Source organism: Catenuloplanes japonicus, from assembly GCF_000717135.1.
GTDB lineage: Bacteria > Actinomycetota > Actinomycetes > Mycobacteriales > Micromonosporaceae > Catenuloplanes > Catenuloplanes japonicus.
Genome location: NZ_JNXY01000025.1, coordinates 172646 through 227928, shown reverse-complemented (window position 1 = coordinate 227928; position 55283 = coordinate 172646). Strand labels below are relative to the sequence as shown.

General features: G+C 70.8%; 57 protein-coding genes, 4 tRNA genes and 1 pseudogene (1 of these 62 cut by a window edge). 22 read left to right on the top strand and 40 right to left on the bottom strand.

Annotated features, from left to right (window positions below):
• The 5 genes and pseudogenes from OP04_RS31620 to OP04_RS31600 form a co-directional block, all read right to left on the bottom strand.
• Nucleotides 1-794: the 5' portion of a MarP family serine protease gene (locus tag OP04_RS31620; RefSeq protein WP_033343526.1), read on the bottom strand. The gene continues 391 nt to the left of window position 1, outside the view; the window shows 794 of its 1185 coding nt (coding positions 1-794); the start codon lies at nucleotides 792-794; the stop codon falls past the left edge of the window.
• A gap of 52 nt (nucleotides 795-846) precedes the next feature.
• A complete protein-coding gene (locus OP04_RS31615) occupies nucleotides 847-1566 on the bottom strand; it encodes an NUDIX hydrolase (protein ID WP_033343525.1) in 720 nt (239 codons plus the stop codon).
• Between the two features lie 62 nt (nucleotides 1567-1628).
• Nucleotides 1629-2246 carry a TlpA family protein disulfide reductase gene (locus OP04_RS31610; protein ID WP_157240641.1) on the bottom strand — a complete coding sequence of 206 codons (618 nt, stop codon included), beginning with the start codon at nucleotides 2244-2246 and terminating at the stop codon, nucleotides 1629-1631.
• Nucleotides 2243-3030: pseudogene (gene nth / locus OP04_RS31605) on the bottom strand (endonuclease III). The gene OP04_RS31610 and the pseudogene nth overlap by 4 nt, the downstream one beginning before the upstream one ends.
• A 28-nt stretch (nucleotides 3031-3058) precedes the next feature.
• Nucleotides 3059-3988, bottom strand: a complete 930-nt coding sequence (locus OP04_RS31600) for a CapA family protein (protein WP_051799396.1) — start codon at nucleotides 3986-3988, stop codon at nucleotides 3059-3061.
• A gap of 284 nt (nucleotides 3989-4272) precedes the next feature.
• Between OP04_RS31600 and OP04_RS31595 the strand changes: the two genes are divergently transcribed.
• The 3 genes from OP04_RS31595 (at nucleotide 4273) to OP04_RS31585 (ending at nucleotide 8699) form a co-directional block, all read left to right on the top strand.
• Nucleotides 4273-4950, top strand: a complete 678-nt coding sequence (locus OP04_RS31595) for a Crp/Fnr family transcriptional regulator (RefSeq protein ID WP_033343613.1) — start codon at nucleotides 4273-4275, stop codon at nucleotides 4948-4950.
• Between the two features lie 121 nt (nucleotides 4951-5071).
• Nucleotides 5072-6673, top strand: a complete 1602-nt coding sequence (locus OP04_RS31590; RefSeq protein WP_033343523.1) for an acyl-CoA carboxylase subunit beta — start codon at nucleotides 5072-5074, stop codon at nucleotides 6671-6673.
• A 7-nt stretch (nucleotides 6674-6680) separates the two neighbouring features.
• On the top strand, nucleotides 6681-8699 hold the full coding sequence (locus OP04_RS31585) for an acetyl/propionyl/methylcrotonyl-CoA carboxylase subunit alpha (RefSeq protein ID WP_033343612.1): 2019 nt from the start codon (nucleotides 6681-6683) through the stop codon (nucleotides 8697-8699).
• A gap of 61 nt (nucleotides 8700-8760) precedes the next feature.
• Here the strand turns inward: OP04_RS31585 and OP04_RS31580 are convergent, their stop codons facing one another.
• The 8 genes from OP04_RS31580 to OP04_RS54910 form a co-directional block, all read right to left on the bottom strand.
• On the bottom strand, nucleotides 8761-9369 hold the full coding sequence (locus OP04_RS31580; protein WP_033343522.1) for a hypothetical protein: 609 nt from the start codon (nucleotides 9367-9369) through the stop codon (nucleotides 8761-8763).
• 137 nt (nucleotides 9370-9506) lie between these two features.
• Nucleotides 9507-10226 (bottom strand): TRADD-N-associated membrane domain-containing protein, encoded by a 720-nt coding sequence (locus tag OP04_RS50335; RefSeq protein WP_157240639.1) that lies wholly within the window; start codon nucleotides 10224-10226, stop codon nucleotides 9507-9509.
• A gap of 471 nt (nucleotides 10227-10697) precedes the next feature.
• The gene (locus OP04_RS31570) at nucleotides 10698-11666 is read right to left on the bottom strand and encodes a serine/threonine-protein kinase (RefSeq protein ID WP_085066902.1); all 969 of its coding nucleotides are present in this window, start codon (nucleotides 11664-11666) and stop codon (nucleotides 10698-10700) included.
• Nucleotides 11667-11740: 74 nt separating this feature from the next.
• Nucleotides 11741-12163: a hypothetical protein gene (locus OP04_RS31565; protein ID WP_051799394.1), complete on the bottom strand. Its 423-nt coding sequence runs from the start codon at nucleotides 12161-12163 to the stop codon at nucleotides 11741-11743.
• 35 nt (nucleotides 12164-12198) lie between these two features.
• Nucleotides 12199-15786 (bottom strand): adenylate/guanylate cyclase domain-containing protein, encoded by a 3588-nt coding sequence (locus tag OP04_RS31560; protein ID WP_051799393.1) that lies wholly within the window; start codon nucleotides 15784-15786, stop codon nucleotides 12199-12201.
• A complete protein-coding gene (locus OP04_RS31555; RefSeq protein ID WP_033343607.1) occupies nucleotides 15783-16619 on the bottom strand; it encodes an MBL fold metallo-hydrolase in 837 nt (278 codons plus the stop codon). The genes OP04_RS31560 and OP04_RS31555 overlap by 4 nt, the downstream gene beginning before the upstream one ends.
• Nucleotides 16620-16816: 197 nt before the next feature.
• On the bottom strand, nucleotides 16817-17299 hold the full coding sequence (locus OP04_RS31550) for a RidA family protein (protein ID WP_033343521.1): 483 nt from the start codon (nucleotides 17297-17299) through the stop codon (nucleotides 16817-16819).
• A gap of 2 nt (nucleotides 17300-17301) precedes the next feature.
• Entirely contained in the window at nucleotides 17302-17457 is a 156-nt protein-coding gene (locus OP04_RS54910; RefSeq protein ID WP_198154048.1) for a hypothetical protein, read from the bottom strand.
• 130 nt (nucleotides 17458-17587) lie between these two features.
• On the opposite strand from OP04_RS54910, the gene OP04_RS31545 reads away from it, so the two are divergent.
• The 3 genes from OP04_RS31545 to OP04_RS31535 are packed head-to-tail and all read left to right on the top strand — an operon-like array spanning nucleotide 17588 to nucleotide 20230.
• On the top strand, nucleotides 17588-18133 hold the full coding sequence (locus OP04_RS31545; RefSeq protein ID WP_157240637.1) for an Rv0361 family membrane protein: 546 nt from the start codon (nucleotides 17588-17590) through the stop codon (nucleotides 18131-18133).
• Nucleotides 18102-19079 (top strand): ArsA family ATPase, encoded by a 978-nt coding sequence (locus tag OP04_RS31540; protein ID WP_033343520.1) that lies wholly within the window; start codon nucleotides 18102-18104, stop codon nucleotides 19077-19079. Before OP04_RS31545 ends, OP04_RS31540 begins: the two co-directional genes overlap by 32 nt.
• Before the next feature lie 23 nt (nucleotides 19080-19102).
• Nucleotides 19103-20230: an ArsA family ATPase gene (locus tag OP04_RS31535; RefSeq protein WP_033343519.1), complete on the top strand. Its 1128-nt coding sequence runs from the start codon at nucleotides 19103-19105 to the stop codon at nucleotides 20228-20230.
• A gap of 151 nt (nucleotides 20231-20381) precedes the next feature.
• Here OP04_RS31535 and OP04_RS31530 read toward each other — a convergent pair whose 3' ends face one another.
• Entirely contained in the window at nucleotides 20382-20690 is a 309-nt protein-coding gene (locus tag OP04_RS31530; RefSeq protein WP_033343518.1) for a WhiB family transcriptional regulator, read from the bottom strand.
• A 492-nt stretch (nucleotides 20691-21182) separates the two neighbouring features.
• Here OP04_RS31530 and OP04_RS31525 point away from each other — a divergent pair, with 492 nt between their 5' ends.
• The gene (locus tag OP04_RS31525; protein ID WP_033343605.1) at nucleotides 21183-23606 is read left to right on the top strand and encodes a transglycosylase domain-containing protein; all 2424 of its coding nucleotides are present in this window, start codon (nucleotides 21183-21185) and stop codon (nucleotides 23604-23606) included.
• 68 nt (nucleotides 23607-23674) lie between these two features.
• Here OP04_RS31525 and OP04_RS31520 read toward each other — a convergent pair whose 3' ends face one another.
• A complete protein-coding gene (locus tag OP04_RS31520; RefSeq protein WP_033343517.1) occupies nucleotides 23675-24124 on the bottom strand; it encodes a GatB/YqeY domain-containing protein in 450 nt (149 codons plus the stop codon).
• A gap of 25 nt (nucleotides 24125-24149) precedes the next feature.
• On the opposite strand from OP04_RS31520, the gene OP04_RS31515 reads away from it, so the two are divergent.
• The 3 genes from OP04_RS31515 (at nucleotide 24150) to OP04_RS31505 (ending at nucleotide 25636) form a co-directional block, all read left to right on the top strand.
• Nucleotides 24150-25043, top strand: a complete 894-nt coding sequence (locus tag OP04_RS31515; protein WP_033343516.1) for a metallophosphoesterase — start codon at nucleotides 24150-24152, stop codon at nucleotides 25041-25043.
• Between the two features lie 73 nt (nucleotides 25044-25116).
• Nucleotides 25117-25190: transfer RNA gene (locus OP04_RS31510), tRNA-Pro, on the top strand.
• Nucleotides 25191-25357: 167 nt separating this feature from the next.
• Nucleotides 25358-25636: a cell division protein SepF gene (locus OP04_RS31505; protein ID WP_085066900.1), complete on the top strand. Its 279-nt coding sequence runs from the start codon at nucleotides 25358-25360 to the stop codon at nucleotides 25634-25636.
• Here OP04_RS31505 and OP04_RS31500 read toward each other — a convergent pair.
• From OP04_RS31500 to OP04_RS31450, 11 genes are all read right to left on the bottom strand, one after another.
• Nucleotides 25619-26233: a hypothetical protein gene (locus OP04_RS31500; protein WP_033343515.1), complete on the bottom strand. Its 615-nt coding sequence runs from the start codon at nucleotides 26231-26233 to the stop codon at nucleotides 25619-25621. The genes OP04_RS31505 and OP04_RS31500 overlap by 18 nt on opposite strands.
• Nucleotides 26234-26299: 66 nt before the next feature.
• A complete protein-coding gene (locus OP04_RS31495; RefSeq protein ID WP_157240635.1) occupies nucleotides 26300-26479 on the bottom strand; it encodes a hypothetical protein in 180 nt (59 codons plus the stop codon).
• 21 nt (nucleotides 26480-26500) lie between these two features.
• Nucleotides 26501-27517 (bottom strand): DNA polymerase III subunit beta family protein, encoded by a 1017-nt coding sequence (locus tag OP04_RS31490; RefSeq protein WP_033343513.1) that lies wholly within the window; start codon nucleotides 27515-27517, stop codon nucleotides 26501-26503.
• Between the two features lie 65 nt (nucleotides 27518-27582).
• Complete coding sequence (locus OP04_RS31485; protein WP_033343512.1) at nucleotides 27583-28005, bottom strand: VOC family protein; 423 nt, start codon at nucleotides 28003-28005, stop codon at nucleotides 27583-27585.
• A 21-nt stretch (nucleotides 28006-28026) separates the two neighbouring features.
• The gene (locus OP04_RS31480) at nucleotides 28027-28266 is read right to left on the bottom strand and encodes a hypothetical protein (RefSeq protein ID WP_033343511.1); all 240 of its coding nucleotides are present in this window, start codon (nucleotides 28264-28266) and stop codon (nucleotides 28027-28029) included.
• Nucleotides 28267-28326: 60 nt separating this feature from the next.
• Nucleotides 28327-29874 (bottom strand): glycoside hydrolase family 13 protein, encoded by a 1548-nt coding sequence (locus OP04_RS31475; RefSeq protein WP_033343510.1) that lies wholly within the window; start codon nucleotides 29872-29874, stop codon nucleotides 28327-28329.
• A gap of 26 nt (nucleotides 29875-29900) precedes the next feature.
• On the bottom strand, nucleotides 29901-30770 hold the full coding sequence (locus OP04_RS31470; protein WP_033343509.1) for a carbohydrate ABC transporter permease: 870 nt from the start codon (nucleotides 30768-30770) through the stop codon (nucleotides 29901-29903).
• Nucleotides 30770-31711, bottom strand: coding sequence for a carbohydrate ABC transporter permease (locus OP04_RS31465; protein WP_051799412.1), 942 nt, complete (start codon nucleotides 31709-31711; stop codon nucleotides 30770-30772). Before OP04_RS31465 ends, OP04_RS31470 begins: the two co-directional genes overlap by 1 nt.
• A gap of 150 nt (nucleotides 31712-31861) precedes the next feature.
• Nucleotides 31862-33202: an ABC transporter substrate-binding protein gene (locus tag OP04_RS31460; protein WP_232323807.1), complete on the bottom strand. Its 1341-nt coding sequence runs from the start codon at nucleotides 33200-33202 to the stop codon at nucleotides 31862-31864.
• A gap of 312 nt (nucleotides 33203-33514) precedes the next feature.
• Complete coding sequence (locus OP04_RS31455; RefSeq protein ID WP_033343507.1) at nucleotides 33515-34522, bottom strand: LacI family DNA-binding transcriptional regulator; 1008 nt, start codon at nucleotides 34520-34522, stop codon at nucleotides 33515-33517.
• A gap of 86 nt (nucleotides 34523-34608) precedes the next feature.
• Nucleotides 34609-35973: a dihydrolipoyl dehydrogenase family protein gene (locus OP04_RS31450; protein WP_033343602.1), complete on the bottom strand. Its 1365-nt coding sequence runs from the start codon at nucleotides 35971-35973 to the stop codon at nucleotides 34609-34611.
• Between the two features lie 73 nt (nucleotides 35974-36046).
• On the opposite strand from OP04_RS31450, the gene OP04_RS31445 reads away from it, so the two are divergent.
• The 4 genes from OP04_RS31445 (at nucleotide 36047) to OP04_RS31430 (ending at nucleotide 38819) form a co-directional block, all read left to right on the top strand.
• Nucleotides 36047-37294, top strand: coding sequence for a serine hydrolase domain-containing protein (locus OP04_RS31445; protein ID WP_035086939.1), 1248 nt, complete (start codon nucleotides 36047-36049; stop codon nucleotides 37292-37294).
• A gap of 296 nt (nucleotides 37295-37590) precedes the next feature.
• The gene (locus tag OP04_RS31440; protein ID WP_033343505.1) at nucleotides 37591-37842 is read left to right on the top strand and encodes a hypothetical protein; all 252 of its coding nucleotides are present in this window, start codon (nucleotides 37591-37593) and stop codon (nucleotides 37840-37842) included.
• Nucleotides 37832-38131 (top strand): hypothetical protein, encoded by a 300-nt coding sequence (locus OP04_RS31435; RefSeq protein ID WP_033343504.1) that lies wholly within the window; start codon nucleotides 37832-37834, stop codon nucleotides 38129-38131. Before OP04_RS31440 ends, OP04_RS31435 begins: the two co-directional genes overlap by 11 nt.
• A gap of 1 nt (nucleotide 38132) precedes the next feature.
• Nucleotides 38133-38819, top strand: coding sequence for an HAD family hydrolase (locus tag OP04_RS31430; RefSeq protein WP_033343503.1), 687 nt, complete (start codon nucleotides 38133-38135; stop codon nucleotides 38817-38819).
• 73 nt (nucleotides 38820-38892) lie between these two features.
• On the opposite strand, the gene OP04_RS31425 is transcribed toward OP04_RS31430, so the two are convergent.
• The 3 genes from OP04_RS31425 to OP04_RS31415 form a co-directional block, all read right to left on the bottom strand.
• Nucleotides 38893-38966: transfer RNA gene (locus OP04_RS31425), tRNA-Phe, on the bottom strand.
• A gap of 40 nt (nucleotides 38967-39006) precedes the next feature.
• Nucleotides 39007-39083, bottom strand: a tRNA-Asp gene (locus tag OP04_RS31420).
• A gap of 51 nt (nucleotides 39084-39134) precedes the next feature.
• Nucleotides 39135-39207: transfer RNA gene (locus OP04_RS31415), tRNA-Glu, on the bottom strand.
• Between the two features lie 189 nt (nucleotides 39208-39396).
• Between OP04_RS31415 and OP04_RS31410 the strand changes: the two genes are divergently transcribed.
• Nucleotides 39397-40638: an EAL and HDOD domain-containing protein gene (locus OP04_RS31410; RefSeq protein ID WP_051799391.1), complete on the top strand. Its 1242-nt coding sequence runs from the start codon at nucleotides 39397-39399 to the stop codon at nucleotides 40636-40638.
• Here OP04_RS31410 and OP04_RS31405 read toward each other — a convergent pair.
• Genes OP04_RS31405 through OP04_RS31390 form a run of 4 tightly spaced genes read right to left on the bottom strand, consistent with a single transcriptional unit; the run spans nucleotide 40588 to nucleotide 44774 of the window.
• Nucleotides 40588-41538, bottom strand: a complete 951-nt coding sequence (locus OP04_RS31405; protein ID WP_033343502.1) for a MerR family transcriptional regulator — start codon at nucleotides 41536-41538, stop codon at nucleotides 40588-40590. The genes OP04_RS31410 and OP04_RS31405 overlap by 51 nt on opposite strands.
• A complete protein-coding gene (gene idi / locus OP04_RS31400; RefSeq protein ID WP_033343501.1) occupies nucleotides 41528-42109 on the bottom strand; it encodes an isopentenyl-diphosphate Delta-isomerase in 582 nt (193 codons plus the stop codon). The genes OP04_RS31405 and idi overlap by 11 nt, the downstream gene beginning before the upstream one ends.
• Entirely contained in the window at nucleotides 42106-43590 is a 1485-nt protein-coding gene (crtI, locus tag OP04_RS31395) for a phytoene desaturase family protein (protein WP_033343500.1), read from the bottom strand. Before crtI ends, idi begins: the two co-directional genes overlap by 4 nt.
• A 29-nt stretch (nucleotides 43591-43619) precedes the next feature.
• Nucleotides 43620-44774 carry a polyprenyl synthetase family protein gene (locus OP04_RS31390; RefSeq protein ID WP_033343499.1) on the bottom strand — a complete coding sequence of 385 codons (1155 nt, stop codon included), beginning with the start codon at nucleotides 44772-44774 and terminating at the stop codon, nucleotides 43620-43622.
• Nucleotides 44775-44841: 67 nt separating this feature from the next.
• Here OP04_RS31390 and OP04_RS31385 point away from each other — a divergent pair, with 67 nt between their 5' ends.
• From OP04_RS31385 to OP04_RS31375, 4 genes are all read left to right on the top strand, one after another.
• Nucleotides 44842-45774, top strand: coding sequence for a phytoene/squalene synthase family protein (locus OP04_RS31385; protein ID WP_033343498.1), 933 nt, complete (start codon nucleotides 44842-44844; stop codon nucleotides 45772-45774).
• The gene (locus OP04_RS31380) at nucleotides 45771-47099 is read left to right on the top strand and encodes a cryptochrome/photolyase family protein (RefSeq protein ID WP_033343497.1); all 1329 of its coding nucleotides are present in this window, start codon (nucleotides 45771-45773) and stop codon (nucleotides 47097-47099) included. The genes OP04_RS31385 and OP04_RS31380 overlap by 4 nt, the downstream gene beginning before the upstream one ends.
• Before the next feature lie 341 nt (nucleotides 47100-47440).
• Nucleotides 47441-47563, top strand: a complete 123-nt coding sequence (locus OP04_RS56565) for a hypothetical protein (RefSeq protein ID WP_269746720.1) — start codon at nucleotides 47441-47443, stop codon at nucleotides 47561-47563.
• A 43-nt stretch (nucleotides 47564-47606) separates the two neighbouring features.
• A complete protein-coding gene (locus OP04_RS31375; protein WP_033343496.1) occupies nucleotides 47607-47813 on the top strand; it encodes a hypothetical protein in 207 nt (68 codons plus the stop codon).
• A 66-nt stretch (nucleotides 47814-47879) separates the two neighbouring features.
• Here OP04_RS31375 and OP04_RS31370 read toward each other — a convergent pair whose 3' ends face one another.
• The 5 genes from OP04_RS31370 to OP04_RS31350 all read right to left on the bottom strand — a co-directional run bounded on the left by OP04_RS31370 (nucleotide 47880) and on the right by OP04_RS31350 (nucleotide 50794).
• A complete protein-coding gene (locus OP04_RS31370; protein ID WP_033343495.1) occupies nucleotides 47880-48401 on the bottom strand; it encodes a hypothetical protein in 522 nt (173 codons plus the stop codon).
• Nucleotides 48402-48410: 9 nt separating this feature from the next.
• On the bottom strand, nucleotides 48411-48974 hold the full coding sequence (locus tag OP04_RS31365; protein ID WP_157240634.1) for a hypothetical protein: 564 nt from the start codon (nucleotides 48972-48974) through the stop codon (nucleotides 48411-48413).
• 243 nt (nucleotides 48975-49217) lie between these two features.
• Nucleotides 49218-49895 (bottom strand): DUF2786 domain-containing protein, encoded by a 678-nt coding sequence (locus OP04_RS31360; protein ID WP_033343493.1) that lies wholly within the window; start codon nucleotides 49893-49895, stop codon nucleotides 49218-49220.
• A 9-nt stretch (nucleotides 49896-49904) separates the two neighbouring features.
• Nucleotides 49905-50294, bottom strand: coding sequence for a hypothetical protein (locus OP04_RS31355; RefSeq protein WP_033343492.1), 390 nt, complete (start codon nucleotides 50292-50294; stop codon nucleotides 49905-49907).
• Nucleotides 50295-50392: 98 nt separating this feature from the next.
• Nucleotides 50393-50794, bottom strand: coding sequence for a PaaI family thioesterase (locus OP04_RS31350; protein WP_051799411.1), 402 nt, complete (start codon nucleotides 50792-50794; stop codon nucleotides 50393-50395).
• A 118-nt stretch (nucleotides 50795-50912) separates the two neighbouring features.
• Between OP04_RS31350 and OP04_RS31345 the strand changes: the two genes are divergently transcribed.
• From OP04_RS31345 to OP04_RS31335, 3 genes are all read left to right on the top strand, one after another.
• Complete coding sequence (locus OP04_RS31345) at nucleotides 50913-52253, top strand: ABC transporter substrate-binding protein (protein WP_033343491.1); 1341 nt, start codon at nucleotides 50913-50915, stop codon at nucleotides 52251-52253.
• A 123-nt stretch (nucleotides 52254-52376) separates the two neighbouring features.
• Nucleotides 52377-52931 (top strand): hypothetical protein, encoded by a 555-nt coding sequence (locus tag OP04_RS55935; RefSeq protein ID WP_232323806.1) that lies wholly within the window; start codon nucleotides 52377-52379, stop codon nucleotides 52929-52931.
• A 180-nt stretch (nucleotides 52932-53111) separates the two neighbouring features.
• Nucleotides 53112-53360 (top strand): hypothetical protein, encoded by a 249-nt coding sequence (locus tag OP04_RS31335; RefSeq protein WP_033343490.1) that lies wholly within the window; start codon nucleotides 53112-53114, stop codon nucleotides 53358-53360.
• Nucleotides 53361-53364: 4 nt separating this feature from the next.
• Here OP04_RS31335 and OP04_RS31330 read toward each other — a convergent pair whose 3' ends face one another.
• Together OP04_RS31330 and OP04_RS31325 are read right to left on the bottom strand one after the other, a co-directional pair.
• Nucleotides 53365-54675 (bottom strand): PrsW family intramembrane metalloprotease, encoded by a 1311-nt coding sequence (locus tag OP04_RS31330; RefSeq protein ID WP_232323805.1) that lies wholly within the window; start codon nucleotides 54673-54675, stop codon nucleotides 53365-53367.
• Nucleotides 54672-55229, bottom strand: a complete 558-nt coding sequence (locus OP04_RS31325) for a hypothetical protein (protein ID WP_051799390.1) — start codon at nucleotides 55227-55229, stop codon at nucleotides 54672-54674. Before OP04_RS31325 ends, OP04_RS31330 begins: the two co-directional genes overlap by 4 nt.
• Between the last annotated feature and the right edge of the window lie 54 nt (nucleotides 55230-55283).

Genomic DNA, 55283 nt, shown 5'->3' with positions numbered 1-55283 from the left:
TAGATGACGGCCAGGTCGCGGTTGGGGTCGTAGACGGTGACGCGGCCGTCCATCGGCTCGCCCTTGACCTCGATGGTGACCGAGTCGGTGCCGGCCACGACGTGCGCGTTCGTCATCACGCGGTCGTCGGCGTAGACGAAGCCGGAGCCTTCCAGGCGGCGGCTGCAGTCGCCGGCGATGCCCCGGATCTTGACCACGGACTCCTCCGCGTCGCGGACCACGCGCGAGTTGGCCAGGCGCGGGTCCGGCGGCTCGACCTGGGGCGCGCGCGAGTTGCCGAGGCCGCCGAAGACCTCGGGGAAGCCTCGGGTGTTGAGCGTCTGCCGCAGGCCCTGGGAGAGCACCTCGGCCTGGGCCGGCATCACGCTGTCGACCGCGCCGAGCACGTAGCTGCTCTTGATCGAGCGGGCCAGCCACGGCACGGACGAGGAGGCCAGCGGCACCGCGACCAGCCACGCCACCAGCAGCACGGCGCAGACCGAGACCAGCGCGCCGCCGACCTCGTCCAGCCGCTGGCCGGTCGGGTTGACAATGTTGTGCCTCAGCCGGGCGCCGAACCAGCCGGCCAGCGTCTGGGCGATGACCGCGAGCAGGAAGATGGCGACCAGCGAGGCCACCACGCGCAGGCCGGGATCGGTGAACTGCGCGGCGATGAACGGGCCGAGTTGCAGCCCGAGCAGCGCGCCGCTGAAGAACCCGGCGAAGGACAACGTCCCCACCACGAACCCCTGCCGGTAGCCACTCGCTGCGAACAGCAGCACCAGCAGGAAAAGGACGATGTCGGTCACGGACACCCGCCTAGGGTAGGTATGCCGGCCAAGTGGTGCCGGGGGCTGCGACGACGCCTCATGCGAGGGGACCGCTGACGTCGTCGGCCGGCGGCGGCGCCGCCGGACCAGAAGATCTTTCCGGGGGTACGCCGAGCACCGGCCGGAGCTGGTCGTCGAGTTCGGCGACCCGGGTGCGCGGCCAGGGCCGGCTCCAGCCACCGAGGTCGAGCAGCGCGGAGAGCACACCGGCGGTGAAGCCCCACACGACCATGCCCTGCGAGTCGAACGCGGGCCCGATCCAGCCGCTGCTGTGCCGCACCTGGAGCCGGTGGTCGGGGTCGCACAGCTCCGCGATCGGCAGCCGGGCCACGTGCGCGACCTCGGCCGGTTGCCGCGGGTGCACCGGGTGCGGCGCGTGCCACCAGGCCAGCACCGGCGTGACCACGAACCTGCTGACCGGGATCCACAGTTTCGGCAGCTCCGCGAGCACGGTGACGCTGGCCGGGTCCAGCCCGACCTCCTCGTTGGCCTCGCGGAGCGCGGTGGCGACCGCGTCCGCGTCGCCGGGGTCGGCCGCGCCGCCGGGGAACGCGGGCTGGCCGGCGTGGTTGCGCATGTCGGCGGCGCGTTCGAGCATCAGCACGTCCGGGCCGTCCGGGCCCTCGCCGAAGAGCACCAGCACCGCGCTGATCCGGCCCTCGCCGGTGGGCGTGGGCATGCGGGTGAAGTCCTTGGCGGTCGCGGAGGCGGCCCGCTTGGCCAGCGGCGCCAGCCAGTCCGGAATCTCGTCGGTCACGCCGTGCCCCCTTTCCCGCACCCGGGTGATCTACGGCTGTGACGCCCGAACCGCTCAATCATCTACGGCACCGTCACGCCGAGCTCATCGTGCACGAACCGGTCGAGCCCGGCCTCGTCCAGCGCAGTGGTCTGGTGGACACCGCGGACCCGGCCGTCCGCGTCGATCAGCACGGTGGTCGGCAGGCCGGGCGCGCCGAGGCGGGCCACGTTCAGCCCGGTGAGCAGCTCCTTGTTCGGGTCGAACAGGGAGGGGAAGCGGAAGCCAAGCTCACGGCCCAGTTCCTCGGCGGTGGACTGCCGGTCGCCGGTGTCGATGCCGAGCACGTGGACGCGGCCGGCGGCCCGGTCGGCGTAGGCCTGGACGGCCGGCAGCTCGGCCCGGCACGGCCCGCACCAGGAGCCCCAGAGGTTGAGCACGGCGGGGCCGCGCAGCTCGGCCAGCCGGACGACGTCGCCGCCGTTGAGGCAGGACAGCTTCAGGTCGGGCAGTGCGTCGAGCAGCACGTCGCCGGGCGGTTCGGGTGACTCGGGCGCGGGCGGCGTGGTCAGGCCGGCGCAGTCCGCGAACGGCGAGGGGCGTACCACGTCGCCGGTGGTCGCGACCGTCGACGGCGTGGTCGCACAGCCGGCGGACATGAGCACGATCGCCGCCGCGCCGGTCAGTAGGGCAGGTCTCACGGCACGTCCGCCGTGGCGGCGGCGGAGGGGACGAGCGAGGGGTCGAGGCCGACCGCGGCCGCGAGCTCACCGGCGCGCGGCCCCTTGAGCAGCTTCACCGCGACCTCGGGCTCGGTGGGCCCCTCGCCGTAGGACGGGCAGATCTTCGCCAGCGTGCAGGCGCCACAGGCCGGTTTACGGGCATGGCAGACGCGGCGGCCGTGGAAGATGACCCGGTGGGAGAGCATGGTCCACTCCCGTTTCGGATAGAGCGCGCCGATCACGTGCTCGATCTTCACCGGGTCGGTCTCCTCGGTGAGCCGCCAGCGGCGGACCAGGCGCTGGAAGTGGGTGTCGACCGTGATGCCGGGGACGTCGAACGCGTTGCCGAGAATCACGTTCGCCGTCTTGCGGCCGAAGCCGGGCAGCGTGATCAGGTCGGCCAGCGTGCCGGGGACCTCGCCGTCGTAGCGCGTGACGAGCGCCTGGCCGAGGCCGATCAGCGAATTCGTCTTGTTGCGGAAGAAGCCGGTGGGCCGGATCAGCTCCTCCAGCTTGCCCCGGTCCGCGCCCGCGTAGTCGGCCGCGGTCCGGTAGCGGACGAACAGCTTCGGCGTGACCTCGTTGACCCGCTTGTCCGTGCACTGGGCGGACAGGATGGTGGCGACCGCGAGCTCCAGCGGATTGGTGTGGTCCAGCTCACAGTGCGCATCGGGGTGGGTATCGATGAGCGCCCGGCCGATCCGTCGGGCGCGGCGTGTCAGCGCGAGCGGGGTCTCGGCGGTCGTTCGGGGCACCCGGCCAGCCTACGTCGGCGTGTGGAAGCGCCGCGATCAGCCGCCGGACAGATGACCTGTCGGCGCGACGGCCGGGCCGGCCGTGCGGAAGTCCGCGGCCGAGAGTTCCCGGACGTATCGCAGGCCGAGGCCGGTCCGGTCCGCCCCCGGGCGGCCGGCGCGGTCCGTCCGGGTCGCGGTGAACGTGCCGTCCACCCAGCCGCCGGTCGCGCTCAGCCGCACCCGGAGCACGCCCGCGGCCGCGGCCCGGCCGGTCCGGGGACCGGCGGCCGTGAACGTGCCCAGGCTGTACGCGATCAGCCGCCCTCGGTAGAACTCCATGCCGCGCAGCACGCCCGGCCCGTGCCCGAGCACCAGGTCCGCGCCTGCGTCCACCACCGCGTGCGCGAACCGGGCCGGGTCGCCGCGGTTCACGCCGCGGTGCCGTTCCGGGCCCGCCGTCGTGCGGTAACCGCCCGGCGCACCCATGTGCGCGTGCACCACGACCAGGTCGGCACCGGTCGCGGCCGCGGCAACGGCCCGTCGGGCGGCGGCGAGGTCCGTGATGCTGTTCGACCAGGCGTCGAACGAGAAGCCGAGCACGGAGATCCGGGTGCCGTGGACCTCGAACCTGGTGACCGCGCCGCGTGCGCCGGAGAGTCGGATGCCGGACCCGTACCCGTTGATGATCGTGAAGCCGGCGGCACGCAGGCGCCCGGCCGCGTCCGGTGCGATGCGGCCCTGGAGGCTGCCGGTGACGAGGTCCGCGCGGAGCGCGTGCCGGAGCTCGACCGGGATGTCGACGCCGGGCGCGAGATCTCCGGTCGCGACGATCGACACCGGCGCGGGGGCCGTCGGCGAGGGGGAGGGCGGGAGCGGAACGAATGGCGGCACCGCGTGCCAGAGCGGCTGGGAGCCGGTGGCGGTCGCGGCCGCGTAGACGCCGGACAGGCCGGTGGCAAGCAGGATGACCAGGGCGAAAAGCACAACAAGGACCGGTTTGCGCGCCATACTGATCAAACGCGCGGCGACAGGATCCGCTATCGGGCCCGAAAGTCAAACTGCGGAGCGTGATCTTCGCTCTAGAGCAAGTGAGCGCCGGATGTTACCGTCCGTTGAGGTCTGGTTGGTTACGCTCCCGGATCAAGATTCCTGGGGTGCACGCCCGATTCCGGCTCGCGTGCGCCTAGACTGACTGCGCGCGAAGGCTTCACCGGCCATCCAGGTACTGACCGGTATCAAACAGCTCGGCGCTTGTGGCGGAGGTGCGCATGGACGAGGTGTTGGCCCGCAGCGGGATCTTCCAGGGGGTGGATCCCGAGGCAGCGGAAGCGCTCGCCAAGGAGATGGAGACCCTCGAGATCCGCAAGGGCGAGGTCGTCTTCAACGAGGGCGAGCCCGGAGACAGCCTATACATCGTACTGTCCGGCAAGATCAAGCTCGGGCGGCGCGCGGCCGACGGCCGGCAGAATCTTGTCTCGATCATGGGTCCGTCGGACATGCTGGGCGAGCTGTCGCTCTTCGACCCGGGGCCGCGCACCGCGACGGCCACCGCGGTCACCGACACCCGGCTGGCCCGTCTGCGCAAGCAGGCGCTGCGGCCGTGGCTGCACAACCGGCCGGAGATCTCGGAGCAGCTGCTCCGGGTGCTGGCCCGCAGACTGCGCCGGACGAACGACAACCTGGCGGACCTCATATTCACCGACGTCCCCGGCCGGGTTGCGAAGAACCTCCTGCAGATGGCAGGCCGGTTCGGCACCCGCGACGGGGGCGTCCTCCGCGTCACGCACGACCTCACCCAGGAGGAGCTGGCCCAGCTGGTCGGCGCGTCCCGGGAGACCGTCAACAAGGCGCTCGCCGACTTCGCGTCGCGCGGCTGGCTGCGTCTGGACGGTAAGAGCGTGATCATTCTGGACCCGGAACGCCTTGCCCGCAGGGCCCGCGTCTAGGTAACACCGCATCGTTTCGAGCCCCGGCGGGTGATCCGCCGGGGCTCGGCGCGTTTCGCCCCTGCGGGTCGCTCGTTACGACGTGTGGCAACAGGGCCGGGCCGTACGAATGGGGTGTTGCATGGCTGTCCTCGACACCGCCATCGATCCGCGCAACCCGGCGTACCAGGAGAACCGGGACGCGATGCTGGAGCGCCTCACGGCGCTGGGCAACGCGCTGGACCTGGCACGGGCGGGCGGCGGCGAGCGGCACGTCACGCGGCACCACGCCCGCGGGCGGCTGATGCCCCGCGAGCGGATCGACCTGCTCCTCGACCAGGACGCGCCGTTCCTGGAGCTCTCCCCGGTCGCGGGCTGGCACACCGACCACCCGGTCGGCGCCGGCGTGGTCACCGGGCTCGGCGTCGTGGAGGGCGTCGAGTGCGTGATCGTCGCCCACGACCCGACCGTACGCGGCGGCGTGCTCAACCCGATCGCGCTCCGCAAGATCGAACGCGCCGGCGAGATCGCGCTGGCCAACCGGCTGCCGCTGATCAGCCTGGTCGAGTCCGCCGGCGCGGACCTGCCCGCGCAGGCCGAGGCGTTCGTGCCCGGCGGCTCCGTGCTGCGCGACCTGGCCCGCCTCTCCGCCGACCGCATCCCGACCGTCTGCGTGGTCTTCGGCGACGCCGTCGACATGGCCGCCTGGCTGCCCGGACTCTCCGACTACACGGTGCTGGTCCGCGCGCAGGCCAAGGTCTCGGTGGCCGGACCGCGGCTGGTCCAGGAGGCGACCGGCGAGGTCTCCGACGGTGAGGCGCTCGGCGGTGCCGCCATGCACGCCACCCGGTCCGGACTGGCCGACTTCCTGGCCGAGGACGAGCGCGACGCGGTACGCCTGGCCCGCCGATGCCTGCGCCGGCTCAACTGGCGCAAGCTCGGCCCGCCGCCGCGCACCGCGCTCGCCGTACCCCCGAAATATGATCCTGAAGATCTTCTGGCCATCCCGTCCGCGGACGAGCGCGGCCCGTTCGACCCGCGCGAGGTGCTGGCCCGGATCGTGGACGGCAGCGACTTCGACGAGTTCAAGTCCGGCTACGGCCCCGCGCTGGTCACCGGCTGGGCCGAGCTGCACGGCTACCCGGTCGGCGTGCTGGCGAACGCGCGCGGCATGCTCGTCTCCGCGGAGGCGCAGAAGGCCGCGCAGTTCATCCAGCTGGCGAACGCGTCCGGCACCCCGCTGGTGTTCCTGCAGAACGCGTCCGGGCTGATGACCGGCGCGGAGTTCGAGCAGGGCGGGATCGTCAAGCACGCGTCCGCCATGATGAGCGCGGTCGCCACGTCGGCCGTGCCGCACCTGGCCGTGAACATGGGCGCCGCGCACGGCGCCGCCGCCTACGCGATGTCCGGCCGGGCCATGCACCCCCGATTCCTGTTCAGCTGGCCGAACGCGCGCGCCGCCGCGCTCGCGCCGGCCCAGCTCACCGGCGTGCTCACCGCGCTCGCCCGGCAGGCCGCCGAGGTCAAGGGCCAGCGGTACGAGGAGGACTTCGACCGCAACCTGCGGATGAACGTCGAGCGGCAGGTCGACGCGCAGACCGCCGCGCTGTTCGTCTCCGGCCGGCTGCACGACGACGGCGTGATCGACCCGCGGGACACCCGGACCGTACTGGGCCTGTGTCTTTCCGCGATCCACAGTGGCCCGGTCGGTGGCGCCGACCGGTTCGGCGTTTTCCGGATGTGAGGACTTGATGATCCGACGACTCCTGGTCGCCAATCGCGGAGAGATCGCCAGGCGGATCTTCGCGACCTGCCGGCTGATCGGCATCGAGACGGTCGCGGTCTACTCCGACGCGGACGCCGATGCGCCACACGTGGCCGAGGCCGACTACGCGGTGCACCTGCCGGGTAACGCGCCGACCGCGACGTACCTGCGTGGTGACCTGATCCTGCACGCGGCGCGGAAGACCGGCGCGGACGCGGTGCACCCCGGCTACGGGCTGCTCGCGGACAACGCGGACTTCGCGGCCGCGGTCATCGACGCGGGCTTGACCTGGGTCGGCGCGCCCCCGAAGGCGATCGCGCTGCTCACCTCGCGGCTCGAGTCGCGGGCGCTGCTGGCCGACGCCGGCGTGCCGATGCTGCCCGCGTTCGGCGAGCCGGAGCACGTGCCCGGCTTTCCGGTGCTGGTCAAGGCGGACGTCGGCAGCGGCGGCCGGGCCATGCGCATCGTCCGCGACCCGGACACGCTCTCCGACGCGTTCGCCGCGGTCCGCCGCGAGGCCGCCCAGCTGTTCGGCAACGGCGCCGCGCTGGCCGAGCCGTACATCGAGCGGGCCCGGCACATCGAGATCCCGGTGATCGTGGACGCGGCCGGCGGCGTGATCACGTTCGGCGAGCGCGAGTGCTCCATCCAGCGCCGCTACCAGAAGCTGATCGAGGAGACGCCGTCCCCCGCGGTCGCGCCCGGCCTGCGCGCGGAGCTGTGCACGGCCGCCACCGCGGTGGTCCGCGCGTCCGGGTTCGTCGGTGCCGGCGCGGTCGAGTTCCTGCTCACGCCGTCCGGCGAGTTCTTCTTCCTGGAGATGAACACCGCGCTGCAGGTCGAGCACGCCACCAGCGAGTGCGTCTCCGGCTTCGACCTGGTCCGGCTGCAACTGCTGGTCGCCGAGGGCGCGCCGCTGCCGATGAACGCGCCGCCGCCGGTTCGCGGCCACGCGATCGAGGTGCGGCTCTGCGCGGAGGACCCGGCCTACGCCTGGCTGCCGTCCACCGGGCGCCTGCACCGGTTCCACGTGCCGGACGTGACCGGATCGTTCAAGCCGCTCCCCCAGCCCGGCCTGCGGCTGGACACCGGCGTCGGCGACGGTTCCGTGGTCGGCATCCACTACGACTCGATGCTCGCCAAGCTGGTCGCCTGGGCGCCGACCCGGCACGAGGCCGCGCGCATGCTGGCCGCCGCGCTGACCCGCTCCCACGTGCACGGCGTCGTGATAAATCGGGATTTATTGGTACGTGTCCTCCGGCATCCCGCGTTCCGCTCCGGCAACGTCGACATCAGTTTCCTGGACCGGCACCCCGAGGTCTTCGCACCGCTGCTCTCCTCCGTCGACGCGGTCCGGGTCTCCTGCCTCGCGGCCGCGCTGGCCGGGGCCGCCGCCCGCCGTGCCACCAGCCCCGTGCTGGCCACCATCCCGTCCGGCTGGCGCAACGTACCCAGCGGCGCGCAGATTACGGTCTACGACGGCCCCGCGGGCCCGGTCGAGGTCGGCTACCGCCTGGAACGCACCGGCGAGCTGGCCGGCTGGTGGGTCCGCGCGGTCGACCCGGAGGAACTGGACCTGGCCGGCCTCGGCGCGCCCCCGCTCACCGACGACCACCCGCCGGTCGCGGTCGTCGCCGCCGCCCCCGACCGCGTCGTCCTCGACGTCAACGGCATCCGGCTCGCGTTCGGCGTCCACCGCGTCGGCGACGTCTCCTACGTCGACAGCCCCGAAGGCTCGGTCGCGCTCACCGAGCTGCCCCGCTTCCCCCGCCCGTCCGAGCTCGCGGACGGCTCGCTCACCGCGCCGCTCCCCGGCGCCATCGCCCGCGTGATGGTCGTCCCCGGCCAGCGCGTCCGGGCCGGCGACCTGCTGCTCACGGTCGAGTCCATGATGGTCGAGCACCCGGTCCACGCCCCCGCCGCCGGCGTCGTCGCCTCGGTCCCGGTCCAGCCCGGCATCCACGTCGCCGCCGGCACCCTGCTCGCGGTGCTCAACCCGGACTGAGGCGCCTACCCCTCCGCCCTGCTGACCGACGTCTGGAACCGGTAGGTGAGCCCGGCGCCGATCAGGACCGCCGACGCGACGCATGAGAGCCACAGGCCCGCATGCGTCGCGTCGGCGTGGTCCAGAAGAACCGGATCCCCATGTACGCCACGAGCAACGGCAACAGAAAGTACGGCGTCATGAACGTGGCCACGCCGATGATGCACGCCTTCTTCCGGTCCTCCGGGCTCGAGAACCGGCCGGCCTCCGACCGCATCCCCACGGGCTCCAGCGGTATCTCCAGATCCTGACGGTACTGACCGGGCAGCTTCAGCTCGTAGACCGCGCAGTAGATGTCGTCAAGCAGCTCGATGTGGGTGACATGGATGATGTTCGACATATACAGATAGGAGACGAACACCGGAAGCACAAACTTCAGCAGCGGAATCGCGGAAATCTTCACGGTGAGCAGCGACACCTCGCTCACCGCGTTGCGCGTCGCCAGCTCGAAGATGACGACCGCCACCAGCGCGAGCGTCATGTTTCGCCGGTTGAACCCCTCGGCCTCGCGCCAGCTCGTCTGCAGCCGGTCCAGATACTCCTGCACGTCGCTCGGCGAGGCATCCTCGAACCCCTTCCGGACCCGCCCGGCAATCGTCGCCTCGGGCTTCTCCGCCACCTCGTCACTCATCCCGGACACCCGCGGACCTCGATCGACGCCCATCCCGTCACGCGTCAGATTCTCGCGCACCCGGGCCGGTGACCATCGATGAGGCCCTCCCCACCCCGACCGAACGAGAGCGGAGCCGGACCGGCTTCAACCGCCTCCTACCGGCCTCGGCGCTTGAACCGGTGCGCCCTCCCGGTCGACTGCGGGCCGTCCGACACCTCAGCGTCGATCGTTACGGAGTCATCGACCGCATTATGGGTGGGCACGGTCCCCATCAGCCGCGCCGCCATGGCCACCTTGGCCTGATCATTGGCGACGGGATCCTGAATCGTCGAGAGGACATCAATGGCCTGCGCATAGCGCCGCTCCTCCAGAAGCTGTTCATGCATGCGGCCGGCCTGGGATTCAACATGCTTCCTCGCCCGGTCCGCCTGGAGCCAGAAGGCCGCCCCCGAGGTACCGATGATCAACCCGCCCAGCCCTGAGACAAGGGCGACCGAACTGGTCCCCGGGGCACCCCACCTCAACAGCGTCAGGGCAGCCGCGGCAAGGACCAGCACTCCACCGGCCGTCATGAACACCAGACTCATGCGAAACGTGGACTGAGCCTGGCTCAGCGCCTGATTCAGGAATTTCGTAATGAAAGAATCGCGTTCACGCAGTCCGGAGATGAAGATGCGCCTGGCCTCGGCGTACGCGGCCTCCGCGCCACCCTCTTCTCCGGTGAACACATTGACCTGAACGTTGTGGTCGCCAACCTGGACGCCGCGCGAGTCACGGACATCCGCAGACCTGAGTCCTTGATCATCGGAGGTGGAACGCTTGAGATGCCACCAGGGTTTCCTGGTCGTATCGAGGCCTCCGCCGGGTATCGACATGCCCGACCTGTCAAGGTTCTCGTTCGTGGCTTGAAGAAGCGAATGGACCGAGTCAGCCAAGTCCGCCGGCCGGGATTTCTCGTCCTTCCGTGATTCCGATCCCGCGTCCGGAGTCGCGGATGCCGTCTGCACCTCAGTCCTGCGACTGCGACCCGCATCCTCCTCGCCAGAGCCATCTGGACTCGTGTCTGACAGACCCATATCCACTCCAGTCCACCCATCCGGATAGGACGATCGGGGAAATTGTGCCTCCAGCGGCGGAAAGATCAGTAGACCAGGCGAGGCGTGTATCAGATATTCCCGCTATCGATCTACCTGTGAATTGATCTTCTGTCGATCACGCGACTCGCGGCGCGGCAAGGCTTAGGCATAACAAAGACCGCGGCGGAGGCGGATCCGATCGGCAGATCGAAGCCGCGGAGAAACATTCGGATCACGGCCACCCGTCGACCGGCAAGGCGGTCGACGGGCTCAGGAACCCATAAACCGGCGGAACCAGCTGCGGAAACCAGGGTTCGGCACGGTGGGGTGGGGGTCGCCGTGGGAGGGGCGGGGCGGGGTGTACGTGTCACCGCGGTACACCCGGCCCGGCTGGCGCGGCGGCTTGTTCGGCCCGGGGCCGGGCGGTGGGTCCGGCCGCGGGTTCGGGAACGGGTTGCCGCCGGCCTGGGGAGGCATCCGCACCTCGTAGAGCATGTCGCGGAGGTCGGCGGCGGACGGGCGCGCGGACGGCTCGTTGGTCATGCCTCGGCGGAGGACCGCGATCAGCTCGTCGGGCACGTTCGGCAGGTCGGGGATGGGCTGGTTGAACATGTCCATGATGGTGAGCAGGCTGGGGTTGCGGTCGTCCTTCCACCGCGGGGGCTTGCCGCGCAGCATGGCGTAGAGCGTGGCGCAGAGCGCGTAGACGTCGACCGCGGCGGACGGGCGGGACGCGCGGAACATCTCCGGCGGGGCGTACGCGGGCGTGAGCACCTCGAGCGTCACGTTCGGGTCGCGCATCTCGGCCAGCACGGCCAGGCCGAAGTCGGCCAGCACCGCCTCGTTGAACTTGGAGTAGAGGATGTTCGCGGGCTTCACGTCGCGGTGCAGGACCTGCTCGTTGTGCGCGTCGGCCAGCGCGTCCGCGATCTTGATGCCGACGGACCGGACCTGTTCGGCGGCGAGCGGCGTGCGGTTGGCGTAGGAGCCGTCGCACAGCTCCATGATCAGGTACGGATGCCCGTCCGCGGTCACGCCCACGTCGAAGAGGTCGACCACGTGCGGGTGGGAGGACATCCGGCTGGCCGCGCGCGCCTCGCGGAGGAACCGGGCACGGTCCCGCTCGTCGCCGAGCGCGCGGTTCTCCACCTTGATGGCGACCTCGCGGTCGACGGAGATCTGCGTGGCCCGGTAGATGGTCGCGTAACCACCTCGGGCAAACTTCCGCAAATCCGTCATTCCTGGCACTACTGGCACGCGCTCATTGCCGCCGGACCCGGACGCGGGAGGCGGTGGCCGATCCGAGTCGCCGGTCACGGCTTAGAAAATACGCGATGCCGTTGGTCGAGCCACAGGCCGATGCCGGTCGCCAGCGCGCCGGTGCCCTCCCACAGCGCCACGCCGAAGAACCGGCCGGGCGCCTCACCGGTCACCACCAGCAGCGTGAAGACCGTGAACGTCACCACCCGGAAGATCGCGGTGAAGAGGTAGAACGACCGCCACTCGGTCCAGACCGAGACCAGGTAGTAGATGCCCATGTTGAACGAGGCCATCGACGACGCCATGATGAACGTCCGCGTGTAGTCGCCCGCGGCCCGCTCGGCATCCGGCACGACCTCGAAACCGAGGCTGGTCAGCATGGAGTCCGGCGAGATCAGGCCGGTCGCGCCCATGATGATCGCCAGTATGCCGAAGACCGCCATGGTCCAGCCGGCGATGGAGCGGGGCAGCCTCATGTCACGCTCCAAAGGGAGATCCGTCTATGCGCGGATCATGCTAGCGGCTGCTCCAAAGTGAAGTCATCCTCCATCGGCCGCAGCCGGTCGAACATCGCGTCCGCCTCGGCGCGCTCGCTCACCTGCTCGCTGGCGTAGGCCAGCCGCACCGCCTCGGCCGCGGCCTGGCACGCCTCCTCCGGCTGGTCGTTGGCGAGCAGCGCGGCGGCCAGCACGCGGTGCGACCGCACGCCGCTGCGCACGTCCTCGGCCGGCGTGGCGACCGCGCGCCGTGCCCAGTCCAGCGCCTGGATCGTCTGCCGTTCGGCCAGCAGCGCCTGCGCGTAGGTGGCGACCGCGTCCCGCCGGGAGAAGAGCAGCGACGGCGCCCGCCCGGCCGCGATCGGGGCCAGCAGGCCCACCGCGGTCAGCGCGTCGCCGGCCGTGAGCCGGACCGCGGCCAGCAGCACGCGCGGCGCGACCTGCGCCGGCGCGAGCGGGTTGTGCGGCTCGACCGCGGTCAGCACGGACTGCGCGTCCTGCTCCGCGCCGGCCACGTCGCCGAGCCGCAGCCGGACGAAACCACGCATGGTGCCGGCGATGCCCAGCAGCAGCGGGTGCGACGTGCGGCTGCCGTAGCCGAGCGCCTCGGTGAGCAGGTCGTGCGCGTGGTCCCACTGGCCGAGGCCGCGGGCGACCGCGCCGCGCACGGACAGCGCCAGGCCGCGGCCCCAGTCGTCGGAGATCTCGCCGAAGTCCCGGTACGCCACCCGCGCCTGATGATCCGCGTCCACCAGATCGCCGAGCTCGGCCGCGGCGAACGCGTCCACGGCCCGCAGCGTGCCGACCGCCCACGACTCGCCCAGCCGCTCGCCGAACGGCAGGAACGAGCCGGCCAGCCGCCGTGCCTCGCCCAGCTGGCCGGCGAGCAGCCGCGCGAACGCGGTGGTGCCGCGCACCCAGGCGTGCCCGACCGGGTCGCCCAGCTCCGCGAAGAGCTTCGTGGCCCGGTCCAGCACCGCCTCGCTGCCCGCGAAGTCGCCGCGCGCGGTGGTGACCCAGGCCAGGTCCTGCAGTGACCACGCCTGCCCGTGCCGGTCGCCCGCGGCCTTGGTCACCTGGAACGCGGACGCGAACCGGCTGCTGGCCTGGCTGAGCCGCCCGGTGAAGAAGTCGTTCATGCCGAGCCGGCGCATCGCCTCCGCCCGCTCGGCCGGCAGGCCCGCGTCGGTCGCCACGTTCAGCGCGTCCTGCCAGGCCTCGGCCGCGCGGTGCCCGTCGCCGAGCATGCGGTGCGCCTGGCCCGCGATCAGCAGCGCGCCGGACCGGCAGGCCGCATCGTCGCCCGCGTTCGCCCCGAGCTTCTCGGACAGGTCCAGCGCCTCGGTGATCCGCCCGTTCTGCAGCAGCGCGTTCGCGTGGACGAGCTGGTCGGAGTCGGAGAGCGCGTCCTCGGAGAGCGCGATGGCCCGCTCCGCGTAGTCGACCGCGAGACCGGGCTCGCCCATCGCGTGCGCGCGCCGGGTGGCCCGGCCGAGCGCGCTCACGCCCAGCGGCACCACGTCGCGGACGACGGAGTCGGAGCGCAGGCCGACCGCGTCCGCCAGCCGCAGCGCGCACTCCACGTGGTGCGCGATGAACAGGTCCCGCGCGTCGTCGGTCATGCCGCTCGGGCCGGTGTACCCGCTGGAGAGCAGCGGCGCGACCTCGTCGTCCTCGCTCGCGGCCCAGCGCGCCAGGAACGCGTGCCGCTCGGCCAGGTCGGCCTTGCCGATCCCGCCGTAGGCCGCCTCCCGCATCAGCGGCGTGCTGAAGGCGAAACCGCCGCGGGTACGCACGAGCATGCGCCGCTGCATCAGCTCCTCCACCGCGCGCTCGAAGTCGCCCGGGTGCCTCCCGCAGAGCGCGTGCAGCGTGGCCGTGGCGACCTGGTCGCCGATCACGGACGCGTCGCGCAGCACCACGCGCGCGTCCGCGGGCAGCGCGTCGATGCGCGCGGCGAGCACGGCCGCGAGGTCGCGGGAGAGCAGCTGGCGGTCGAGCGAGCCGGCGGACAGCCGCCACTTCCCGGCCGCGTTCGCGCCGACCGCGGCCTTCAGCGCGCCGCGCTCGATCAGCAGCGTGACCAGCTCGGCCAGGTAGAACGGGTTGCCCTGCGCGGTGGCGAGCAGCCGGTCCGCATCCTCCGGCGGCAGCTTCCCGCCCTCCAGATAGGAGGTGAGCAGCCGGGACGCGTCCGCGCCGCGCAGCGGGGGCAGCGAGTAGACCTCGGCCTCGGACATCCGCGTCATGATCCCGGCGGTGCGCACCACCTCGGGCCGGCCGAGCAGCAGCACCAGCGCCGGGCCGGAGAGCCGGCCCAGCGTCACGCCGAGCGCCTCGATCGTCTCCGGCGTGGCATCGTGCAGGTCGTCCACGACCACGAACAGTGGCGCCTCCGCGGCGAGCGCGCTGAGCAGCACCGAGACGGCCGCGGGCAGCATCTCCGCGTCCGGCGGGGCCGGGATGTCCTGCGACGACCAGTCCGGCGCGCCGGTCGCGGTCTGCGTCTCGCCGTAGCCGAGCAGCGTCATCAGCGCCTCGACCGACACCGGCGCGTCCGGCGACGTCTTGACCAGGCGCTGGGCCACGCGGCGCACGCGCTCCTCGACCGCGGCCCGGGTGGCGCCGGTGAACGGCTCGTTCGGCAGACCGATCGCGGACCGGACCAGGTCGGCCAGCGGGGCCAGCCGCCGCCGCTCGCCGAACGCGGCGCACTTGACCGCGAGCACGGTGGCGCCGCCGGTGCCCTCGAAGCCGGCGGCCAGCCGTTCCGCCTCCGCGCCGAACCGGGACTTCCCGATCCCGGCCTCGGCCGTCATGATCAGCACGCCCGGCTCGTTGCGGTCGATGACCTCGGCGAGCCGGCTGGCCACCCGGCCGAGCTCGGCCTCGCGGCCCACGAACGGCGCCTCGTCGCCGAGACCGGACCGGGTGCCGGGCGCGTCCCGCAGGCCCAGCAGCTCGAACGCGGGGACCGGCTGGCGCTTGCCTTTCAGTTTGAGCGGGCGCAACTGCCGCCAGGACGCGATGTGCCTGGTCGCGGCCATGGTCGTCTCGCCCGCGTAGACCGCGCCGATCGCGGACGCGTCCGCCAGCCGGGCCGCGGTGTTCACGGTGTCGCCGATGACCGTGTATTCCAGTGAGGCCTGGATGCCGGCGACCACCTCGCCGGTGTTGAGCCCGACGCGCAGGCCGAGCGGGGCGCCGCCGCCACGCTCGTCGTCCAGCACGCGGCGCACCGCGCGCTGCATGGAGAGCGCGGCCCGGACCGCGCGCTCGGCGTCGTCCTCGTGGGCCACCGGCGCGCCGAAGACCGCCATGATCCCGTCGCCGGTGAGCTTGTCCACGTGTCCGCCGAACGTCTTGACGGCGCCGGCCAGCGCGGCCATCACCCGGTCCGTGACGGCGCCGACCCGCTCCGGGTCGACCTCCTCGGACCAGGACGTGAAGTCGGAGAGGTCCCCGAACAGGACCGTGACGACGCGACGCTCCGCCGCCGGCAGCGCGGCAGCGTTCTCCGCGGCCGCGGGCAGGGCCGCGCCGCAGTTGTGGCAGAACCGCGCGTTCGGGACGGCCACCGTCCCACACACCGGACAGGTCACGGTGGGTCCAACCCGGCAGATCCGCTGGGGAATTCCCGGTCGCGTTCATGCAGGTAGTCGAGCTGCGCACGCACCGACCACTCGGCCGCCCACCACAGCGAGCGATCGACGTCGGCATAGACGCGCGCCACCACCTCCTGCGCCGTGGCCGCACCGGCCTTCACCGCGTCCCGCACCTGTTCCAGCCTGGCCGTCCGGTGCGCGTGATAGAACGCGGCAGCCGCGCCCGCATCCGCCAGCGCAGGGCCATGACCGGGAAGAGCAACCACGCCACGGTACGACGAGAGCCGATCCAGACTCGCCAGATAGTCCCCGAGGTGCCCGTCCGGCCAGGCCACCACGGTCGTGCCCCGCCCGAGGATCGTGTCGCCGGTGAGCACCGCCCGATCGTCTCCGATGCTCGCCACGAAGCTCACCGAGTCGCGGGTGTGGCCGGGCGTGCTCAGAATTTCAACGTTGATGCCCTCGGCCTTGAGCGGGCCCGCGCTCAGCGGCGCGCCGCCCACGCAGTGCCGCGGGTCCTTGGCCAGGACCGGCGTGCCACCCAGCCGCTCGGAGAGCGACCGCGCGCCCTCGACGTGGTCCGCGTGCCCGTGCGTGATGAGAATGGCCGCGAACGGGCGCCGCTCCGCGATCGCGATCAGGTGCTCCGCGATCTCCGGCCCGGGGTCGACGACCAGGCCCTGCTCCACGCCGGGCGCCCGCAGCAGCCAGGTGTTCGTGCCGTCCAGCGTCATGGGGCCGGGGTTGGGTGCGCGCAGCAGCGTCACCCAACGAGGCAACTCCTCCGCCGGTTCTCCGGCGGAGGACGTCACGTGACCCGGCCCACTCATGACACCGATCCTACTGAGTTCCTGGTCGTCGCTGCGCTCCTCCGGGCTCGCCGCCACGGCCCGCGGGGAGCCGGTGCGAGGCCAGGCGACGTGCATGCCTGGCCTCGTGCTCTGCGCTCACGACGTGGTCACGTCCGCGGCGGGCCGGGAGAAACGTCCGAGGGCGTCGCCGGCTGAGATCGGCCCCGCGGCCCGGGTCAGGCCGTGAGTTCGACGATGACCTCGACCTCGACCGGCGCGCCCAGCGGCAGCTCGGCCACGCCGACCGCACTGCGGGCGTGCCGGCCCGACTCGCCGAACACGGCCCCGAACAGCTCGGACGCGCCGTTGATCACGGCCGGCTGGCCGGTGAAGCCCGGCGCGGACGCGACGAAGCCGGTCACCTTGACGATCTTGCCGACCCGGCCGAGGCCGACCAGCGCCTCGATCGCGCCGAGCGCGTTGAGCGCGCACTGGCGGGCCAGCGGCGCCGCGTCGTCGGCGGAGACCTCGGCGCCGACCTTGCCGGTCGCCGGGAGCTTGCCGTCGACGAACGGCAGCTGGCCGGAGACGTAGACGTGGTTGCCGGACTGCACGGCCGGCACGTACGCGGCGACCGGCGGCACGACCTCGGGCAGCACCAGGCCGAGCTGCGCGAGATTGGCGTACGGGTCGACCGGACCCAGGATCGGCTCGGTCATCGTTACTCCTTCGGGCGCTTCAGGTAGGCCACCAGCTGCTCCGGGTTCGGCCCCGGAACGACCGCCACGAGCTCCCAGCCGTCGTCACCCCAGTTGTCGAGGATCTGCTTCGTGGCGTGGGTCAGCAGTGGCACGGTCGAGTACTCCCACTTCTGCATGGTCGACAGCCTAGAGGCTGAGCCGTACCGCGTCGCCGAGCCCCGCAGGACCGCTCCGGTTACGCTGGCCGACGGCGTCGCTGACGCCCGGTGAAGCGCGACCCGCCGCACTCCGACCGGAGGAAGTGAGATGACGACCCCGCCAGACGGTTCGTACCCTCAGGAGGGTTTCGGTCCTGCTCCTGCCCCTCCGCAGGAGGGGATCGGCCCCGCCCCAGAAAAGCCGGCCCGGCGCCGGCCCACGGTCCTGATCGCCTCGATCGTGCTGGCCGTGGTGGTCGTGCTGTGCGGCGGCGGCGGTCTCGGCGCGTTCCTGTTGCTGCGGTCCGTCGAGTCCGGGACCGGCGCACCGGAACCGGTGCAGGCGGTGGACAGCTTCCTGACCGCGGTCTACGCGGACAAGAACACCGGTGAGGTCGCGCAGTACGTCTGCGCGGACAGCCGGGACAGCGCGGACATCGACGCCAAGATCAACGAGGTCCGGGGGTACGCGGAGCAGTACCAGGACCCCAAGTTCGACTGGACCGCGCCGCAGGTGTCGGACCAGAACGACGCGACGGCCACGGTGACCACCACGGTGACACTGGTCACCGCGGACGAGAAGACCGCCGACCAGGCACTGACCTTCACGGTCGTGGAGAACAATGGGTGGTGGGTCTGCGAGGTCAAGGGGTGAGCATGTGACGGTGGACTGGTCAGCGCGCCTCCACGTGGTCACCGGCAAGGGCGGCACCGGCAAGACGAGCGTGGCCGCCTCGCTGGCGCTCGCGCTCGCCCGGGACGGCAACCGCACGCTGCTGGTCGAGGTGGAGGGCCGGCAGGGCATCGCGCAGCTGTTCGGGCTGGACCCGTTGCCGTACGAGGAGCGCCGGATCGCCACCGCCCCGGGCGGCGGCGAGGTGCGCGCGCTGGCGGTGGACGCCGAGGCCGCGCTGCTGGAGTACCTCGACATGTTCTACAAGCTCGGTGCCGCGGGCCGGGCGCTGCGCAAGGTGGGCGCGATCGACTTCGCCACCACCATCGCGCCCGGCCTGCGGGACGTGCTGCTCACCGGCAAGGCCAAGGAGGCCACCACCCGGTCGGTGAACGGGCGCCGGGCGTACCACGCGGTGGTGGTGGACGCGCCGCCCACCGGCCGGATCGGCCGGTTCCTGAACGTGACGGCCGAGACCGCGCGGCTGGCCAAGATGGGCCCGATCAAGACGCAGTCGGACGGCGTGGCCGCGCTGCTGCGCTCGCCGATCACGTCGGTGCACGTGGTGACGCTCCTGGAGGAGATGCCGGTCCAAGAGACGCTGGACGCGATCATGGAGCTGGAGCAGCTCGGCATCCCGGTCGGCAACGTCATCGTCAACAACGCGCGGCCGCCGCTGCTGGCCGGCGGCCGGCCCACCCAGGCGGAGCTGCGGCGCGGGCTGGCCGCGGCCGGACTGCCGACGGACCGGGCGACCGTGGCCGGGCTGCACGCGGAGGCGAAGGGCTACCTGGCCCGGCGCGAGCTGGAGGATTCGCTGCGCGCGGAGCTGGCCGAGCTGGACCGTCCGCTGATCGAGCTGCCGCAACTGCCGGGCGGCATCACGCGCCACGGGCTGGACGTGCTCGCCGACACCCTGCTGCGCTAGGCCGGGGCCGTTAGGCTCGAAACGTGTCCGCTGATCTCGACGTCGACGCGATTCTCGCCGATCCCGGCTCCCGCATCATCGTGTGCTGCGGTGCCGGCGGGGTCGGCAAGACCACGACCGCGGCCGCGGTGGCGCTGCGCGCGGCGGAGCGCCACGGCCGCCGCACGGTCGTGCTGACCATCGACCCGGCGAAGCGCCTGGCCCAGTCGCTCGGCCTCTCCGAACTCGACAACACGCCCCGGCAGGTCAAGGGCATCGACACCGAGGCGACCGGCGGCGAGCTGCACGCCATGATGCTGGACATGAAGCGCACGTTCGACGACGTGGTGCTCGCGCACACGGACCCGCAGCGTGCGCAGGAGATCTTCGCGAACCCGTTCTACGCGGCCATGAGCTCGACGTTCTCCGGCACGCAGGAGTACATGGCGATGGAGAAGCTGGGCCAGCTGCGCGCGCGCGACGAGTGGGACCTGATCGTGGTGGACACGCCGCCGTCGAGGTCCGCGCTGGACTTCCTGGACGCGCCGGCCCGGCTGGCCCGGTTCCTGGACGGCAAGATGCTGCGGCTGCTGCTGGCCCCGGCCAAGGCCGGCGGCAAGAGCGTGTTCAGCCTGGTCACGGCCTCGTTCGGGGTGTTCTCCCGGGTCGTGCAGAAGGTGCTGGGCGCGCAGCTGCTGACCGACCTGTCCGGGTTCGTGGCGGCACTGGACTCGATGTTCGGCGGGTTCCGGCAGCGCGCCGAGCAGACCTACCGGATCCTGCAGGACAAGGAGACCGCGTTCCTGCTGGTGGCCGCGCCGGAACCGGACGCGATCCGGGAGGCGGCCTACTTCGCGCAGCGGCTGCGCGAAGACCGGATGCCGCTGGCCGGCCTGGTGCTCAACCGCATGCACGCGTCGTCCGCGCCCGGTCTCTCCGCCGCGGACAGCCTGGCCGCGGCCGAGGCGCTGGCGGAGTCCGGGGAGAGCCCGGCCACGGTGGACGCGCTGCGCATCCACGCGGCGCTGACCGAGCAGGCGGAGCGGGAGCAGCGGGTGGCGGCGCGGTTCACCACCTCGTTCCCGACCGTGCCGACCGTGGTGGTGATGGCACAGCCGGCGGACGTGCACGACGTCGACGGGCTGCGCAGCATCGGCGAGGCGCTCGCCTGATCCTGGTCGAGGCGCCATCCCCCGGCGGGAATGACGCCTCGATCAGTGAGCCTTTTTCAACGTGGTCCCAACCCGTGTGCGCCCGTCCCGTCGACTCCTGCGATGCGCCGACCCGCTCGCCAGGCTGAAAATTGCTCAGTGAGTGTGGGGCCTAGCCCGCGTGCACGAGCACGTTGGCGCGGCTCTTGTCCTGTTCACGGAGGGCGGCCTCGAACATTTTCCGCCAGCTCGCCACGTGCGGGTGCCGGCGCAGCAGCGCGCGCCGTTCCCGCTCGGTCATTCCTCCCCATACGCCGAATTCGATGCGGTTGTCGAGCGCGTCCGCCAGGCATTCGTTACGGACCGGGCAGCCGCGGCAGATCCTCTTCGCCACGTTCTGCTCGGCGCCCTGCACGAAGAGCGCGTCGGGATCGCCGTTCTGACACGCCGCCATGGTCGGCCAGTCGCTGATCATCCCCATCTGTGCACGTCCCCCCAAGCTGTACCGCCGCCGACCCGTTTCCCCCGGTCGCGGCACGTGTCCCCTTGCCGGTTCGTCCCGACCGGCCACCAGATCCCCCGGTCACTCCGCGCTATCCTTGCGGCACGAAGAGTGACATTCGATCTCCGGAACATCATGCTCCGTAGTTAGGCGATTACGCAACGTTGTCTGTTAAATCGACCAGGTCGGACACATCGCCCTCTTCACCCGATATCTCGATATTTATCGATCAGTTGCTTATGCGGCTTGAGATGCGCCCCGGGCGGATTTGCGCAAACGGCGTCACCGGCGGCCGAGAGCAGGCACACTGATGCGGGGAGAGCAGCCGCACGCCACGGGTCGTGCGACCTGCACAACGATTCCGGCCGACAACGAGACGTGCTCTCGATCGGTCATTTTTCGGCCTCGCGAGCCATACCGGACAGAACCGACAATATGCGCTATTCGTCGTAGCCTGTCCTGGTGAGCTGGATCAGGAAACGCGATGACACCGTCTTTTCCGGCGCGGCCTCATTGGGCATTTGCGGCCTGCTCGCGGGCATCGTCGTGGCCGCGGCCGCGTTCCCGGCGGTGGCGATGTCCGGCCTGGCCGCGAAGGCCGGCGCCGAGACGTTCGACCGCCTGCCGAACGAGCTGATCGTCCGCCGCGCGCCGCAGAACACCTATCTCTACGCGTCGGACAACCGCACGCTGGTCGCGATGATCTACGACGAGAACCGGAAAGACGTCGAGATCAACGACATTCCGCCCGTCATGCGAAACGCCATCATCGCGGCCGAGGACCACAACTTCTACCGGCACAACGGCGTCGACATGAAGGGCATCGCGCGCGCGTTCGTGAACAACAAGTCCGGCGCCGCGCAACAGGGAGCCTCCACGCTCACCATGCAGTACGTGCGGATGGCGATCTCCTACTCCGCCACCCACCCGGCCGACGTCGTCCGCGCCACAGAGGACACCAGCGCCCGGAAACTGCGCGAGATGCGCTACGCGATGCAGGTCGAGAAGGAACTGTCCAAGGACCAGATCCTCGAGCGGTACCTGAACATCGCGCCGTTCGGCAACGGCGCCTACGGCGTCTGGGCCGCCAGCCAGGTCTACTTCAGCCGCCAGCCGAAGGATCTGAGCACGGAACAGGCCGCGATGCTGGCCGGCATGGTGAAAGCGCCGTCCGCGTTCGACCCGACCACGGCCACCGGCCACCCGCTCGCGCTCACCCGGCGCAACTACGTCATCGACAACATGGCGGAGATCGGCGCGGTCACCCCGGCCGAGGCGATCCGCGCCAAGGCCGCGGAACTGGCCGTCAACGGCACCCGCACGCCGAACGGCTGCGTCAGCGCGTCCGAGAACATCTGGGCGTTCTTCTGCGACTACGTCTACCGCTGGTGGATGGAACAGGACGCGTTCGGCGACAGCCCGTACGACCGCGAGCGCCGGCTGAAGAGCGGCGGCTACCGCATCGTCACCTCGATGGACGTGAAAACGCAGGAGGCCGCGCGGAAGAACGTCCACAAGCGCGCGGCCGACGACAACCGCAACGCCATCATGGTCGCGGCCGTGCAGCCCGGGACCGGCCGTGTACGCGCGCTCGCGGTCAACCGCGTCTACAAGAACGACGACGCGCACAACCGGCCGAACAGCGACCCGGCCAAGCGCCGCGCCGGGCTGCGGGGCACCTACCCGAGCACCACGAACCCGATCATCACCGGCAGCAAGGACGTGCCCGGATATCAGGCCGGCTCGGTGTTCAAGATGTTCACCCTGGTCGCGGCGCTGGAGAAGGGCTACCCGCTCAGCTACTCGATCTACGCGCCGGAGACCTACCAGTCGAGCTACATCGTCAGCGCGTCCAGCCCGGCGGCCTGCGCCGGGCGCGCGCTCTACTGCCCGAAGAACGCGGTCAAGAGCATGGCCGGCACGCACAACATGTGGAGCGCGTTCGGCCAGTCCGTGAACACCTACTTCATCCCGCTGCAGGAACGCGTGGGCGCGCAGAACGCGGTGGACGTGGCCAAGCGGCTCGGCATCCGGTTCCGCGCCGAGAACGACGCCCGGTTCGCCGGCGACGAGGACGCGTCCGCACAGTGGGGTGCGTTCTCGCTCGGCGTCTCCTCCACCACGCCGCTGGACCTGGCCACCGCGTACGCCACGCTCGCCGCGGACGGCCGTCACTGCGAACCGATCCCGGTCATCGAGATCCGCCAGGAAGGCAAGCCGCTCCCGGCAGCCGAGCCGCGCTGCAACCAGGCCGTGGACCGGGAGGTCGCCCGCGCCGCGATCGACGCGGCCCGGTGCCCGGTCGGCGACCGGTCCGAGACGTCCCGCTGCCGGGGCGGCACGTCCACGGCCACGCGCCGAGCCGTGGGCAAGCCGGTCGCCGGCAAGTCCGGCACCACGGACGGGGAACGCACCGCCACGTTCGTCGTCACCACCAAGCAGCTCACGGTGGCCGGCATGGTCGCGGACACGGACAACGCCAACACCACCATGCGCGGCGGCGGGGACGGCTGGGGCGACCCGCACAACCAGGCGGTCAACCCGGCCGTCTACCAGACGCTCGCGGACGCGATGGACGGCGTGGAGGCCAAGGAGTTCACGCCACCGAGCCAGAAGATGCTCGCCGGCAAGCTGGTCAGCATCCCGAACGTGCGCTGCAACTCCGAACCCGACGCGCGCACCCGACTGGTCGCGCGCGGCTTCGAGGTGCAGATCGCGGCCGGGCGCCTCGACTCGCACTGCCCGGCCGGCACGGTCGCGGCCACGGAGCCGGGCGGCAGCACCATCGAGGGCGGCATGGTCGTGCTCAGACTCAGCACCGGCCGGGCACCACGCCCGGTCACGCCGACCGCGTCGCCGTCAGCGTCGGCTCCGGCGCCCCCACCGGCCCGCTGACCGGCTCCACGGAGAACAGAATCGCGCCGACGGGACGTACCCTCGGCGCGATTCTGTGCTCTTGATCTTTAAACGCCCAGCTGGCGGCGGACCTCGGCGGCGATCCGGCCGCCCTCGGCACGACCCGCGACCGCGGTCTTCGCCGACTTCATCGCGGCCCCCATCGCGGCCTTGCCGCTCAGCCCGGCCAGCGCCTCCGCGACGATCCCGGCCAGCTCGTCGTCGCTGAGCTGGGTCGGCAGGTAGCGGTCCAGGATCTCGCCCTCGGCCCGCTCCTTCGCCGCGGAGTCGGCACGGCCCGCGTCCGCGAAGGCCTGCGCCGACTCGCGACGCTTCTTGGCCTCCTTGGTCAGCACCGCGAGCACCTCGTCGTCCGCGAGATCCCGCTTCGTCGTGCCGGCGACCTCGGCCGTGCCCACCGCGGCCAGCGCCAGGCGCAGCGTCGACGTGGTCAGCTCGTCGCGGGACTTCATGGCGGTGTGCAGGTCATCGTTAAGGCGGTCCTTGAGCGTACCCATGGGCAGTGAAACTACCCTTGGTGTCATGCGGAAGCGCACCCTTTTCAGTCTGGCCGCCGGCACGGTCGCCGCCGGAGCCGCCACCCTCGCCTACGCCTCGCTCGTCGAACGCAACATGTTCACGCTGCGACGGTTCGACGTGCCCGTCCTGGCGCCCGATGCCGAGCCGCTGCGCATCCTGCACATCTCGGATCTGCACATGATGCCCGAGCAGCGTCGCAAGCAGCGCTGGGTCGCCGCGCTCGCCGCCACCGACCCCGACCTGGTCGTGGTCACCGGCGACAACATGGCCGACCCCGCCGCCGTGCCCGGAGTCCTCCGCGCGCTGCAGCCGCTGCTCGACCTGCCCGGCGCGTTCGTCTTCGGCTCCAACGACTACCGCGGCCCCGTCTTCAAGAACCCGTTCAGCTATTTCAACCCCGATCGGGAGTACGTCCAAGGCGCCGAACTGCCCGCCGACGAGCTCCGCCAAGTCCTGGTGGACGCCGGCTGGAACGACCTCAACAACGCCCGCACCACCATCAAGGCCGGCGGCCGCGTCATCGAGCTGGTCGGCGTCGACGACCCGCACGTCGACCGCGACGACTACCCGCTGGTCGCCGGCGCCGTCTCCTCCGCCGCGGACCTGCACGTGGCGCTGACGCACAGCCCCGAGCCGCCGCTGCTCGACCTGATGGCCGCGGACGGCTTCGACCTGCTGCTGGCCGGCCACACCCACGGCGGCCAGGTCTGCGTCCCGTTCTACGGCGCGCTGGTCACCAACTGCGGCCTGCCCCGCAGCATGGTCAAGGGCCTCCACCGCTGGCCCGGCTCCGACTCCTGGCTCCACGTCTCCGCCGGCCTGGGCACCCACCCGACCGCACCCGTGCGTTTCGCGTGCCCGCCCGAGGCTTCACTGCTGACGCTGATCCCGCGCTGAGCTGCGGAAACACGCGGAGGGGGATACCGATTTCACCTGGGGGGCGCGGTCGGATAGTATTTGATCCGCACCCCGGGGTATGGCGCAGCTTGGTAGCGCGCCTCGTTCGGGACGAGGAGGTCGTCGGTTCAAATCCGGCTACCCCGACCGGGAGTTAGTGCAGGTCAGGGCCTGTCTTCCAGACGGAAGACGGGCCCTGATTTCATTCCTGGCGCCCGCTGGGGAGATTCTGGGGAGACACACCGCGTGAATCGCCGGTGGACAATCCGCTTAACTGGGCTTGACGAGGGGATTCTCTCCGCGAGACTGGACAAATGGTCAAGACGCTGCGCCCGCAGAGTTACAACGAGGTGTTCTACGTCGGGCATTACTTCCGCGAGGGGATCGCGGTCGTGATGGACCTGACCAGCCTGACCGACGAAGAGGCCACGCCGCTGGTGGACTTCGCGGCCGGCCTCATCGTGGGGCGGGGCGGTGAGATGGAGCGGCTCGCCCCGAAGATCTTTCTGCTGCGGCCGCCCGGCATGACCGAGTCCGACCTGCCGCACTACCCGGTGCTGACGACCGGGCCGATCTCACGCGGCGGGCTGTAGGCCGGTCTCGGTCTGGCCGCAGGCGCGCTGCACGGCCCGCCAGTGGTTCTCCATGTCCGAGGCGAGGTCCTTCACCCGCGGCGCGTTGTCCTGGCGCTCCTCCGGCGAAAGGTTCTTGAACTCCTCGCCGAGCCGCAGCGCGCTGTCCGCGTCCGTGGTCAGGTTCGTGACCGCGTCCCGCAGGTCGCCGTCGAGAACGAGCAGCCGGGCGTACCCCCTGGTGGTGTCGATCTCGTCCTTCAGCTCCTCGACGTTCTGCGACTCGGTGGTGGCGGCGGTGGTGGCGACCGTGGCCTTCGCATTGTTCGCCTGCACCGCCGGCGTGCCGGCCGCGGGGGTGCCGGCGGACGCGGACGCGATGTCGCCGCACACCTCACGCTTGGCGAACTCGTTCGCGCCGAACGCGAGACCGAACCCGAGCATCACCACCGCGACCAGCCCGACCACGATCGGCCCGGCCACGGAACGGCTCGGCTCCGGCGCCCACGCGGCCGCCGGCGGCGGGGAGGCAGGGCCCCGGCCCGGGGAGTAGTACGCGTTGGTCATCTGCTCGTACGGGTTCTCCGAGGGAGCGCCGGCCGGCTGCTCGGTCGTCATATGGCGGGTCACAATCGTCTTGGGGGACGGGAGACGCCTGCTCCATCGGCACCCGCCCGTCCACCCTTAGAACTCCCCGCCCGCAACGAACCCGTTCCGCGTCTCGATCAGCTTCCGCAGGTACCGCCCGACGATCCGCTCTCCGGAACGCGCCATCGACGCCGTGTGCACCCCGACGTCCGAGGATCGATCAAAAACCTGATCAACCCGCGCGGGTACGACCGTGAGCACCTCGAACCTCGTCACACCGCCCACGGTCGGCCGGTGTCAGAGGCGGACCGGCATCAGGACGGTGAAGGAGCCGGGGCTGCGGAGGGCCAGGGGCATGATGGGGCCGTCGAGTTCGAGGACGAGCTGGCCGGGGGTGCCGGCGTCCAGTGCGGCCAGCAGGAACTCGCGGTTGACGGCGATCCGGTGCGGGGCGGACGGGTCGCCGACGCCGAGCGTGCCGGAGGCGTCCGTGGTCAGGACCAGGATCGGGGCGTTCTCGTGCAGCACGGTCGGGGCGGCGGCGACCTCGCGGCGCAGCGTGGTGGCGTCCACGGTCAGGCGCAGCGGCTCGCCGGCCTTGACCGCGAGCGCGCGCCGGTAGTCCGGGTAGTCGCCGGGGATCGGGACGCCGCTCAGTTCGTGGCCGCCGGCCGCCACCGCGATCGTGTCCGCGGTCAGCGTGAGCGTGACCTGGCTGTCCGCGGCGAGCAGCGGGACCAGCGCGTCGACCAGCGGCAGCGGCGCGATCACGCCGAGGTCGGGGCCGGTGAGGCCGAGGACGGGGACGTCCGCGACGGCCATCCGGTACCGGTCGGTGGCGACCAGCCGCAGCCCGCCGTCGGAGATCTCGACGAAGACACCGGCGAGCGCGGGCAGGTCGGGATCGGTCCCGGCCGCATATCGGACGGCGGCCACCGCGTCTCGCAACGACACCGAAGAAACGGTCAGAACAGCCATGAAAGCCTCCACCGGAACGGGGGTCGCACCGTCGATCAGACGGTGAATCCGGGAGAGTTCACGCCGGGCGTCCGCCAGACCGCCCTCGAGGCGCGCCAGGTGCGCGTCGAGCAGCGCGTGCACGGCCGGCCGGTCGTCGCGCCGGTCCAGCACGGCGGTGATCTGGGGCAGCGGCATCCCGACCCGGCGCAGGCCCGCGACCAGGCGCGCGGCCGGGATCTGCGCGACCGCGTACCGCCGGTAGCCGTTGCGCGGGTCGACGAACACGGGCACCAGCACGCCGGCCCCGTCGTAGAACCGCAGCGCGCTGATGGTCAGGCCGGTAGCCCGCGCCATGTCCCCGATGCCTACGGATGCACTCTCCACGAGCGGAAACCCTCGTCCCTCGACCTGGTGGAGGGTCAAGCCACGCAGAACTCGTTGCCCTCCGGGTCGGCCATCGTGACCCAGCTGTGCGGGCCCTGGCTGCCACGCCACAGGAAGGTCGCGCCGCGCGCGGTGAGCCGCTCGACCTCGGCCTCGCGCTTCTCGTCGCCGACGCGCACGTCGAAGTGCATCCGGTTCTTCACGGTCTTCGCCTCGGGCACGGTCTGGAACAGCACCCGGAGACCGCTTGTCGGGTGCGTGATCGCCGCCCCCGAGGCCCAGACCAGGGAATCTCTGTAGACCCTGGTCTCGGCCTCGGTGGCGTACCCCTGATCGATCATGGATGTGATGAATGCGGCGTCCTGCGGTTCGACGGTCCAGCCGAGCGTCTCCGCCCACCAGTCGGCCTGGGTGTGCGGGTCAGCGCTGTCGATCGCCACCTGGAAGTCGTATGTCATACCCCGGATCGTAGGAGACGATTACGCCTCTTCTGCCGCTTCCGTGTGGTCCGGCTGCTCCGCGAGCAGCGTGAACTTGAACTCGGTGGTGTGCGAGTCGGGGTCCTCCTCGGAGGTGACCGTGTACGACTCGACCCGCACGCCGAGCCCGAGCGTGTCCGCGGCCGTCAAGGCCTCGGTCAGTTCCTGCACGGTGTGGAAGTAGGCGGTGTAGATCTCGCCGGGCTCGGCGCTTTCCTCGAGGACAGCTTCGGTCGTCATGTCGGCCGAGCCTAGATCCAAAACGGGCCGCGCGCAGGGTAGCGACGCGGCCCGCACCCCCTAAAGAGCGAGCCAGACCGTGGTGTCCGGCGGCAGGAGACCGTCGTCGAGCGGCCCGCTGGCGAGCAGCACGGTGCCGGTGAAGGGCACCGCGGCCGCCGACAGGTTGGCGATGCACGCGAATCCGTCGCCGCGCTGGAAGGCCAGCACGTCCGGGTCGGAGTCGATCCACGCCAGCGACCCGGCTGGAATAGACCTGCGATAAGACAGCGCCGACCGATAGAGCGACAGCATCGACGCCGGGTCTGCCTGCTGCACGGCCACGGTCCGGTCCTTCCACGCGCGCGGCTGCGGCAGCCACGGCGCGCCGGCACCGAACCCGAACGGCGGCTCCTCGCCGGACCACGGCAGCGGCACGCGGCAGCCGTCACGTCCGGGGTCGCGGTGCCCGGAGCGGTGCCACATCGGGTCCTGCCGCAGCTCCGGCGGGATGTCCTCGTTCTCCTCCAGGCCCAGCTCCTCGCCCTGGTAGACGTAGGCGGCGCCGGGCAGCGCCAGGCTGAGCAGCGCGGCCGCCCGCGCCCGGACCGTGCCGAGCCGCAGGTCGGTGGGCGTGCCCTCGCGCTTGGCCGCGAAGCTGAAACCGGTTTCCTCCCGGCCGTACCGGGTGACCGGCCGGGTCACGTCGTGGTTGGAGATCACCCAGGTCGCGACCGCGCCGAGCGGCTCGTGCACGCGGATGGTGTCCTCGATGACCTCGCGCAGCCGGGCCGGGTCCCACGGGCTGCAGAGGAAGTCGAGGTTGAACGCGGAGTGCATCTCGTCCGGCCGCAGATAGCGGGCGAACCGCTCCGGTGAGGGCAGCCACACCTCGCCGATCAGCGTCCGGTCGCCCTCGTAGGAGTCGATCACCCGGCGCCACTCCCGGTACACCTCGTGCACCTCGTCGCGATCGTGGAACGGGTGCGGTTCGCCGTCGACGACCGGCGGCAGCGCAGGATCCTTGATCAGCAGCGCGGCCGAGTCGACCCGGAAGCCGTCCACGCCGCGGTCCAGCCAGAACCGCAGGATGTCCAGGTGCTCCTCGCGTACCCGCGGATGGTTCCAGTTGAGATCCGGCTGCGCCTTGTCGAAGAGGTGCAGGTACCAGGCACCGTCCTCGGTCTGGGTCCAGGTCGTCCCGCCGAACTCCCCCTCCCAGTCGGTCGGCCGCTCCTTCGACGTGCGGAACCAGAACAGCTCCCGCTCCGGCGCGTCGGGAGACGCGAGCGCCGCCTGGAACCACGGATGCGCGGACGACACGTGGTTCGGCACGATGTCGATAATGATCTTGATTCCGTGCGCGTGCGCCTCCGAGATCAGCGTCTCCGCCTCCGCGAGCGTCCCGAAGATCGGCTCGATGTTCCGGTAGTCGGCGACGTCGTAACCGGCGTCGGCCTGCGGCGACGGATACCAGGGGCTGAACCAGATCGCGTCCACCCCCAGGTCGACGAGGTGGTCCAGGTGGGCGCGTACGCCCGCCAGGTCACCGATGCCGTCTCCGTTGCCGTCCGCGAAGCTGCGCGGGTAGACCTGATAGATCACCGCGTCGCGCCACCATGTGCTCACAGGTCACCTCTCCGAAACAAGATCCATCAACCCTTCATCGCGCCGGCCGACAGTCCCCCGATAATGCTGCGCTGGAAGATCAGGAAGATCACGACCATCGGGATACTGGCGATCACCAGGCCGGCGAGCATCATGTTCAGCGGCACCTGACTGGTCAGCGACAGCCGGGACAGCGCCACGCTCAGCGTCTGCGCGGCCGGGGCCGGGAGCACCAGCAGCGGCCAGAGGAAGTCCTTCCAGATCCCGATGATCGCGAAGATCGAGACCACGCCGAGCACCGGCCGGGACAGCGGCAGCACCACGGACCACAGCACGCGCAGCCGGCCCGCGCCGTCGATCGCGGCCGCGTCCAGCAGGTCGTTCGGGATCTGGTCGAAGAACCGCTTGAGCACGTAGATGTTGAACGCGTTCGCGACCGCGGGCAGCCACAGCGCCCACGGCGTGTTCAGCAGGTTCACGCCGAGCAGCGGCACGTCCGTCACGGTCAGGTAGGCCGGGATCAGCAGCGCGGACGCGGGCAGCATCAGGCTGGCCAGCATGCCGCCGAGGATGACGTTGCCCAGGACCGGCCGCAGCTTGGACAGCGCGTAGGCCACCGCCACGTCCAGGACCAGCACGAACAGCCAGCCGCCGAACGCGTAGAACACGGTGTTGCCGAAGTAGCGCGCGATCTCCATCCGGTTCCACGCATCCGCATATGCCGAAGGATGGAAGCTCTCCGGAATGAACGTGGGAATCGGCTGGGCCAGCTCGACCGGCGATTTCAGCGCGCCGGTCACCATCCAGTAGATGGGGAACACGAACGCCAGCGTGAACAGGATCGTCACGCCGCCGAGCACCGCGAAGTACAGCGCCCGGTGGCGGCGGATCTCCGTCTCCGAAATCAGCGTGCGCATCAGGACTCCTGGCTTCGGGTGAGTCGCAGATAGACGGCGGAGAACGCGGCGAGCACCACGAACAGCGTCACGCTCATGGCCGCGGCCAGGCCGAAGTCGTTGTTCACCGTGAACGCGTACCGGTAGATCAGCACCATCACCGTGATCGTGTCCGGATTCGTGGTGCCGGTCAGCTGATAGGGCTCGATGAAGACCTGCATGGTCGCGATGACCTGCAACAGCAGCAGCACCAGCATCAGGAAGCGCAACTGCGGGATCGTCACGTGCCGCAGCCGCTGCCAGAGCGACGCGCCGTCCAGCTCGGCCGCCTCGTAGAGCTCGCCCGGAATGCCCTGCAGACCCGCGAGGTACATCAGCGTCGCGCCGCCCAGGTTCGCCCACGTCGAGACCAGGACCAGGGAGAACAGCGCGGTGCTCGGCGACTGCGTCCACTGCGAGGTGGGCAGCCCGACCGCGTCGAGCACGGTGTTGAACAGGCCGTTGCCCGGGTCGTAGAAATAGCGCCAGAGCAGCACGACCACGATCGGCGGCAGCATCACCGGCAGATAGACCGCGACCCGGAAGAAGCCCTTCAGGTGCCGCAGCTCGTTCAGCAGAATCGCCAGGAACAACGGCACCAGATAGCCGAAGACCAGCGCGAAACCGGTGAAGACCAGCGTGTTCTTCCACGCGGTCCAGAACAGCGGATCCTCGAACAGCGCGGTGTAGTTCTCCGTGCCCACCCAATACGGGTCGGTCACGAAGTTGTCCTGCTGGAAACTCAGGACGATGCCCCGGACCAGCGGGTACCAGGAGAACAGCGCGAAACACGCGAGCCCGCCGGCCATGAACGCATAGGCCAGCAGATTGTCGCCGATCGCCCTTCTCAGGCGTCCGCTTCGCGATCGCTTCCGGGGGTCGGGAGGCGTCTCCGTCCGGGCCGGAGCCGACAGGACCGCCATGGTGGTCACCCTTTCAAAGATCAAAGGCCTTCAGCGGTACGCCGTCGTGGCGCGACGGCCTTCGTGCGAGGCGGTCGGCGCCGGAGTTCCGGTGCGCCGTTCCCGCCGCGCGGAGGCGGGGCCGCCGGTCTCCCGACGGCCCCGTGTCCGCTACTTGACCGACGCCAGGATCTGGTTGACCTGCGTCTCCGCGTCCGCGAGCAGCGCGTCCACATTCGCGTTGCGGTCGGTCAGCACCTTCTGCATGGCCACGTCCAGCACCGCGTAGACCTGCTGCGCGTTCGGCGGCTCCAGCTTCACCGGGATGCTCGGCATCGCGGCCTTGAACGGCGCGTAGTTCTCCTGCGGCACGTTCGCGTACTTCGCGTCCGCGGTCGCCTGGACCTGCGCGGCCTCACCGGTGAAGATCGCCGGCTCCGGCAGCCCGACCGGCAGCTTGTTGTCGACGTTCCACTTGTTCTCCGCCTCGAACCGCTCCGCGCTGGTGAACCAGAACGAGAGCCACTTCAGACCGGCCCGGATCTTCGCGGGCGAGGCCTTGGCGTTGAACATGTAGCCCTCGCCGCCGCCGAGCGTGCCGGCACCGCCGGGGATCGGGCCGAGCCCGTACGTCTCGTACTTCCCCTGGTACTGGTTGACGATGGTCGGGATGTTGTCGGCGGTCGCCACGTACATACCGAGCTTGCCCGAGCCCATCATCTGCAGCAGGTCGGCCCACTCGAGCAGCTGCTTCTCGCCCATCGAGTTGTCCGTCCAGCGCATGTCCTTGAGCTGCTGGAGCACCTGCTTGCCCTGCGGTCCGTTGAACGCGGCCTTCCACGTGCCGCCCTCGTTGACCGCGACCTCGCCACCGAGCGAGTAGATCTCCGTGGTGAAGTGCCAGCCGCCGGTGTTGCTCTTCGAGTAGTCGCCGTAGCCCACGTGCCCGTCGCCGAGCGCGGCGATCTTCTTGGCCGCCTCACGCACCTCGGCCCAGGTCTTCGGCGGCGTCGCCGGGTCCAGCCCGGCCTTGGTGAACAGCTCCCGGTTGTAGAGCAGGCCCATCGAGTAGTTCTTGTACGGCAGCCCGTACGTGCCGCCCTTGTCGTCCTGGAAGACCCGCAGCACCTCCGGCTTGATCTGTGCCGCGACCGGAACGTCACTCAGGTATTTGCTGATGTCCGCGACCTGGCGCTTCGCGATCAGGTTCGCCGGGTCGGTGAAGTAGACGTAGAAGACGTCCTCCAACTGGCCACCGGCCAGCTTGGCGGCGAACGTCTGCGGGTCCATCTTGCCCTCGCGAGGGTCAAGGTCGATGTCGGGATTCGCCTTCTCGAACTCGGCCACGTTGTCGAGAAAACGCTGGTGGTTGGCGGCCTCGGTGGCCGGCGGCAGGCCATTGATCACCAGGGTGACCTTGCCGCCCTCCTCCGTGTCGTCGTCTCCGGCGCCGCACGCGGCGGTCCCGAAGCCAAGCCCGACGACAAGCAGGAGCCCGAGAGTCGTCCGCATCCGATGTGTGCCCATGGGAACGGACCCCTTCCTGGGGTGAAGTGTCATTCGAAAAGTGGTGGTGCCATCACGCCGTGTTTCGTGTCGATGACGATACAAACACCAACCGTTGACCGCAAGAACTGCACAACATCAAGAAATTTTCCGACGGGTACGAGTCAGGGCGCACAAAACGGCCCAAGGTCGACAGACCTTGGGCCGTTTGCGGTGTTCGTGGCCGATCTCGGCGGAGGGACGTTCAGGAGTGGTCCCGGACGCTCCGCAGCTGGCCGCAGGCGTTCCAGCGCCGGTCGCGGCTGCTCCGGGGGCGGGTCAGGCGCGCGGCACCGGCGCGGTCGAGCTCCGGACCACCAGCTCCGGCTCGAAGAGCAACTCGTCCACGGAGATCTCCGCGCCGTCGATCTGCTGCACCAGCAGCTCCACCGCGGACTGCCCCATCGCCTCGATCGGCTGCCGCACCGTGGTGAGCGGCGGATCCACGCTGTTCATCAGCGCGGAGTCGTCGAACCCGACCACGGACACGTCCTGCGGCACCCGCAGCCCCAGCCGGCGCACGGCCCGGACCGCACCCAGCGCCAGCACGTCGCTCGCACACAGAATGCCGGTGACGCCCTGCTTGACCAGCTTCGCCGCGGCGGCGCGCCCACCCTCGGTGGAGAAGCTCGACCGCTCCACGTCCAGCCGGACCCGGCCCTCGTGCGCCGCGACCGCGGACTCGGCCGCGGCCAGCTTCCGGCGCGACGGCACGTGGTCCGCGGGCCCGAGCAGCGCGCCGACCCGGGTGTGGCCCAGCGAGACCAGGTGCGCGAGGCCCTGCTCGACCGCCTCCGCGTCATCCGTGGAGACCAGCGGGAAGCCCAGCCCGTCCACGCCCGCGTTGACCAGCACGGCCGGCAGACCGCGGTCGGTCAGCTTCTTGTAGTGCTCGTGCGACGCGTCCGCCATCGCGTAGTTGCCGCCGGCGAAGATGATGCCGGAGACCTGGTGCTCCAGCAGCATGTCCAGGAACTCGACCTCGGAGACGCCGCCGATCGTGCGCGCGCACAGCACCGGCGAGAACCCGCGCTGCACCAGCGCGCCGGTCACCGCCTCGGCCAGCGCCGGAAATATCGGATTCTGCAGCTCCGGCAGCACCAGGCCGACCAGCCGGGCACGCTCGCCGCGCAGTTTCGTCGGGCGTTCGTAACCCAGCACGTCCAGCGCGGTCAGCACCGCGGTGCGGGTCGCCTCGGAGACGCCCTCCCGCCCGTTCAGCACGCGGCTGACGGTGGCCTCGCTGACGCCGGCCTTCTTCGCCACCTCGGTCAGTCGTCTCGTCACGCACGCAATGCTACGTGGCCATTTACGAAAGAACCGAACCGAGATATGTCGTCTGACGGAAAGTCGGCGTCAGCAAGACGGCAGAATCAGTCAAGAGCCTTGACAGCGTCCAAAATCGCCCGGTGGAACGTCGGATACGCGTAGATCATGTGCCGCAGCGTCGCCACCGGCACCTCGCCGTGCACCGCGACCGCCAGCCCGCTCAGCACCTCGCCGCCGGTCACACCCGCGGACGTGGCGCCGACCAGCACACCCCGGTCCACGTCCTCGACCACCTTGATCACGCCCGCGTTGCCCGGCCCGTGCACGTACCCGCGCGACGACGCGGACACGTCCGCCACACCGACCCGCACGTTCAGGCCGCGCTCCCGGGCCTGACGCTCGGTCAGGCCCACGGCGCCGACCTCCGGATCCGTGAACGTCACCCGCGACAACGCCCGGTAGTCCGCGCCCGGACCGCCCTCGCCCAGAATGTCCCGCACCGCGATGTCCGCCTGGTACATCGCCATGTGCGTGAACCCGCCCCGGCCGGTGACGTCGCCGATCGCCCACACGTTCTCGCCCGCGCGCATCCGGTCGTCCACCTCCAGGAACCGGCCGGACGTGTCCACCCCGGCCTCCTCCAGGCCCAGCCCGCCCAGCACCGCCCGGCGGCCCAGCGCCACCAGCAGCTTCACGGCCGAGACCTGGGAGCCGTCGGACAGCGTCACCGTGAAGCCGGCCCCGTCGTGGGCGACGTGCTCTGCCCGTACCCCCGTGTGGATGTTGACGTTGTCGGCCCGCAGGGCCGTCTCCACCACCGCACCGGCCTCCGGCTCCTCCGCCGCCAGCAGCCGGTCGGCACCCTCCACGACGGTCACCTGCACGCCGAAGCGCGCGAACACCTGGGCGAACTCGACGCCGATCGCACCGCCGCCCAGGATCACCAGCGACGGCGGCAGCTGCTCGACCTCGACCGCCTCCCGGTTCGTCCAGAAGGGAGTGCCGGCCAGCCCGTCGATCGGCGGCACCGCCGGCGTCGTCCCGGTCGCCACGATGATGCCGCGCTGCGCGATGTACTCGTTGTGGCCGACCCGCACCCGGTTCGGCCCGGTGATCAGCGCGGTGCCACGCTCGAACCGCCCGCCCTTGCTGGTGAACCGGTCCACCGCCACCTTGTCGTTCCAGGTGTCGGTCGCCTCCTCGCGGATCCGCTTCGCCACCGGCGCCCAGTCCGCCGTCACGGTCGCACGCCCGGCCAGCTGCGCCACCCGGCGCGCCTCCACCAGCGCGTTCCCCGCGCGAATCATCATCTTGGTCGGGATGCACCCGTAGTACGGACACTCACCGCCCACCAGGCGACTCTCGATGCCGACCACGCTGAGACCGGCAGCGGCCAGACGGCCACCCGCCTCCTCACCGCCGACACCGAGCCCGACAACGACCACATCGACCTGCTCCGGCTGCCCCATGCCCGCCAGCATGCCACCCGTGATCGCCGCCGTCTCGTGGCGTCCTGATGGCGTGCTTGTAGCGTTCCCCACCATGGTCCCCTTGCACGGCCACACCTCCTCCGCCTTCACGCCGGTACGCAGCGCGTTCGCCTCCCTGCTGGCCTCCGGCGCGGAGACCGGCGCCGCCCTGACCGTCATCCACGACGGGCGGATCGAGGTCGAGCTGCACGGCGGCTGGCGCGATGCCGCACGCACGGTGCCGTGGACTGCGGACACGCTGGTCGGCGTCTATTCGGCGGGGAAGCCGGTGGCCGCGCTCTGCGTGCTGCTGCTGGTGGCGCGTGGCCAGCTAGATCTGGACGATCCGGTGGCCCGGCACTGGCCGGCCTTCGGCACGGCAGGAAAAACCGCCATCACGGTACGACAGCTGCTGAACCACACGGCCGGGCTTGTCGCGTTCCCGGATGCCGTGCCCGCGGCTGATCCATTCGCCGGCTCCGACGATGCCGTGGCGGGCGCGGCCTCCGCAGGAGACGCGCCGGCACACGCCGCCGCCGGTGGCGCTTTAACGGCGGACCTCGATCGGGCCGCTCTTACGAACGCGACCAATGGGCAGCGCCCCCTCGTGCCCGCGGACCTGGCCGACTGGGACCTGCTCGCCTCCTCGCTGGCCGCCGCCCCGCCCGCCTGGGAGCCCGGCACGGTCGCCGGCGAGTTCGCGCTCACCTACGGCCACCCGCTCGGCGAGCTGATCCAGCGCATCGACGGCCGCACACTCGGTGCCTTCCTCCGCGACGAAATCGCCCTTCCCTGGGGCCTCGACCTGGCCTTCGGCCTTACCCCGTCCCAGATCGCCCGCTGCGCCGACCTGGAGTACGGGGACCCTTCCTGGCCGCTGGCCTCACTGGGCACGCCGGGCAGCTGGCGCTGGAAGGCGCTGTCCACCCCGCCCGGCACCCGCGACCTCGACGTGATCAACGGCCCGCTCTGGCGCACCACCGAGATCCCCGCCGTCAACCTGCACACCACCGCCACCGCCCTGGCCCGCCTCTACGCCAACCTGCTGTCCGGCGGTGCCGGCCTCTTCCCTCCCACACTGGTGGCGGAGGCGACGTCCGCGCAGTACACCGGCTTCGACCTGGTCCTGGACCGCGACGTGACCTGGACCCTCGGCATGCAGCGGGAACCGGACGGCAGCTGGGGCATGGGCGGCATCGGCGGGGGGTGCGCCTTCGCCCACCCCACCCGCCACTACTCCTTCGCCTACACCACCCACCACCTCTCCGACTTCACCCGCGTCGACCACCTCGTCGACGTACTGAACGCACTGATCGACTGATCAGCCGTCTCTGAGTGCCCTACTCAGACCGACACGAACGAAGCACACATTCTCGCCGGGGTCGACCGTCGGTGACATAATCGACTAAGTCGACCGCCGCCTACCGTGTTGGGACCCGCTCGTGCCCCGAACGAGTGATCGCGGGTCGACGGCCGACAATCCAAGCAACATAATCGATCAAGAACATGCAATCCTCACCTGGAGTGCTCCTTATGCCACGTCCGTTAGCTGGTCACCACCATCGACGCTCACGTTCGGCAGCGCCTGATACCCGTCGTCGGCGTTACGCTGGGCGCATGATGACGCTGAGCTTCGAGGTCTCCGACGAGCTCGCCGCCCGCATCCGCGAGGCCGCCGGCAACAAGATGTCCGCCTGGCTCGCTGCGGCGGCCGAGGATGCGCTTCACCGGCCGCAGTTCGACCCGGCGCAGAAGGCCGCGATGCTGGCCGGGGCCACGGATCGCCTGAACGAGCCCTCCCACCCGGACAGCCCCGAGGAGATTCAGGCACGCATAGCGGAGATTCGGGCGCGCCTGAATGCCGGCTGATCCCGCACCGTGGCACCTCGACAAGTTCCTCGAAAAGTTCGACATCTGGGTCGCCGTCGAGGACCCGCCTGACGACCTGCGGCTTCTCGTCTCCGCATGGATCTTCACCCGCTACGACAACCCTTACGCCGGCATGCACCGGGAACCCGGGTTACCAGGCTTGTGGTTCGGCGAGGTCCCCGACTCGAACAATGGCAAGGGCCAGGCAGTCGCCTGCGCGTATTGGGTCGACGAGCGCACTCGAACGGTTCGTTGCGACAGTTTCGCTACCCTCGACACCCCGATCTGAGATGGGACCCATCGCCCGGGAGTACGCCACGCTGCTCGCCAAGGCCCGCGTCATCCTTCTGGACTTCGACGGCCCGGTTTGCAGCGTCTTCGCCCACCACCCAGCGCCCATGATCGCCGCCGAGCTGCGGCAAATCCTCGTCGATCAGGGCGTCCGTCTCCCCGGCAACATCGCGGACGAGCCGGACCCGATGGAGGTGCTGCGCTGGACCGGCAGACTCGGCCGCATCCCGCTGACCCGGACGATCGACCACGCGTTGACGGCCGCAGAACTCACCGCGGTCCGCAGTGCCGAGCCGACACCGTACGCGCGCGAGTTCATCATGGCCGCCCACCAGGCCGGAAAGCGCCTCGCCGTCGTCTCCAACAACTCCGCCGACGCCTGCCGCGCCTACCTCACCGGCCAGCGGCTGCAGCAATACATCGATCCGGTCATCGGCCGGCCCTTTGCCGACACGACCCGGATGAAGCCCAACCCCGGGCCTGTCCTCGCCGCCCTCACCGCCCTGGATGTCAGGCCCGAGGAGTGCATCCTCATCGGCGACTCCACCAGCGACATCGAGGCCGCCCACGCCGCCGGAATCGCCGCGATCGGCTATGCCAACAAGCCGGGCAAGGCCGCCCGCCTCTCCCATGCCGACGCGATTACCTCGGGCATCGATTTGCTGACGGCCGCGGTTGTGCAATGAGTTCGCGGGCAAAATAAAAACGTCGACCTGCGTTTCCGCTGGTCGACGTTCGATAGCCCGGCGAAAGGCTATGTGGCCAGGGGCGGGGTCGAACCGCCGACCTTCCGATTTTCAGTCGGACGCTCGTACCAACTGAGCTACCTGGCCGTAACGCAGAACGCCGCGCTTTCGCACGGCGATTGCTGCGTGGCGGTCCTGACGGGACTTGAACCCGCGACCTCCGCCTTGACAGGGCGGCGAGCACTCCAACTGCTCCACAGGACCTTGCTGTCTTGCTGGTCTAACCTTACAATGCCCCGGCTCGGCCGGTGCACGTGCCCCCAACGGGATTCGAACCCGTGCTACCGCCTTGAAAGGGCGGCGTCCTGGGCCACTAGACGATGAGGGCGGCTCCGCAATCATTGCACACGCTCTGCAGAGCGCTTGCTTTGGCTTGCGGTGTCTTGCTCTCACCGGCCCCGCCGGAGGCATGAGAAGCATATGTCATGCCTTGGCCCGCCTCCAAATCAGTATCCCCGCGCGCCGCCCTCGCCGGAAATATCCGGAAAAAGGGTTCACAGGGGGCAGAATACTCACTATGAGCGATGAGTCCGATGCAGACGGCGATCTCGCGCAGTCCGTACACGTCGGGCGACAGCCGATCTGGTCGACGGACCGGCGGCTGGTCGGGTACGAGCTGCTGTTCCGCGGGGGTGCGGGCATCACGGGCAGCTTCGCGACCAGCCAGGTCATCGTGAACGCGTTCACCGAGTTCGGCCTGTCCGAGATCGCCGGCGACCGCCTCTGCTTCATCAATATGACCAGGGAGTTTCTCACCGACGAGCTGCCGCTGCCGTTCGGTCCGGGGCAGTCGGTGCTGGAGGTCCTGGAGACCATCGTGGTCGACGACGAACTGGTCGCGGGCGTGGAACGACGGGTCGAGCAGGGGTACGCGATCGCGCTCGACGACTTCCTGCTCGGCACCGGCCACGAGCGCCTGATGGGCCTGGCCGACTACGTGAAGCTCGACATCCTCAACACCGGCAAGGAAGACCTGCACCGGATCGCCGAGGCCTGCCGGGCGTACCCGGACATCACGCTCCTGGGTGAGAAGGTCGAGACCGAGGAGCACCTGGCGCTCTCCGAGGAGCTGGGCTGCCAGCTCCTCCAGGGTTATCTGCTGGGCCGCCCGCAGGTGCTGTCCGCGCAGGCGCTCTCGCCGTCCAAGTTCAGCCGGATCCAGCTGATGGCCGCGCTGCTCAAGCAGGACGTGGAGATCGAGGAGGTCGTGTCGCTGGTGACCCAGGACCCGGCGCTCTCGTTCCGGCTGTTGCGGGCCAGCAACTCGGTGGCGTCGGGAGTCACGAACCGGGTCTCCTCCGTGCACGAGGCGGTGGTGATGCTCGGGATCGCGCAGGTGCGCCAGTGGGTGGCCCTGATGGCCCTCAGCGACGTGTTCGACTCGACCGAGGGGCCGGTGGACGCCGCGCTCTCCCGCGCCCGCATGTGCCAGCTGGTGGCCGCGGAGCTGCATCAGCCGACGGACGCCGCGTTCACCGTGGGCCTGCTGGACCGGGTGGCGGACCTGATCGACGTGTCGTCCGACGAGCTGGCCGGGCAGCTGCCGCTCTCCCCGGAGGTGTCGGCGGCGCTGTCCGACCAGGTCGGCGGGCTGGGGCGGGTGTTGCGGACCGTGCGCGCCTACGAGAGCGGCGACCTGGAGTCGATCCGGGAGACCGGGATCGACCCGGGCGTGCTGACGACGAATTTTCTCGCGGCGGCGGGCTGGTCAACCAACGCGATCGACGCGCTCTACGCCGGTTCCGCTCCGCGTCAGTAGCGGCAGCACCAGGCGGACCGCATCGTCGAGCGAGTGCGGCGTGGCGGTGCCGGTCGGCAGCCCGGCGCGGTCCCAGCCGGGGCCGGCCGCGATCAGCAGCATCGCGTGGCGTACCCCGGACATGAGCTTGTGAAGTTGATCTCCACTGCCGGTGGCGGGCAGCTGCGACCAGATCACCACCGCGACCGGCGCGGTGCGGCCGACCGCGTCCGTGAGCGCCATGGTCGGCACGCGCGCGCCGAGCAGCCGGCAGGTCGCGCCGTGCTCGGCGAGTGCGGCGGCCAGCGCTTCCAGCGGCAGGCTGTGCTGTTCCTCGTCCGCGCAGGCCAGCAGCACCTGCGGTGACTCTCCGTAGACATCGGGCCGGGTGACCGCGCCCAGCGCCTCGGACACGCAGCGGGACAGCAGGTGTTCGACCTCGACGTACCGGCCGGTCGCCGCGTACCGCTCCCCTATCCCGACGAGCACCGGAACCAGCAGCTCAGACCAGGTTTGGATGACGCCGGTCTCGGTGATGGAGGCGGCGATCAGCTCGCGCATGGCGGGCGCGTCGAGCCGCATGGCCGCGGTCGCCAAGCCTCGCGCCGCGGGGGCGGCGTAACCGAGAGCAATGGCATGCCCGCCGCCGTGCCGCGCCTCAGGATCAAGATCCAAAACCTGAGGGGGTACGCCCGGCGCGCGCGTCGCGAACCGGGCCGCCTCGGCCGCGGGGATGCCGTCCGCGGTGAGCCGCCGCATCACCTCCAGCCGGGCGAGATCCTCCTCGGTGTAGCGGCGGTGCCGGCCGCTCTCGTGGCGGCTCGGGCCGAGACCGTACCGCTGATGCCAGGTGCGCAGCGTGGTGACCGCGATGCCCAGACGGTGCGCGACCGCCCCTGCAGTCAGGCCGTCATCGCCCACCCGACCGCTCCGCGGTTGATATCGGCGTCTCGGCCTCGACCAGCGCGAGCAGGTGCTTCACCACGCCGGAGAACCACGGCGCGAAGGCGCGGTCGTCGCCGTCCAGCTCCGCGCGCAGCTCGGCCGGGCCGACCCAGCGCAGCGCGGCGACCTCGGACGGGTCCGGTGCGATCGTGGCGCCGGCCGGGAAGCGGCCGAGCAGCACGTGGTCGTACTCGTGCTCGACGCGCCCGGTCGCCGGGTCCTCCGCGTAGTACAGGTGCACGCCGATCTCGGTCAGCTCCACCGGTGCGGCGCCCAGCTCCTCGCCGAGCCGCCGGTTCGCGGAGACCGCGAGCGACTCGCCCGGCTCCGGGTGGCCGCAGCACGCGTTCGCCCAGCGCAGCGGGAAGCGCGTCTTCACGGCGGCCCGCTGCTGCAGCAGGATCCGGCCGTCGTCGTCCACGAGCAGCACCGAGAACGCGCGATGCAGCCGGCCGGGCGCGACGTGCGCGTCGGCGACCGTGGCACTGCCGTGGGGACTGCCGTCCTCCCCGACCAGTTCCACGAGGTGTTCCTCACGTGAGGTCATGCGGTGCTCCCGGTGATCCGCGCGGCGGCCAGCTTTCCAGAGATCAGAACCATCGGTACGCCGACCCCGGGCTGGGTGCCCGAGCCGGCGAACACGACATTGTCTATCGAGGGGTGGAGGTTGCCCGGCCGGAACGGTCCCGTCTGGAACAGGTTGTGCGCGGCCGCGAACGGTGTGCCCGCGGCCATGCCCTGATCGGCCCAGTCCGCGGGCGTGATCGTACGCATGACCTCCACGCCGTCCCGGAAGCCTATGTATCCGCGCTCCTCCAGCGTGGCCAGCAGCTGGTCCGCGTACCGCCCGCCGAGGCCGCCGCGCCAGTCCAGCGGGCCGGTCTCCAGGTTCGGCGTCGGGGCCAGGATGTAGTAGCTCTGCCTGCCCTCGGGCGCGGCCGACGGATCGGACCGCGACGGGTTGCAGACCAGCAGCGACGGGTCGCTCATCAGCTCGCCGCGCTTGATCACCTCGTCGAACGTGCCGCGCCAGCTCCGCCCGAAGTGGATGTTGTGGTGCGCGATCTTGGAGTAGGCCCGGTCGGAGCCGACGTGCAGCACCACGCAGGACGGCGAGTACTTCAGCCTCCGGCGCGGCGCGGTGCCGGGCAGCAGGTCGCGGTACGCCACCGGCAGGTCCGGGTTGAGCACGAACGCGTCCGCGGTGACCCGGTCCCCGTCCGCGGTGATCACCGCGATGGCCCGGCCGTTCGCGGTCTCCACCCGGCTCACCGTGGTGTTGTAGCGGATCTCCACGCCGTGCTTCTCCGCCGCGGCCGCCATGCCGCGCGGCACCGCGTGGATGCCGCCCTTGGGGAAGTAGACGCCGGCCACGGAGTCCAGGTACGCGATGACCGCGTAGATCGCGAGCGCGTCGTGCGGGGCCAGTCCGGCGTACATCGCCTGGAACGAGAAGACGCGCTGCGTACGCGGGTCCTTGAAGTACTGGTTGACCTTCGACTGGAGCCGCCGCATCGCGCCGCTGCCGAGCAGTTTCAGCATGCCCAGGTTGACCAGGTCGCGCGGGGAGTCGAGGTTGCGGTCGATGAAGTCGTCGCGTTCCAGCGTCCACAGGTTGCGGGCGAAGTCGACGAAGCGCAGATATCCGTCGGCCTCGCGCGGGCCGCAGACGCGGGAGATCTCGCCGGCCATCCGTACCGTGTCCGCGATCACGTCCATGGTCGAGCCGTCCGGGTAGAACGCGCGGTACGCCGGGTTCAGCGGGTGCAGCTCGACCCAGTCGGACAGTTCCTCGCCGACCGCGGCCAGCGGTTCCGCGATCAGCTCCGGCATGGTGAGCACGGTCGGCCCGGTGTCGAACGTGTAGCCCTCGGCGTCCAGCCGCCCGGCCCGCCCGCCCGGCACCGGCTCGCGCTCCAGGATCGTCACGCGCCGACCGGCCCCGGCCAGGTGCAACGCGGTCGCGAGCCCGGCCAGCCCGGCGCCCACGATCACCACGTGATCCGTGGCCCCGCTCACCGTACGCATACGTGTCCTTCCGTTCTGCTGCACGGCAATCATGCCTGGCGCTGGGTCGCGGTGACGGCCAACCCGGTCAGCATGTCGCGCGTCGCCTCGTCGATGGGTGCGCGGCGCAACGCCTGAAGGCCCGCGGCCACCCGCTCCTCGATCATCTTCTCCACCCGCTCCGGCGCGCCGGTCTCCGCCACCACCCGCGCCGCGTGTGCGACGTCGGACTCGGTCCGCAGCTCGCGGTCGAGCTCGGCCAGCTGCGCGGACGTGGCCATCTCGCGGGCCAGCATGAGCAGCGCGGTCGGTTTGCCGGCGAGCAGGTCGTCCCCGGCCGGTTTGCCGGTGACGGCGGGCTCGCCGTAGACGCCGAGCAGGTCGTCGCGGAGCTGGAACGCCTCACCCACGCCCAGGCCGTACCCCGTGTAGGCGTCCTTGATCGCGCGGGACCGCCCGGCCGGGCCGAGACCGGCCAGCGTGAGTCCGAAGTGGAGCGGCCGGAGCACGGTGTAGGCCGCGGTCTTGTGCCGCGCGACCCGCAGCGCGCGGGCCACGGACCAGCTGCCCGGCTCCGACTCACCCAGGATGTCCAGGTACTGCCCGGCGATGGTCTCTATTCGCATCTGGTCGTAGCAGCGCCGGGTGTCGAGCAGCACGGCGTCGCCCACGTCCGCGGCGCCGAGCAGCCGGTCGGCCCAGACCAGGCAGAGGTCGCCGATCAGCACGGCCGCGGCCTCGCCGAACCGGGCCGGCGAGCCACGCCGTCCGGCCGCGACGTGCTGGGCCTCCAGCAGCCGGTGCGCGGTGGGGTGGCCGCGCCGGGTGTCGGAGCCGTCCATCACGTCGTCGTGCACCAGCGCGAACGTGTGCAGCAGCTCCAGCGCGGCGAACGCGGGCAGCACCGCGCCGACCCTCCGCTCCGACGGGCCGGCCGCGCCGCGCCAGCCCCAGTAGGCGAACGTCGGGCGCAGGCGCTTGCCGCCGGCCAGTACGCAGTCGCGCGCGGTGCGGGCGAAGCCGCCGAGCGCCGGGTCCATCTCATCCAGCGCCGCGATCTCCCGTGCGAGGAAGTCGGCGAGCGTGCCCTCGACGGTCTCGATCAGGTTCAGCGGCATGGCAGGCACAGGGGGTTCATGTGATTGATCCTGGTGGGGTACGGGCGGCATACCGAGCGCATGCAGGGCGAGCGTGTCGTTGGCCACCCCAGGCACGGTACCCTAGGATCGGTAGTTGCGTCGATTCGTGAGTCGATTCACCGTCAGGAGCGGCATGGACCTGTCAGAGAGCTACGCGCGCTGCCGTGAGCTGCACCGCGAACACGGCCGCACCTACTACCTGGCGACCCGGCTGCTGCCCGCCTGGAAGCGCCGCCACGTGCACGCGCTCTACGGCTTCACCCGGCACGCGGACGAGATAGTCGATCGCACCGAGAGCCTGCCGCCGCAGCGCCGGGCCGAGCTGCTCACCGAGTGGTCCGACCGGTTCCTGGCCGGTCTGCGCGGCGAGCCGGTCGACGACCCGCTGCTGCCGGCGGTGCTGCACACGATCGCGGTCTTCGACCTGGACCTGGCCGACTTCGACTCGTTCCTGCGCAGCATGGCAATGGACCTGACCGTCACGCGGTACGCCGGCTACGACGACCTGGTGGCGTACATGGAGGGCTCCGCGGCCGTGATCGGCACGATGATGCTGCCGATCCTGGGCACGGACGACCGGGCCGCCGCGCGCGAGCCGGCCCGGCAGCTCGGGTTCGCGTTCCAGCTGACCAACTTCATCCGGGACGTGGCCGAGGATCTGGAGCGCGGCCGCGTCTACCTGCCGGAGGAGGATCTGACCCGGTTCGGCCTGACCGCGGCGGACCTGTACGCCTGCGCGGCCCGCGGCTCGTCCACGCCGGAGGTGTCCGCGCTGATCGAGTTCGAGACCGCCCGCGCGCAGGAGCACTACGCGGCCGCGGCGGCCGGCGTGACCATGCTCGCCCCGGCGTCCCAGGCCTGCATCCGCACTGCCTTCCTGCTCTACGGCGGCATCCTGGACGAGGTCGCGGCCGCCGGGTACGACGTCTTCACCCGCCGCGCCACCGTGCCGAACCGTCGCCGGGCCGGCGTGGCGGCCCGCGCGCTGCTCACCCCGTCCGGCACGCCTGTCCCGATCCCGGGCCCGCGCCTGGACCGCGAGACGATCCTGGCGGGCAGCCGATGAAGACCGCCGTCGTGCTCTTCACCCGCGACCTGCGCGTGCACGATCAGCCCGCGCTCGCGGCCGCCTGCGCGAACGCGGAGCACGTGGTGCCGCTGTTCGTGCTGGACCCGGCGCTGCTCGGCCGCTCCGCGAACCGCGACCGGTTCCTCCACCAGGCGCTCGCCGACCTCCGGGCGAGCCTGAAGGACCGCGGCGCGGACCTGGTCGTCCGGCACGGCGACACGGTGGCCGAGACGATCACCGTGGCGAAGAAGGCGGAGGCGGAGGGCATCGCGCTCTCCGCGGACGTGAGCCGCTTCGCCGTGCGCCGGCAGGACCGGCTGCGGGAGGAGGCGGAGCGGCACCGCATGTCGCTGCGCCTGCTCCCGGGCGTGACCGTGCTGCCGCCCGGCGAGGTCAAGCCCGGCGGCGGCGAGTTCTATCGCGTTTTCTCACCGTATTTCCGGGCGTGGGAGCAGGCCGGGTGGCGGGACGAGGTCGCCACGCCCCGGAAGATCAGCCTGCCGCCGGATGCGGGCGCGCTCGGCGGGAAGCTGCCGGACCCGCCGCCAGGCGAGTCGCCGGACGCGGCCGAGGGCGGCGAGACCGAGGCGCGTCGGCGGCTGAAGACCTGGATGACCCACATCGACGCGTACGACGACCAGCACGACGCGATGGCCGACGACGACACGTCGCGGCTCTCCGCGTACCTCCGCTTCGGTTGTCTCTCCCCGCTCTCCCTGGCGAACGCGGCCCGGAAGAAGGGCGGGCCCGGCGCCGCCGCGTTCGTCCGGCAGCTCTGCTGGCGCGACTTCTACTACCAGGTCACGGCCGGCTTCCCGGACATCTCCGGCAAACCGATGCGCGAGCGCGGCGACACCGGCTGGCGCCACGACCCGCATGCGCTGGAGGCGTGGCAGAGCGGGCACACCGGCGTGCCGATCGTCGACGCGGGCATGCGGCAGCTGCAGGCCGAGGGCTGGATGCACAACCGGGCCCGGCTGATCACCGCGGCGCTGCTCACCAAGCACCTGAGGCTGGACTGGCGGGACGGCCTCGCCTGGTTCTTCCGGTGGCTCATCGACGGCGACGTGCCGAACAACTCGGGGAACTGGCAGTGGGTCGCCGGCACCGGCAACGACACCCGCCCGCATCGCAAGTTCAACCCCATCAGACAGGCGCAGCGGTACGACTCGGAGGGCGACTACATCCGCCGCTACGTCCCGGAACTTGCCGGCATCAAGGGCCCGGAGGTCCACCTGCCCTGGCGCCTGGACGGCTTCGCGAAGCTCGGTTACCCGCCCCCGCTCGAGTCCCACGGCGACGAGGCGGTCTGGCTCCGGTGACGGTCCGGCCGAGGTGAGGCGGGGCGCTACCCGTGGACAAGGGGGTGTTCCACGGGTAGCGCCGGGGGAGCGGTGGATCGACGGTCACGGGCACCAGCCCTGCCCGTCCGTCGCGCTCCGTCCTGCCGTGCCTGCTGTATCGGTAGACCGCCGGAGCGGCTGAGGAATCTCTGGCGAAAGATTCTCCGGGGCACCGGCGATCCGGGTGCGGGCGATGGCCTCCCGGACACACGCACCCGGCCTGATCAGGCGATTCTTGCCCAAACCACTCCCTGGACGACCCTACGCAGTGGACACTGGTGCTACGGATCGCCGCTCGGACAGCATCCAGGGAGCTCGCCATGACCCAGCCCATTCCACCGGACTTCGTCGCCCCCGAGATCCAGCCCGCGAAACCCGCTCCTGCCGGCAGCACCGGGTCGCCGCCGCCCGCCGCCCCCTCCCCGGTCCCCGCAACCCGGTAGAGGACATCAGCCCTTAAATACCGAAAAAAGGGTAGAAAGGGACATGGCCTCTGCAATCGCGGTGATCGTCGTCGTTGCCCTGCTGGCGGTGATCGCCAATCTGAAGGGCCGCCTCTGGCTGGCGGTCGTCCTGGTCGCGGTGCTCGGGGCGCTCGCCAGCAACACCCCGGGCCCGCTCGGCCAGTACGCGGACCGCGGCGCCAAATGGGTGCTCTCCGTCCCCAGCCGGATCGGCGGACTCCTGGACTGACCATGATCAAGGCGTCCTTCACGCCGTGAGAACGACGTGAAGGACGCCTTGATCACCGGCCGTGGGTCAGAGCGTGGTCGCCTTGACCTTCCAGCTGCTCGTGAACGGCGCGCCCTGGCAGCGGTCGCCCGCGTCCCCGCTCAGCGCCACCGCGCCGATCAGCCGGATCGTCCGGTCCGCACCGGCCGGGATGACCACGCTGTCGAACTCCGCGCCGTCCGTGATCGAGACCGGCACGTCCGCGATCAGGAACCGCCCGCACGCGTCCTGCACACCGTCGTCCGCGAACCGGAGTTCCGCGTTCGTGATGCTGTTGTTCGAGACCTGCACCGCGATCTCGTTGTCGTTGCGGACCGGGATGACGATGTCGGCCGCGTGCTTGTCGCCCGGCCAGAGCCCGGTCTCCTCACCCGCGTAGTCCGTGGCCGGCGTGCCGACCTCCAGCGGCCGCAGGCTCTGCGCGGACCCGGTGATCGACCCGCTGGACACCGTGGTGTTGAACGCCGCGTACGCGATCCCACCGGTCAGCACGGCCGACACCGCCAGCCCGGCCGCCACCAGCACCATCCGCTTGTCGGTGCTACCCATGACTCTCCTCTATGGAACGGGTGTGGGGACCGGCGCGCTCGTCGCCTCGGTCACCGGCGACGGTGACTCCGCCGGCGACGCGGTCGTCTCTACCGGCGGCGGTGGCGAAACAGACGGGGCCGCGGTCGGCGTCTCCGAGACCGGGGCGAGCACGGGCGACGGGACCGGCGCGGGCGTGCCGGGCGCCGGGAGGATCACGATCGGTGTGCCGCTGATGAACGCGACCGGCACCGGCGTACCGCTGATCGATGCGACCGGCACCGGCGTGACCGCCTGCGGCGTGCCCGGGACCGGCGAGAGCATCACGGTCGCGACCGGCCGCCCGTCCGGCCCGATGGTGGTCTGCACGGCCACCCCGATCTGCGGCGCGGCCGCGCTGGGCGTCATGGTCACGCCGTCCACGCTCACCTCGGTGGTGGTGGTCCAGCCCGAGGCCGCCACCGCGACGCTGCCCATGCCCACGATCGCCATCAGGCCGGTGGCCGCGAGCACCACAGCCGGCATGCGTTGTTCCTGCCAGACCCGGCTCTCGACCAGCCGTTTGTACGCGTTGGCAGGCCCAGTCTCCGGCACGTTCCCGCTCCCCCGGTCAAAAGATCAAGATCCAGCGTGGGTACGGCGTGCGGCCGCTCCCCTATGCCCACAATCCTCTCCTAGCGGGCATACCGGAGACCCTAAGGAAACAGATCTAAACGGACAATTAACGTCCTTGCCTACGCGCCGGACGGCAGGCAGGCGTGAGCGTTCGACCGACCCTGAAAGGGGTAAAATAACCCGATTTCCCATAATATGGGCACTGGCTGCGGTAGGGCTCGCTCAGTCCGCGATCGACGCGGCGCCGCCCAGGTCCGCCCGGGTCCCGGCGACATATCCCTGACGCAGACCACCACCGGCCAGCCGTCGCCGGCTCGCGGTCCGCAGCTGCGGATAGCTCTCCGACACGCGCGCCTCGACCCGGTCCGAGCGGTCCACCAGCACCAGGTCCGTCGACGTGCCCGCCGCCGCGGCCGCCGACGCCTCCGCCTGCCGGAGCCGGCCCGAGACCGCGGAGGCGAACCCGGCCAGCCAGGACCGGCGGAACGCGGCCGCGTTCTCCCAGGGCGGCACCGGGGCGGCCGCCATCCCGTGCGCGGCTTGGACCAGCAGCGACGTGTAGAGCAGTTCGGCGCGCTCCAGGTCGCTGCCGAAGCCGAAGAGGTGCATGGTCCACGTGTCGCGCTCGCGACGGCGCACGGAACGGCAGCGCAGCGCGCCGGCCACGCCCGCCAGCAGACCCGCCTTGTCCAGCGCGTACGGCGCGAGCAGCACCACCACGCGGTCACCCACCAGGTCGGTGCCGGGCTCGCGGGCGGCCAGCAGCGCACGGTCGACGCCGTACTTCGCGATCAGGTCCGCGGCCTTGGCCGTGAACGCCTCCGCCTCGGCCGGCGTGCACGCCGGGTCCTCGGCCTTCGCCAGCAGCTTGCGGACCTTCGACAGGATCTGGTCGGACATGTGGAACGGTCAGTCCGCGCGCCGCTTGAGCGTGGCGACCGCGGAGCCGGCCAGCGTCAGCAGGCAGTCCGGCAGCTGGCCGTCCGCGAGCGCGGCGCCGAAGAGCGCCTCACCGGTGGGCATGTCCGAGTTCGCATACGCACTGACGAACCGGGCCACCCAGCGGGCGTCGTAATTCGCCTGGTCGATGCCGGGGAAGTCCAATGTCCATGCTCCAGCGGGGACATCCACGCCGACCATGGCCGCGGCGAGGCACCAGGCCAGGTTGTACGCCCCGACGACACCGTCCCGGTCGACCACCGCGTCGAACGTGGTGACCACCGCATCACTGTCACCCGCCAGCGCCAGGTGAAGCACCTGCGCCGCGTCATCAAGCGACTCCGAGGGAAGGTCCGTCACGTCCGGAAGCCTATGTCGAAGGGTCAAGGCTTCGGACAGAGATGCCCCAGGACGGCACATTTGCTTAAGGAGGTCTCAAAGATGCGCAACTACGGTGATCAGGGACGACGCAGCTGACAGGTGATACGCGCCGTGCACACACGGTCACCGGACTCGTCAGTGATAATGATCTCATAAGTTGCTATGGACACACCCCGGAAGATCGGGGTAGCGACGCCGGTGACGGTCCCGTCCCGTACCCCCTTGTGGTGGGTGGCATTGATGTCCACGCCCACGGCGGCGGGCCGGCCGACCGAAAGCCCATGTCGCATGGCCCCCAAAGAGCCCAGCGTCTCCGCGAGCACGCAGGACGCCCCGCCGTGGAGCAGGCCAAACGGCTGGGTGTTGCCCTGGACGCGCATGGTCCCGATCACACGATCGGCGGACACCTCTGAGATCGTTATCCCCATCAGGCGAACCAGCTCGCCCTGATCGGCGTATCCATCGACAAGATCAGACATGGCAACCCTCACCATCAGTGACGTTACTGCTGAGTTGGATTGTGCTCTCAGCGTCATCGGCAAAGCGGCTAAAGCGCGCTAATGTGCGCACGGCGACCCTTGGGAGGAGGAACTCCAAATGCACATCCGACGTGGCACGGCCATCGCCGCTGCCTGCGCGGCTCTGCTTGCGGGAGTCTCGGCGTGCGGCTCGACCGAGGGATCCTCGGAGAGTGGCGTGGCTGCCGGACCGGTTCAGCTGTACGGCACAGACGGTAACATGATCAGTTCTTTCGGTGATGAGTTCGATCAGCCGGGCACGCTGAGGGGCATGAAGGGCACCACGCCCATGACCCCGCTCACCGACGACTTCAAGGACCGCCTCAAGGGTGTCTCCCCGGACCTGGCGGACTATGTCTACTCCGGAGAGACCTACGACGCGGTGCTGATGAGCGCGTTCGCCGCCGAGCTCGCCGGGTCGACCAAGCCGACCGCGATCGCGGAGCAGTTGATCGGCATACCCACCGGCGGCACCCCGTGCGACACCGCGAAGACCTGCCTCGCGCTGGCCAAGGCCGGCAAGGACCTGGCGTACCGCGGCGTCTCCATGCGCAGCGGCGGTTTCACCGACGCGGGCGAGCCGTCCGTGGCCAGCTACGCCACGCTGCACTTCGACGGCCAGGACCAGCTGGACGAGGGCAAGATGGAGTTCGTCGGCGCCGGTGACGAGACGCAGACCTCCACCAAGTCCGTGCAGCCCGGCACGCGCGGCACCACCCCGGCCAGCACCGGCGCGCCGCTGAAGATCGGCGGGCTGCTGCCGAAGACCGGTGACCTGAAGGGTGCCTACCCGCCCATGGCCGCCGGCGCCGCGCTCGCCATCAAGGAGGTCAACGCGGCCGGTGGCGTGCTCGGTGAGGACGTGGTCTTCGTCGAGGGCGACGACGGCACCAGCGCCGAGGTCGCGAAGGCGACCGTCGAGTCGCACGTGAAGGACGGCGTGCACGTGATCCTGGGCGCGGGCGCGTCCGGCATCTCCACCGCCGTGCTGCCGCAGGTCAAGGCCGCCGGCCTGGTCCTCTTCTCGCCGTGCAACACCGCGTCCAGCCTCACCGGCGCGGACGACGGCGGTCTCTACTTCCGCACCGCGCCGTCCGACGTCATGCAGGGCGCTGCGCTCGGCGACGTGATCCTGCGGGACGGGCCGAAGCGGATCGCGATCGTGGCGCGCAACGACGAGTACGGCAGCGGCCTCGAGGAGAACCTTCGGGCCGCGCTGGACCGCTCCGGCGTCTCCGGCGACAACCTGCTGGCACTCACCTACGACCAGCCGAAGGACGAGGCCGGCAACGTCGACTTCGCCGCCGGGGCCGAAGAGATCAAATCGTTCAAACCGGACGCGCTGGTCTTGATCGGGTTCGCCGAGTCCGCCGACGTGATCAAGGCGCTGATGTCCGCCGGGGTCGAGTTCAAACACTGACCGTTGGGCCAGGTCAGGGGTGGCACATTTCCGGGATGTCCCTTCGCGGCGCGACCTCGTAAGTTCTTCTCAGCAGCCGCGAGGTGCAGCGAAATTGAGTAGCCGCGAAGGGATACCACGGACATGAGCAGCGAATTCACCCCCGACGACCTCCCCACCGACGTTGACACCACGGCCGACGAGGGCCTGGGCCTGAACGACACCGGCCTGGACGACCCGCACGCCGCGGCCCCGATCGACACCGACTCGGACCTCACCTCGGGTGAGGACGGCGTCCTGCTCGTCGAGCAGACGCTGACCGGCGAGACCAACGTCTACATGGACACCGACGGCGACGGCTTCGCCGACCTGGTCGTGTCGGACCTCGACAGCGACGGCAACGCGGACGTCATCTCCGCCGACACCGACGGCGACGGCCGGATCGACACCGAGCTGTACGACGTCGACGACGACGGCGTGATCGACGCGGGCGTGCAGGACACCAACGCCGACGGCGTGGCGGACGTCTTCATGAGCGACACGAACCACGACGGCTCGCCCGACGTGGTCGAGGTCGACGAGGACTACGACGGCGAGGTCGACTACTCCGTCCGTGACACCGACTTCGACGGCAACGCCGACGAGATCGTGATCCCGGTCGGCCCGAACACCCCGGTCAACCCGTACGCGGCCGGCTGAATCCGGCCGTAAGCGAGTGACTGGCGGGCGCCGACGCTGGGTAGTAGACGACCCGTGTGGGAACGGAGGATTTTCTCCGCACGCGGGTCGCGCGAGGCGCGCGATCGGCCCTACGGTGAACCAGCGCTGCACCCTCACGATTCAGCGCACCCTCGAACGCCTTCGGGAAGGATGCCCGCCATGACCGAGCCGCAGGAAACCGTCGAGACGCGCGGTGACGACCGGGTCGACCTGCTCGCCGCCGACACCGACGGGGACGGCCGGCCCGACGTCTGGGTGGCCGACACCGACGGGGACGGCAAGGCCGACCTCTTCCAGTTCGACACCGACGGCGACGGCAAGGTCGACATCACCATGGTCGACCTCGACGAGGACGGCACGCCCGACGCCGTCGTGGACGGCGACGGGGGCCACCCGCCCACCGTCTGAGGCTTTACCGCCCGCCCAGGGCGGAGATGGCGGCCCAGACCACCATCATGACGATTCCGGCGGCACCGGCCAGCGTGAAGACGCTGCGCACGGTGCCGCCTTTCTCTTCGGGAGCCCTGGCCTCCGGATGGCCCAGGCGGACCAGGCGCGCCCGCTGTGCGCGCACCTCGCGGGAGAAACGGGCCACCGCCGCGGTCTCGCCGTCGCCGTTCGCCCGGCTCAGCGAGACGGCCAGGTGAGCCTGGGCGCGCTGCAGCTTCCGCACGGCGTGCCGGCCGCGCATGCCGGCCCGGCCGTGGGCGTGCTCGCGGGCGGCGGCCCGGCGGGTGCCGGAGCCGAGCGCGCGCAGCTCCGCCTCGGTGGCGATCTCCGGGTCGTTCAGGCGGGCCAGCTGTGCCACGTAGTACTCGGCCTCGCGTTCGTGGGCGCGGCGGACCACGTAGGCGATCAGCAGCAGCGGCGGGATGCCCTTGACCACCAGGATCAGCAGCACGCCGAGCGCGCCCTCCACCGGCCCGTCCAGCAGGATCGGCGTGTTCCACAGGAAGTGGCAGGCCCAGGAGCCGGTGAACGCGAGCGCGGCGACGCCGATCCGCCACGACAGCCGACGGTCCGTGCGCACCACCAGGTAGCCGACGCCGAACCCGGCCAGCGCGCCGAAGAGCGTGTGGCTCCAGAGCCCGGCCAGGAAGCCGCGCAGGAAGAACGTGATCACGACCGGCGAGACGCGGTCGCCCTGGCCCTCCACCGCGACCGCGTTGACGGCGAAGACCACGTCCTCCGCGACCTGGAAGCCGAGACCGACCATCGCGCCGTAGACCACGCCGTCCAGCGGGCTGTTCACCTGCGCGCCCGCGACCAGCACGATCGCGAAGACGCCGAGCACCTTGACGGTCTCCTCGACGGTCGGCCCGACTATCGCGGCGCCCCAGGCGGTGGCGAACTCCGGCGAGATCAGCTTGGCCAGCACGTTGTGCAGCGCGCCGGAGCCGGGGATCGCCACGGCGGTGGCCACCAGCGCGCCCCAGGCGAACGCGGTGACCAGGAGCGTGGGCGGCTCCCGCTCCATGAAGTCCAGACCACCCACGAAGATCCAGAAGGGTACGGCGTAGAGCGCGAACAGCGCGACCGCGACCACGGTGGCGACCGGGTAGACCGTGATCGACTCACGCAGGAACACCGCCATCCGCACCATGCCGACCGCGAGTAGCAGCGTGAGCACCCAGAACGCGGGCATCAGCAGCGCGCCGCGGCTCAGCGCGCCCTCCGGCGTGGGCAGCACCTCGTTGCCGCCGTCGCCGGGGATCGCGCTCACTCCGTACCCCGGAAGGTTATTGATCGTGTGGAGGCGTCGATCGCGGGGCGGGCCGCGGACAGCTGCGGGTCGGTGCCGCTCACGGTGACCTCGATGGAGCGTTCGCCGGCCAGGAAGACCGCGTAACGACCGCCGCGGCCCGGCGCGCTGTAGCCGCCGGCCAGACCGCGCAGCTCGCCGTTGGCGGTGTCGATGTCCGCCTCCCGGCCGACGACCTGGTAGCCCCGGTTCGCGACGATCTTCCGGCGGAGCTTGTCGGCCGCGTCGGTCAGCCCGCCGTCGAACGGCTGGACGACCACGGCGTAGCGGATCGGGCCGACCAGGAAGAGCACGGAGCCGCGATCGTCGCCCGGACGCGTCTGGGTGAGGTCCAGCAGCGCGCCGGGCGGCGGGATCACGGTCACGCCACCGCCGACGTCGTAGGGGACGCCCGCGGGCACCGCCTGGGTGGAGTCCAGCGACCGGTCGAAGGCGGGCAGGCCGAACGCGAGCAGACCGAGCACGAGCACGATGGAGCCGCTGCCGAGCCCGTTACGCAGCAGCCGACGCCACATACCCACACATAGACGCTAGCGGTTGCGGTAACGATTCGTGGCGCTCTTCTCACG

Coding starts and splice junctions, on each gene's coding strand:
- OP04_RS31540 (WP_033343520.1), top strand. CDS start 18,102: ATGGGTGGTGGGTCTGCGAGGTCAAGGGGTGAGCATGTGACGGTGGAC.
- OP04_RS31410 (WP_051799391.1), top strand. CDS start 39,397: ATGAGCGATGAGTCCGATGCAGACGGCGATCTCGCGCAGTCCGTACAC.
- OP04_RS31590 (WP_033343523.1), top strand. CDS start 5,072: ATGGCTGTCCTCGACACCGCCATCGATCCGCGCAACCCGGCGTACCAG.
- OP04_RS31515 (WP_033343516.1), top strand. CDS start 24,150: ATGCGGAAGCGCACCCTTTTCAGTCTGGCCGCCGGCACGGTCGCCGCC.
- OP04_RS31490 (WP_033343513.1), bottom strand. CDS start 27,517: ATGGCGCGGGCTACCGGCCTGACCATCAGCGCGCTGCGGTTCTACGAC.
- OP04_RS55935 (WP_232323806.1), top strand. CDS start 52,377: ATGAGCAGCGAATTCACCCCCGACGACCTCCCCACCGACGTTGACACC.
- OP04_RS31430 (WP_033343503.1), top strand. CDS start 38,133: ATGGGACCCATCGCCCGGGAGTACGCCACGCTGCTCGCCAAGGCCCGC.
- OP04_RS31445 (WP_035086939.1), top strand. CDS start 36,047: ATGGTCCCCTTGCACGGCCACACCTCCTCCGCCTTCACGCCGGTACGC.
- OP04_RS31450 (WP_033343602.1), bottom strand. CDS start 35,973: ATGGGGCAGCCGGAGCAGGTCGATGTGGTCGTTGTCGGGCTCGGTGTC.
- OP04_RS31585 (WP_033343612.1), top strand. CDS start 6,681: ATGATCCGACGACTCCTGGTCGCCAATCGCGGAGAGATCGCCAGGCGG.
- OP04_RS31370 (WP_033343495.1), bottom strand. CDS start 48,401: ATGGGTAGCACCGACAAGCGGATGGTGCTGGTGGCGGCCGGGCTGGCG.
- OP04_RS50335 (WP_157240639.1), bottom strand. CDS start 10,226: ATGTCGATACCCGGCGGAGGCCTCGATACGACCAGGAAACCCTGGTGG.
- OP04_RS31570 (WP_085066902.1), bottom strand. CDS start 11,666: ATGACGGATTTGCGGAAGTTTGCCCGAGGTGGTTACGCGACCATCTAC.
- OP04_RS31350 (WP_051799411.1), bottom strand. CDS start 50,794: ATGTCTGATCTTGTCGATGGATACGCCGATCAGGGCGAGCTGGTTCGC.
- OP04_RS31460 (WP_232323807.1), bottom strand. CDS start 33,202: ATGCGGACGACTCTCGGGCTCCTGCTTGTCGTCGGGCTTGGCTTCGGG.
- OP04_RS31505 (WP_085066900.1), top strand. CDS start 25,358: ATGGTCAAGACGCTGCGCCCGCAGAGTTACAACGAGGTGTTCTACGTC.
- OP04_RS31565 (WP_051799394.1), bottom strand. CDS start 12,163: ATGAGGCTGCCCCGCTCCATCGCCGGCTGGACCATGGCGGTCTTCGGC.
- OP04_RS31435 (WP_033343504.1), top strand. CDS start 37,832: ATGCCGGCTGATCCCGCACCGTGGCACCTCGACAAGTTCCTCGAAAAG.
- OP04_RS31380 (WP_033343497.1), top strand. CDS start 45,771: ATGAAGACCGCCGTCGTGCTCTTCACCCGCGACCTGCGCGTGCACGAT.
- OP04_RS31520 (WP_033343517.1), bottom strand. CDS start 24,124: ATGGGTACGCTCAAGGACCGCCTTAACGATGACCTGCACACCGCCATG.
- OP04_RS31375 (WP_033343496.1), top strand. CDS start 47,607: ATGGCCTCTGCAATCGCGGTGATCGTCGTCGTTGCCCTGCTGGCGGTG.
- OP04_RS31485 (WP_033343512.1), bottom strand. CDS start 28,005: ATGACATACGACTTCCAGGTGGCGATCGACAGCGCTGACCCGCACACC.
- OP04_RS31550 (WP_033343521.1), bottom strand. CDS start 17,299: ATGACCGAGCCGATCCTGGGTCCGGTCGACCCGTACGCCAATCTCGCG.
- OP04_RS31385 (WP_033343498.1), top strand. CDS start 44,842: ATGGACCTGTCAGAGAGCTACGCGCGCTGCCGTGAGCTGCACCGCGAA.
- OP04_RS31325 (WP_051799390.1), bottom strand. CDS start 55,229: ATGTGGCGTCGGCTGCTGCGTAACGGGCTCGGCAGCGGCTCCATCGTG.
- OP04_RS31580 (WP_033343522.1), bottom strand. CDS start 9,369: ATGAGTGACGAGGTGGCGGAGAAGCCCGAGGCGACGATTGCCGGGCGG.
- OP04_RS54910 (WP_198154048.1), bottom strand. CDS start 17,457: ATGCAGAAGTGGGAGTACTCGACCGTGCCACTGCTGACCCACGCCACG.
- OP04_RS31470 (WP_033343509.1), bottom strand. CDS start 30,770: ATGCGCACGCTGATTTCGGAGACGGAGATCCGCCGCCACCGGGCGCTG.
- OP04_RS31500 (WP_033343515.1), bottom strand. CDS start 26,233: ATGACGACCGAGCAGCCGGCCGGCGCTCCCTCGGAGAACCCGTACGAG.
- idi (WP_033343501.1), bottom strand. CDS start 42,109: ATGACCTCACGTGAGGAACACCTCGTGGAACTGGTCGGGGAGGACGGC.
- OP04_RS31530 (WP_033343518.1), bottom strand. CDS start 20,690: ATGGGGATGATCAGCGACTGGCCGACCATGGCGGCGTGTCAGAACGGC.
- OP04_RS31345 (WP_033343491.1), top strand. CDS start 50,913: ATGCACATCCGACGTGGCACGGCCATCGCCGCTGCCTGCGCGGCTCTG.
- OP04_RS56565 (WP_269746720.1), top strand. CDS start 47,441: ATGACCCAGCCCATTCCACCGGACTTCGTCGCCCCCGAGATCCAGCCC.
- crtI (WP_033343500.1), bottom strand. CDS start 43,590: ATGCGTACGGTGAGCGGGGCCACGGATCACGTGGTGATCGTGGGCGCC.
- OP04_RS31595 (WP_033343613.1), top strand. CDS start 4,273: ATGGACGAGGTGTTGGCCCGCAGCGGGATCTTCCAGGGGGTGGATCCC.
- OP04_RS31335 (WP_033343490.1), top strand. CDS start 53,112: ATGACCGAGCCGCAGGAAACCGTCGAGACGCGCGGTGACGACCGGGTC.
- OP04_RS31555 (WP_033343607.1), bottom strand. CDS start 16,619: ATGAGTGGGCCGGGTCACGTGACGTCCTCCGCCGGAGAACCGGCGGAG.
- OP04_RS31545 (WP_157240637.1), top strand. CDS start 17,588: ATGACGACCCCGCCAGACGGTTCGTACCCTCAGGAGGGTTTCGGTCCT.
- OP04_RS31360 (WP_033343493.1), bottom strand. CDS start 49,895: ATGTCCGACCAGATCCTGTCGAAGGTCCGCAAGCTGCTGGCGAAGGCC.
- OP04_RS31440 (WP_033343505.1), top strand. CDS start 37,591: ATGATGACGCTGAGCTTCGAGGTCTCCGACGAGCTCGCCGCCCGCATC.
- OP04_RS31480 (WP_033343511.1), bottom strand. CDS start 28,266: ATGACGACCGAAGCTGTCCTCGAGGAAAGCGCCGAGCCCGGCGAGATC.
- OP04_RS31465 (WP_051799412.1), bottom strand. CDS start 31,711: ATGGCGGTCCTGTCGGCTCCGGCCCGGACGGAGACGCCTCCCGACCCC.